The 57,671-nt window shown below is 53.9% G+C and carries 54 protein-coding genes and 1 riboswitch (1 of these 55 running past the window's edge); of the genes, 11 read left to right on the forward strand and 43 right to left on the reverse strand.

What is annotated here, in order from left to right; genetic code table 11:
* The first annotated feature begins 82 nt into the window (after positions 1-82).
* The gene (gene pepF, locus B1748_RS07325) at positions 83-1,885 is read left to right on the forward strand and encodes an oligoendopeptidase F (protein ID WP_087567314.1); all 1,803 of its coding nucleotides are present in this window, start codon (positions 83-85) and stop codon (positions 1,883-1,885) included.
* Positions 1,886-2,274: 389 nt separating this feature from the next.
* Here the strand turns inward: pepF and B1748_RS07330 are convergent, their stop codons facing one another.
* The 10 genes from B1748_RS07330 to B1748_RS07375 all read right to left on the reverse strand — a co-directional run bounded on the left by B1748_RS07330 (position 2,275) and on the right by B1748_RS07375 (position 15,397).
* The gene (locus B1748_RS07330; RefSeq protein WP_087567220.1) at positions 2,275-3,141 is read right to left on the reverse strand and encodes a DUF92 domain-containing protein; all 867 of its coding nucleotides are present in this window, start codon (positions 3,139-3,141) and stop codon (positions 2,275-2,277) included.
* A gap of 65 nt (positions 3,142-3,206) precedes the next feature.
* Positions 3,207-3,944: a glycerophosphodiester phosphodiesterase gene (locus tag B1748_RS07335; protein WP_087567221.1), complete on the reverse strand. Its 738-nt coding sequence runs from the start codon at positions 3,942-3,944 to the stop codon at positions 3,207-3,209.
* A 188-nt stretch (positions 3,945-4,132) separates the two neighbouring features.
* On the reverse strand, positions 4,133-5,470 hold the full coding sequence (locus B1748_RS07340) for a CapA family protein (protein WP_087567222.1): 1,338 nt from the start codon (positions 5,468-5,470) through the stop codon (positions 4,133-4,135).
* Between the two features lie 121 nt (positions 5,471-5,591).
* Entirely contained in the window at positions 5,592-7,010 is a 1,419-nt protein-coding gene (gene hemY / locus B1748_RS07345) for a protoporphyrinogen oxidase (protein ID WP_087567223.1), read from the reverse strand.
* Between the two features lie 19 nt (positions 7,011-7,029).
* Positions 7,030-7,968 (reverse strand): ferrochelatase, encoded by a 939-nt coding sequence (gene hemH, locus B1748_RS07350; protein ID WP_087567224.1) that lies wholly within the window; start codon positions 7,966-7,968, stop codon positions 7,030-7,032.
* Positions 7,958-9,031, reverse strand: a complete 1,074-nt coding sequence (hemE, locus tag B1748_RS07355; RefSeq protein ID WP_087567225.1) for a uroporphyrinogen decarboxylase — start codon at positions 9,029-9,031, stop codon at positions 7,958-7,960. The genes hemH and hemE overlap by 11 nt, the downstream gene beginning before the upstream one ends.
* A 242-nt stretch (positions 9,032-9,273) precedes the next feature.
* Positions 9,274-11,136, reverse strand: coding sequence for a hypothetical protein (locus tag B1748_RS07360; protein ID WP_087567226.1), 1,863 nt, complete (start codon positions 11,134-11,136; stop codon positions 9,274-9,276).
* A gap of 11 nt (positions 11,137-11,147) precedes the next feature.
* Positions 11,148-13,457, reverse strand: coding sequence for a glycosyltransferase family 2 protein (locus B1748_RS07365; RefSeq protein WP_087567227.1), 2,310 nt, complete (start codon positions 13,455-13,457; stop codon positions 11,148-11,150).
* Positions 13,457-14,551, reverse strand: coding sequence for a bifunctional glycosyltransferase family 2/GtrA family protein (locus B1748_RS07370; protein ID WP_179215443.1), 1,095 nt, complete (start codon positions 14,549-14,551; stop codon positions 13,457-13,459). Before B1748_RS07370 ends, B1748_RS07365 begins: the two co-directional genes overlap by 1 nt.
* A 204-nt stretch (positions 14,552-14,755) precedes the next feature.
* The gene (locus tag B1748_RS07375) at positions 14,756-15,397 is read right to left on the reverse strand and encodes an O-methyltransferase (RefSeq protein ID WP_087567229.1); all 642 of its coding nucleotides are present in this window, start codon (positions 15,395-15,397) and stop codon (positions 14,756-14,758) included.
* 153 nt (positions 15,398-15,550) lie between these two features.
* On the opposite strand from B1748_RS07375, the gene B1748_RS07380 reads away from it, so the two are divergent.
* Positions 15,551-16,690, forward strand: coding sequence for a THUMP domain-containing class I SAM-dependent RNA methyltransferase (locus B1748_RS07380; protein ID WP_087567230.1), 1,140 nt, complete (start codon positions 15,551-15,553; stop codon positions 16,688-16,690).
* 1 nt (position 16,691) lies between these two features.
* Entirely contained in the window at positions 16,692-18,716 is a 2,025-nt protein-coding gene (locus B1748_RS07385) for an LTA synthase family protein (protein WP_087567231.1), read from the forward strand.
* Positions 18,717-18,820: 104 nt separating this feature from the next.
* On the opposite strand, the gene B1748_RS07390 is transcribed toward B1748_RS07385, so the two are convergent.
* The 11 genes from B1748_RS07390 to B1748_RS07440 form a co-directional block, all read right to left on the reverse strand.
* Complete coding sequence (locus tag B1748_RS07390) at positions 18,821-20,206, reverse strand: PDZ domain-containing protein (RefSeq protein ID WP_179215444.1); 1,386 nt, start codon at positions 20,204-20,206, stop codon at positions 18,821-18,823.
* 99 nt (positions 20,207-20,305) lie between these two features.
* Complete coding sequence (locus B1748_RS07395) at positions 20,306-20,533, reverse strand: YuzB family protein (RefSeq protein ID WP_087567233.1); 228 nt, start codon at positions 20,531-20,533, stop codon at positions 20,306-20,308.
* Positions 20,534-20,571: 38 nt separating this feature from the next.
* Positions 20,572-20,874 carry a heme biosynthesis protein HemY gene (locus tag B1748_RS07400; protein WP_087567234.1) on the reverse strand — a complete coding sequence of 101 codons (303 nt, stop codon included), beginning with the start codon at positions 20,872-20,874 and terminating at the stop codon, positions 20,572-20,574.
* Positions 20,875-20,925: 51 nt separating this feature from the next.
* On the reverse strand, positions 20,926-21,159 hold the full coding sequence (locus tag B1748_RS07405; RefSeq protein ID WP_087567235.1) for a hypothetical protein: 234 nt from the start codon (positions 21,157-21,159) through the stop codon (positions 20,926-20,928).
* Positions 21,160-21,375: 216 nt separating this feature from the next.
* Entirely contained in the window at positions 21,376-22,272 is an 897-nt protein-coding gene (locus B1748_RS07410; RefSeq protein WP_256975564.1) for a M14 family metallopeptidase, read from the reverse strand.
* Between the two features lie 245 nt (positions 22,273-22,517).
* Positions 22,518-23,327: a glutamate racemase gene (gene racE / locus B1748_RS07415; protein WP_087567236.1), complete on the reverse strand. Its 810-nt coding sequence runs from the start codon at positions 23,325-23,327 to the stop codon at positions 22,518-22,520.
* Positions 23,328-23,571: 244 nt separating this feature from the next.
* Positions 23,572-24,132, reverse strand: coding sequence for a YtxH domain-containing protein (locus tag B1748_RS07420; protein WP_087567237.1), 561 nt, complete (start codon positions 24,130-24,132; stop codon positions 23,572-23,574).
* 65 nt (positions 24,133-24,197) lie between these two features.
* On the reverse strand, positions 24,198-24,683 hold the full coding sequence (locus tag B1748_RS07425) for a DUF948 domain-containing protein (RefSeq protein ID WP_087567238.1): 486 nt from the start codon (positions 24,681-24,683) through the stop codon (positions 24,198-24,200).
* Between the two features lie 305 nt (positions 24,684-24,988).
* Positions 24,989-25,681 (reverse strand): helix-turn-helix transcriptional regulator, encoded by a 693-nt coding sequence (locus tag B1748_RS07430; protein ID WP_256975565.1) that lies wholly within the window; start codon positions 25,679-25,681, stop codon positions 24,989-24,991.
* A gap of 38 nt (positions 25,682-25,719) precedes the next feature.
* Positions 25,720-26,142: a DUF86 domain-containing protein gene (locus B1748_RS07435; RefSeq protein ID WP_087567239.1), complete on the reverse strand. Its 423-nt coding sequence runs from the start codon at positions 26,140-26,142 to the stop codon at positions 25,720-25,722.
* Between the two features lie 136 nt (positions 26,143-26,278).
* On the reverse strand, positions 26,279-26,572 hold the full coding sequence (locus B1748_RS07440; protein WP_087567240.1) for a Dabb family protein: 294 nt from the start codon (positions 26,570-26,572) through the stop codon (positions 26,279-26,281).
* 132 nt (positions 26,573-26,704) lie between these two features.
* Here B1748_RS07440 and B1748_RS07445 point away from each other — a divergent pair, with 132 nt between their 5' ends.
* The gene (locus tag B1748_RS07445) at positions 26,705-26,962 is read left to right on the forward strand and encodes a hypothetical protein (RefSeq protein ID WP_087567241.1); all 258 of its coding nucleotides are present in this window, start codon (positions 26,705-26,707) and stop codon (positions 26,960-26,962) included.
* A gap of 204 nt (positions 26,963-27,166) precedes the next feature.
* On the opposite strand, the gene B1748_RS07450 is transcribed toward B1748_RS07445, so the two are convergent.
* The 7 genes from B1748_RS07450 to B1748_RS07480 form a co-directional block, all read right to left on the reverse strand.
* Positions 27,167-27,562, reverse strand: coding sequence for a phage holin family protein (locus tag B1748_RS07450; protein WP_087567242.1), 396 nt, complete (start codon positions 27,560-27,562; stop codon positions 27,167-27,169).
* Positions 27,563-27,717: 155 nt separating this feature from the next.
* Positions 27,718-28,275 carry an SLOG family protein gene (locus tag B1748_RS07455; RefSeq protein ID WP_087567243.1) on the reverse strand — a complete coding sequence of 186 codons (558 nt, stop codon included), beginning with the start codon at positions 28,273-28,275 and terminating at the stop codon, positions 27,718-27,720.
* 3 nt (positions 28,276-28,278) lie between these two features.
* Positions 28,279-28,776, reverse strand: coding sequence for a preQ(1) synthase (queF, locus tag B1748_RS07460; RefSeq protein ID WP_087567244.1), 498 nt, complete (start codon positions 28,774-28,776; stop codon positions 28,279-28,281).
* A gap of 248 nt (positions 28,777-29,024) precedes the next feature.
* A complete protein-coding gene (queE, locus tag B1748_RS07465; protein ID WP_087567245.1) occupies positions 29,025-29,840 on the reverse strand; it encodes a 7-carboxy-7-deazaguanine synthase QueE in 816 nt (271 codons plus the stop codon).
* Entirely contained in the window at positions 29,833-30,279 is a 447-nt protein-coding gene (locus tag B1748_RS07470; protein ID WP_087567246.1) for a 6-pyruvoyl trahydropterin synthase family protein, read from the reverse strand. The genes queE and B1748_RS07470 overlap by 8 nt, the downstream gene beginning before the upstream one ends.
* On the reverse strand, positions 30,279-30,947 hold the full coding sequence (gene queC, locus B1748_RS07475) for a 7-cyano-7-deazaguanine synthase QueC (protein ID WP_087567247.1): 669 nt from the start codon (positions 30,945-30,947) through the stop codon (positions 30,279-30,281). The genes B1748_RS07470 and queC overlap by 1 nt, the downstream gene beginning before the upstream one ends.
* Positions 30,948-31,099: 152 nt before the next feature.
* Positions 31,100-31,143: riboswitch (PreQ1 riboswitch) on the reverse strand.
* Between the two features lie 135 nt (positions 31,144-31,278).
* Positions 31,279-31,800: a hypothetical protein gene (locus B1748_RS07480; RefSeq protein ID WP_087567248.1), complete on the reverse strand. Its 522-nt coding sequence runs from the start codon at positions 31,798-31,800 to the stop codon at positions 31,279-31,281.
* A 204-nt stretch (positions 31,801-32,004) separates the two neighbouring features.
* Here B1748_RS07480 and B1748_RS07485 point away from each other — a divergent pair, with 204 nt between their 5' ends.
* Positions 32,005-32,919: a hypothetical protein gene (locus B1748_RS07485; protein ID WP_087567249.1), complete on the forward strand. Its 915-nt coding sequence runs from the start codon at positions 32,005-32,007 to the stop codon at positions 32,917-32,919.
* A 926-nt stretch (positions 32,920-33,845) separates the two neighbouring features.
* Here B1748_RS07485 and B1748_RS07490 read toward each other — a convergent pair.
* From B1748_RS07490 to B1748_RS07545, 12 genes are all read right to left on the reverse strand, one after another.
* Positions 33,846-34,610: a LutC/YkgG family protein gene (locus tag B1748_RS07490; RefSeq protein WP_087567317.1), complete on the reverse strand. Its 765-nt coding sequence runs from the start codon at positions 34,608-34,610 to the stop codon at positions 33,846-33,848.
* Positions 34,611-34,702: 92 nt separating this feature from the next.
* Positions 34,703-36,226, reverse strand: a complete 1,524-nt coding sequence (locus B1748_RS07495; protein ID WP_087567250.1) for a LutB/LldF family L-lactate oxidation iron-sulfur protein — start codon at positions 36,224-36,226, stop codon at positions 34,703-34,705.
* Positions 36,223-36,951, reverse strand: coding sequence for a (Fe-S)-binding protein (locus B1748_RS07500; protein ID WP_087567251.1), 729 nt, complete (start codon positions 36,949-36,951; stop codon positions 36,223-36,225). Before B1748_RS07500 ends, B1748_RS07495 begins: the two co-directional genes overlap by 4 nt.
* Positions 36,952-36,966: 15 nt before the next feature.
* Positions 36,967-37,725 carry a DeoR/GlpR family DNA-binding transcription regulator gene (locus tag B1748_RS07505; RefSeq protein WP_087567252.1) on the reverse strand — a complete coding sequence of 253 codons (759 nt, stop codon included), beginning with the start codon at positions 37,723-37,725 and terminating at the stop codon, positions 36,967-36,969.
* Positions 37,726-37,763: 38 nt separating this feature from the next.
* Positions 37,764-39,245: a rhamnulokinase gene (locus tag B1748_RS07510; RefSeq protein WP_087567253.1), complete on the reverse strand. Its 1,482-nt coding sequence runs from the start codon at positions 39,243-39,245 to the stop codon at positions 37,764-37,766.
* Positions 39,245-40,465 carry an L-rhamnose isomerase gene (rhaI, locus tag B1748_RS07515; protein ID WP_087567254.1) on the reverse strand — a complete coding sequence of 407 codons (1,221 nt, stop codon included), beginning with the start codon at positions 40,463-40,465 and terminating at the stop codon, positions 39,245-39,247. The genes B1748_RS07510 and rhaI overlap by 1 nt, the downstream gene beginning before the upstream one ends.
* A gap of 31 nt (positions 40,466-40,496) precedes the next feature.
* Entirely contained in the window at positions 40,497-40,874 is a 378-nt protein-coding gene (locus B1748_RS07520; RefSeq protein ID WP_256975566.1) for a sensory rhodopsin transducer, read from the reverse strand.
* 80 nt (positions 40,875-40,954) lie between these two features.
* A complete protein-coding gene (locus B1748_RS07525; protein WP_087567256.1) occupies positions 40,955-43,024 on the reverse strand; it encodes a bifunctional aldolase/short-chain dehydrogenase in 2,070 nt (689 codons plus the stop codon).
* Positions 43,025-43,194: 170 nt separating this feature from the next.
* The gene (locus B1748_RS07530) at positions 43,195-44,052 is read right to left on the reverse strand and encodes an MBL fold metallo-hydrolase (RefSeq protein ID WP_087567257.1); all 858 of its coding nucleotides are present in this window, start codon (positions 44,050-44,052) and stop codon (positions 43,195-43,197) included.
* Between the two features lie 14 nt (positions 44,053-44,066).
* The gene (locus B1748_RS07535) at positions 44,067-45,710 is read right to left on the reverse strand and encodes an extracellular solute-binding protein (RefSeq protein WP_179215445.1); all 1,644 of its coding nucleotides are present in this window, start codon (positions 45,708-45,710) and stop codon (positions 44,067-44,069) included.
* Positions 45,711-45,736: 26 nt separating this feature from the next.
* Positions 45,737-46,639, reverse strand: coding sequence for a carbohydrate ABC transporter permease (locus tag B1748_RS07540; protein ID WP_179215446.1), 903 nt, complete (start codon positions 46,637-46,639; stop codon positions 45,737-45,739).
* A gap of 11 nt (positions 46,640-46,650) precedes the next feature.
* Positions 46,651-47,598: an ABC transporter permease gene (locus tag B1748_RS07545; RefSeq protein WP_087567259.1), complete on the reverse strand. Its 948-nt coding sequence runs from the start codon at positions 47,596-47,598 to the stop codon at positions 46,651-46,653.
* 304 nt (positions 47,599-47,902) lie between these two features.
* Here B1748_RS07545 and B1748_RS07550 point away from each other — a divergent pair, with 304 nt between their 5' ends.
* The 6 genes from B1748_RS07550 to B1748_RS07575 all read left to right on the forward strand — a co-directional run bounded on the left by B1748_RS07550 (position 47,903) and on the right by B1748_RS07575 (position 55,446).
* Entirely contained in the window at positions 47,903-50,260 is a 2,358-nt protein-coding gene (locus B1748_RS07550; protein WP_179215447.1) for a helix-turn-helix transcriptional regulator, read from the forward strand.
* Between the two features lie 192 nt (positions 50,261-50,452).
* Complete coding sequence (locus B1748_RS07555; protein ID WP_087567261.1) at positions 50,453-51,619, forward strand: iron-containing alcohol dehydrogenase; 1,167 nt, start codon at positions 50,453-50,455, stop codon at positions 51,617-51,619.
* A 30-nt stretch (positions 51,620-51,649) separates the two neighbouring features.
* Positions 51,650-52,477, forward strand: coding sequence for an aldo/keto reductase (locus B1748_RS07560; RefSeq protein ID WP_087567262.1), 828 nt, complete (start codon positions 51,650-51,652; stop codon positions 52,475-52,477).
* 321 nt (positions 52,478-52,798) lie between these two features.
* Positions 52,799-53,533, forward strand: a complete 735-nt coding sequence (locus tag B1748_RS07565) for an ABC transporter ATP-binding protein (protein ID WP_087567263.1) — start codon at positions 52,799-52,801, stop codon at positions 53,531-53,533.
* A complete protein-coding gene (locus B1748_RS07570; RefSeq protein WP_087567264.1) occupies positions 53,530-54,681 on the forward strand; it encodes an ABC transporter permease in 1,152 nt (383 codons plus the stop codon). The genes B1748_RS07565 and B1748_RS07570 overlap by 4 nt, the downstream gene beginning before the upstream one ends.
* 93 nt (positions 54,682-54,774) lie before the next feature.
* A complete protein-coding gene (locus tag B1748_RS07575) occupies positions 54,775-55,446 on the forward strand; it encodes a TetR/AcrR family transcriptional regulator (RefSeq protein WP_087567265.1) in 672 nt (223 codons plus the stop codon).
* A 165-nt stretch (positions 55,447-55,611) separates the two neighbouring features.
* Here B1748_RS07575 and B1748_RS07580 read toward each other — a convergent pair whose 3' ends face one another.
* The 3 genes from B1748_RS07580 to B1748_RS07590 form a co-directional block, all read right to left on the reverse strand.
* Positions 55,612-56,055: an RbsD/FucU family protein gene (locus B1748_RS07580; RefSeq protein WP_087567266.1), complete on the reverse strand. Its 444-nt coding sequence runs from the start codon at positions 56,053-56,055 to the stop codon at positions 55,612-55,614.
* A gap of 70 nt (positions 56,056-56,125) precedes the next feature.
* The gene (locus B1748_RS07585) at positions 56,126-56,785 is read right to left on the reverse strand and encodes a class II aldolase/adducin family protein (RefSeq protein ID WP_087567267.1); all 660 of its coding nucleotides are present in this window, start codon (positions 56,783-56,785) and stop codon (positions 56,126-56,128) included.
* Between the two features lie 59 nt (positions 56,786-56,844).
* Positions 56,845-57,671 carry the end of an L-fucose isomerase gene (locus B1748_RS07590; protein WP_087567268.1) on the reverse strand. Its footprint extends 964 nt past the window's final position, so the window shows 827 of its 1,791 coding nt (coding positions 965-1,791); its start codon lies beyond the right edge, outside the window; it ends in the stop codon at positions 56,845-56,847.

A 57,671-nucleotide genomic window follows, 5' to 3' on the forward strand; every position in this document is an offset into this window, starting at 1 on the left:
AAGCCGAACGAAGCAGAACCAGAGCAAATCCGGCGCCACCGCCGTTAAGCAATCCATCCCATCAAAGTCGAGGAGGAATACGATGAGTCAACTGCCAAAGCGTTCTGAAACCGAGGAGAAATTCCGTTGGAAGCTGGAGGACATCTTCCCGTCCCAAAGCGCATGGGACAAAGAATACAAGGAAGCCAAGGCGCTCATGGCCAAGGCTGCAGATTTCCAAGGCAAGCTCGCTGATCCCGCGCAACTAAAGGCCTGCTTTGAGCTGGAAGACGAGCTCTCCTTGCATGTCGAGCGCCTGTACGTTTACGCCAATATGCGCCATCACGAAGATACGGCGGAACCTGGCTACCAAGCCTTGTCCGACAAGTCCAAAAAGCTCAGCGTCGAAACGGGCGAAGCTTTATCCTTCGTGACTCCCGAGGTGCTTAGTCTGTCCGATGCCGACCTGGACGCAATGATCAACAACGAATCGCTGGCGAAATACAGCCATACGTTGGAAGAAATGCGCCGCGAAAAGGCCCATGTTCTCTCCAAGAACGAAGAATCGCTGCTGGCGCAGGTCGGCAATGTGAGCTCCGCTCCAGGGACGATTTTCAGCATGCTCAACAACGCGGACCTGAAGTTCCCCAAAGTTAAAAACGAGCAAGGCGAAGAAGTCGAGCTGTCCCATGGCCGCTACATTCAGTTCCTGGAAAGCAAAAATCGCGACGTCAGACGCGAAGCCTTTCTCGCGATGTACGATACATACGGCAAACTTAAAAACACATTAGCTTCCACTTTGAACGCGAACGTATCAAAAAATATTTTTTACGCGAAGGCTCGCAAATACGATTCCGTGCTGGGTATGTCGCTCTACGGCGACAATATACCGAAAGAAGTGTATACGAATCTCGTCGACACGATTCACAAGCATCTGCCGCTAATGCACCGTTATATGGAGCTTCGCAAGAAGCTGCTGGGACTGGATGAGCTGCATATGTACGATCTGTTCGCGCCTCTAGTCGATGAGTTCGATATGGAAATCAGCTACGAAGACGCCAAAAAAACGATCAAAGAAAGCCTCAAGCCGCTGGGGGAGGATTACCTCAATGTTCTTCAAGACGGCTTCGATCATAGCTGGATCGATGTATATGAAAACGAGGGCAAACGTAGCGGCGCTTATAGCTGGGGCGCTTACGGCACCCATCCTTACGTGCTGCTCAACCATAAGGACAACTTAAACAGCATGTTTACTTTAACGCACGAGATGGGCCATGCTCTGCATTCGTATTACTCCGATACGACCCAGAATTATCGCGACGCGCAATATACGATATTCCTGGCTGAGGTGGCTTCGACGTTGAACGAGGCGCTGTTGATGGATTATTTGTTGAACAAGTCCACGGATCAAAAAGAAAAGATGTATCTGCTCACTTATTATGCGGATCAATTCCGGACGACGGTGTTCCGCCAGACGATGTTCGCGGAATTCGAGAAGATCGTACACGAGCGCGCCGAAGCAGGCGAATCGCTGACCCCGCAGGAGCTTAGCAAAATTTATTACGACCTTAACGTCCTCTATTACGGACCCGGCATGGTCGTCGATAAGGATATCGAGATGGAGTGGGCGCGCATTCCCCACTTCTACAACAGCTTCTATGTATACAAATATGCGACGGGCTTCTCCGCGGCAACGAGCTTCTCAAAACAAATTTTGTCAGAGGGCCAACCGGCTGTTGACCGTTACCTCGGTTTCCTTAAGAGCGGCGGCAGCGACTTCTCCATCAACATTCTGAAGAAAGCCGGCGTCGACATGAGCACGCCGGAGCCGATCGAACAAGCGATGAGCGTCTTCGAGGAATTGATCGGGCAGATGGAAGAACTGACGGCGAAAGCGGCGAAATAAAGTACCGAGATGGTTGCGCGACAAAATTGAGAGATGAACCACAACAATTTGCAAAGGTGAGACGACTGTTGCCGTCGCTTGGCTGCGCTGCAAGTTCATTTCGAGGCGTATAAGCGCTGAATACCGAAAGCCTACACTAGCTTACTTGCTTACAATGTTACGAAAGGACCTCCTCTCCCGGACATCATCTTCGGGAGGGGAGGTCCTGTGTCGTTGAGGATAGAGTACTCTTACTCGAACTTTCAGCAAGTGACGAACGCCAATTCCTTGCGAATTGGTCCAAGTCAATTCCCGCTAATCTGGTTAAGGGAGGATCAAGCTGATAACCTTTGCTTTACCGGTGTACAATCGGGAAGCCGCTGCTTCGCCAACCGGCGCAGCGGCAGCTCTTAAAGCAGCAGGCTGATGCCGTACGCAATCAGCCCCGCAAGCAGCGACGACAGGAGATTTACCCTGTCGTTCGTCAGCGCGGCGAAGCCGCGCTCCTGCCGCGCCGCGGTGCCGCAATGCGCGGCGCGCTCCGTCTCGCTGCCGCATACCCGGCAGCGATACATGGCCTGGCCGGTTGCGCCGAGCAAGGAGTCGGCGAACGCCCCGGCCAGGCCGGCTGCGGCCGCGACGGCGATCCACGCCGCCGCCGGCGCTGCCGCAGCCAGGCCCTCGCTCGCGGCGCCATCGCCCGCGAGCGCCGGGCCCAGCAGCCACGCTGCGACGGCGCCGATAAACGCGGCTCCGGCCAGCGCGGCTGCGCTGCCGAGCGGCGTGACGCCGCCGCTCGTGCCGGGCTCGACCCGCTTGCCGCTCGTAACCGATCGCGGCGCGGTCCGGCTCAGGGCCCCGATCTCGGTGGCCCAGGTATCCGCGTTCACGGAAGCCATGACGCCGATGAAAGCGAATAGCCAGCCCTCATGGGGCCATATCGCATGGGCGGCGCATAACGCAAGGCCTGCGCCTCCATTTGCCCACACTTGGCCGGCGTCGCGGCGGCCGCCCTTCGCGTATTTCGCCTCCGCATTCGCTTTGGCGCGGGCCTTGCGCTTCCACTTCGACCATAGGCTGGACGATACAAAAAACGCCGCCAAACAACCGAACCATACCGGCTCGCCGAGCACGATAAAACCCGTTCCCATTGTAACGGCCGACCATGCGCCCGACACCGACAAGGAACGGGCCTTGTACGCGGCAAACGCGCAAAAGCCGCTGCCGAGCAAGCCGGCAAGCAGCCTCATCCACCATTCGTCGATCCATCCAACCATTGCTCATACCTCCAGGACATGCATTGCCTCATCTTTCTGCTGCATCCGACAAGCCACTTTGTTGATCAGTTGACTCCCGAACCCATAACTTCCCGCCAGCGGTCGGGGAAATTGGTGCAAATGAGCAGCTTTGGATCCAGAGAAGTCAGCTTGCGAATGCTCCGTTTGTCGTTAGCCGTCCAAGCCATCGTCTGGATGCCGGCTTCCTTAAGCTGGGCCAGCCGATCCTTGTTTAACCTAGAATAGCCAATCGAAAGGAAATCGCAGCCGAGCTCACCCAGCTCATAAATAAGCGTATTCCGCCAGGCATCCAGAATAAGGCCCGTTCTGATCGTTCTCGATAATTTCCTTACGCGGTGCAGCGTCCCTGCGTGGAAGGAGGTCAATACAACCTCTTCGGAGGCGCCATGCTTGGCGATACAATCCAGAACGGCCTCCTCGATATGCGGGTAACGAATGCCGTCCGTTTTCAGTTCAATATTCAGCTTACAGCGTCCCTTTGTTTCGCGAAGGACTTCCTCCAACATCGGAATACTCTCGCCTTTAAATGCGGAGCCGAACCACCTGCCCGCATCCAGCGATGCGAGCTCGGCTGCCGTCCAGCTTCGAACGTCTCCGCGGCCGTTCGTCGTACGGCGAAGCGTATAATCATGAATAACAACAGGAACAGAGTCCTTGGATAATTGCACGTCAATCTCCATCCATTCGACATCCGGCGCTTCCAGCGCCATCCGTATAGCGGACATGGTGTTCTCCGGCGCGCGGCCCGACCAGCCCCGATGCGCGACGCACGGATTGCGCATGTAACATCTTCCTCTCCCAGCAGCTTAGCCGCTCTTTGTGTCTATTCGTGATGCGTCACGACGGACTTCCTGCTCGCTCTGTCTGCTCCTGAAGCATCCCAGCTAACTACTTGCTCACTCTGTCATCTCCTGATGCATCCCCACGGACATACAGCCCTCTACTTCCAGCAGCATGCCGACCTCTATCTCTATTGCGCTACAAGCCGTCCATCCTGCTCCAGCCTCGCGCCAAAGGAGATAGAGGTCAGTCGGTCAAGCAGCGTTGCAGCGGCATCGCCCTCCAACGGAGTCGGCTGGCCTTGGATAACGATCATGGGGTTGAATTTCAGCTCGCAATCGCCTTTCTTGTTGCAGGAGGCGTCCAGAATGCCCGTCTCTGCTCCCGTTCCCTTCGGATACGCAGAGAAAATAAAGTTTCCTAAACTGTATGCAATCCATTTGCCTTTATACATCTCAAATCCCTGCAGCACATGCGGATGGGCTCCGATGACAAGATCGGCTCCCGCATCGATATACGTTCTGGCGTTGCTCTTTTGGTAATCGACCGGCTTGTCAGCGAGGTCCTCGCCCCAGTGCGCCATAACAACGACAAGATCCGCGTTCTCCTCGGCGTGCTTAATAGCCGCGACGGCACGCGTCGTATCATAAGTCTCTGCTATGCCTGGCGTATGGCGGTCTGCCTTGAGCTCCGTGTAAGGGATAACGCGGCTTAGTCCGACGAATGCGACTCGAAGACCTTTGGCCTCCACATAATGCGGCTCGAAAGCTTCCTTGTCGTTACTGCCCGTACCCATATAACCCAAATCGGCTTCTTTCAAATAACGGATCGTATCCAGCATGCCTTCCGCGCCTTGATCCATCGCGTGGTTGTTCGCAAGGCTTAATACGTCGAAGCCTGCGTCCTTGATGGAGGGCAGCACCTCGGGATGCCCTTTGTACACGTAAGGCGTACCCTCGATCGGCGTTCCTCCCAGCGTGATCGGAAGCTCCAGGTTGCCTGCCGTAATATCCGGCTCGCTTAAGTAAAGCAGCGCGTTGCGGTACGGATAATCAAAACCATGCTGTTTCATGAGCGGGTATAAATATTCTCCCGGCAGCATGTCCCCGACAAAGGACATCGTTACGGCTTCGCCATCCGACACTGCGTTGCCGTCGCCTTCACCGGAAGCAGGCAGCGTGGTTGCGGCCGGCGCATCCGTCTCGGCCTGCTGCGGAGCCGTGGCATCAGGCTGATCAACGTTTTTCCCCTCTTCGCCTTTCGCCCCGGAATTGTCCGAATTCGGTGCTCCTTCATTGCCGGCGCCATCGACAACACCCTCGGCCCCGCCCTTGTTTGTATCGGCAATCCAGCCAGGCAACAATCCTTTATCTCCAAGAAACTCGTTTCCGCCGCCGAAGAGCATCCAGCCTCCCATGCCGCCAATTAATCCGCCGCCAACGATCAATGTCGCTATAAGAGATCTACGTTGCCGTTTCCTTCTTGTATCTTTCATTTTCCTGCGAGATTCGGATCTAGACAATGGCATAGGTTTTCTCCTTCGCAACGAATAAGAATAGATGCGCCATCATATCCGTTTTCCTTCATTATACAATCTATTCTCTCGTATGCGAAACAGAATTCTATCATTTTGGCAGGGACAAGCAGCTTCAACCAAGTATATGCTTGGCCGCTTCCTTGCCTTGGCGGATGCAATCCGGCAAACCGACGCCGTCGAATGCAGCGCCTGTCACCCAGATGCCGGGCGCCTTCTCGCTCAGGCGATGACGAAGATCGTTCATACGCTCAACATGGCCTACCGGGTATTGCGGCATGGATTGATTTAATCTCGTAATCTCAGTGAATAACGGCTCCGCCGATATCCCCATCGTTTCCCGGATGTCCCTTCTTACGGCGGCGATCAGCCCGTCATCCGGAAGCTTGACGCTCTCCTGATCCTCCGAGTGCCCCACATAACAGCGCAGCAGCACTTTGTCCTTCGGACTCGAGTGCAGCCACTTGCTTGACGTCCAGGTGCAGGCCGTAATGTGCAGCCCCTCCGAACGAGGCACTACGAACCCCGAGCCGTCGAAATCAAGTCCGAACGTCTCCTTGTCGAACGCCATGACGACATTTGCGACGGATACGTACCGTACGCCGCGCAGCTCGCCGACCTCCGCGAGGTTCTCCAGCAGATCTGCAGCCGCATAGGCCGGAGTCGTCACTACGATCCGGTCGGCAGACAGCGTCTCGCCGCTGGCCAACACGACATCATAGCAGTCATCCCGCTTCTCGATGCGCTCCGTCAAAACGCCGGAACGCAGCTCCACGCCGCCTCTTTTCAGTGCATTTACCAACGCTTCTACCAGCGTGCTCAGTCCGCGCTTAAACGTCAGAAACGTACCTCCCTTTGCGGTCGCCGTCGTTGCTGCCGCCGTCGCTTTGCGATTGCTCTGCATGCCGCGAATAAGGCTGCCGTGCTTCCGCTCCGATTCCGCGAACTGCGGAAACGTGGCCTTCAGGCTCAGCTTCTTGAGGTCGCCCGCATAGATGCCCGCCAGCAGCGGCTCCGCGATCCGGCGCATAACCTCCGTGCCGACGCGGCGCTCCATGAAACCGCCGAGCGATTCATCGCCGTTCGCCGGCCTCGCGGGCAGCACCAGATCCATCAGCGCGCGCAGCTTGCCTCCCCATGACAGCAATCCCGTCTTCGCGAACGGCATAATTTCCGTAGGTACGCCCAGAACTAATCCAGGAGGCATGGGGTACAGCTTCTTGCGGAACAAAATATACGTTTTTTTGGCCGCCGGGTTCGTCGCCGTCAGCTCGCCCTCCAGCCCAAGCTCCTTCGCCAGATCGATGATGGCTTGCTTGCGGGCCAGGAATGAATCCGGTCCCTTTTCGATGACGAAGCCGTCCCGTTGCAGCGTATTGATTTTCCCGCCGAAGGCCGGGGCTCCTTCCACTACCGTAATGGCGATCTCCCTGCCTTGCCGCTCCGCTTCCCGCTGCAAATAAAAAGCGGAGCTCAGTCCGCTGATCCCTCCGCCAATAATGACAATTCGATCAATCGTATCTGTACTCCGCATCTCTATTTCATCCTTTCAATTATACCTTTAATGCCGCGACAACCGACTCCGCGAGCGTCTCCATGTAGAGTGGATCCTTGTTTAGCATGGCGATACGCTCCAACGTCATGCCCAGCTTGGCCGCTTCCGCTTTGGCTTCGATGTCCAGATCGTACAGCACCTCCAGATGATCCGATACGAATCCGACCGGCGCCACCAGTATCGCCTTTACACCTTCTTCGCCAAGGGCCGCCATCGTCTCCAGAATATCCGGACCCAGCCATGGCTCTCTCGTCCGGCCCGCGCTTTGCCACGTGAATTGCCAATCCTTCACCCCTGCCGCTTCCGCTACCGCCGCCGATGTTTCCATCAGCTGCTTCTCGTATGGATCGCCAAGCTCGCGAATTTTCTCCGGCAAACTATGGGCGCTAAACAATACGCGCACCGGCGCCTCGCCGCCGCTGGATACGGATAGTTTCTTCAATCCGTTCTTTACGCGATCGGTAAACGCGGAGATCAGCTTGGGATGCAGGTGATAGCTTTCAACGGTTGCCAACTCTATGCCAAGCTCGTCCGCCTTGGCTTGCGCCCGTTTCATATAGCTGCCAATACTCATCGTCGAAAAGTGCGGGGCAAGCACGATGGCGACTGCCTGCTTGATGCCGTCCTTGGCCATCGCTTCCACGCCATCCTCGATGTACGGACGCGCGTGCTTAAGCCCTTGGTAGCAGACATATTGCCCTGGAGCCATCGTCTCGAGCTTGTCCTGCAAACCCGCTACCTGGCTGTTCGTATTTTCACGGAGCGGGAATACGCCGCCTACGATCGCTTCGTAACGATCTGTCAGCTCCGCGAGCTGCTCAGGCGTTGGCGCATGTCCGCGTCTAATATGGGTATAGTAAGCTTCCACATCGTCCATCGATTCCGGCGTTCCGTAAGACATCACGAGCACGCCGATCTTGTTGCCGTTATCCGACATTGCCTGACCCCTCCTTGTTTCTCTCAGCGATCGCCCTCTCGGAATACGTATGGATAAATGTAGTCAACTCAACCAGCTTTTCCAGAGAGGCCTCAGGGAACAGACCATGTCCCAGGTTAAAAATAAAGCCCGGCTCCGAGATGCCCTGATCGATAATTTCCGCCGCATATGATTCGATGACGGACATAGGGGCCGTCAAAATTGTCGGATCGAGGTTGCCTTGCACCGCTGTGCGGCCCGCCAGCCTGCGTCTTCCTTCTTCGATGGATACGCGCCAGTCCAGTCCAATGACGTCTGCCTGCACGCTGTGAAGCTCCGGCAGCAGCTCGCCCGAGCTGACGCCTGGGAAATAAATTTTCGGCTGCGGAAGATCCGACAGTTCCGCGAAGATCCGCTCGATTGTCGGCAGAACAAACTTGCGGAAATCCGCCGGAGACAGCGCTCCTACCCAGCTGTCGAACAGCTGGAACGCCTTGCCGCCGTTCGCGATATGCGCCCGCAAATAGGCGATGACCATGTCTCCAAGCTTCTGCATCAGCTCGTGCCATACGGCTGGTTCGCTGTACATCAGCTCTTTGGTTCGCAGATAATTCTTCGACGGTCTTCCTTCGATCAAGTAGCTCGCAATCGTAAACGGCGCTCCCGCAAACGTGATAAGCGGAACTTCAAGCTCCTTGTCCAGAATCCGAATCGTCTCCAGCACATGCCCGAGATCGCCTTCCACGTCGATAGGCGAAAGCCTTGCCACATCCGCAGCCGAGCGGATGGGATTATGGATGACCGGACCGACGTTGGCCACGATGTCGAAGTCAATGCCGATCGACGCCACGGGATTCATAATATCGGAATATAGAATGGCCGCATCCACGCCCAGCTTGCGGATCGGCATCATTGTCACTTCCGCCGCCAATTCCGGCTGTTTGCATATTTCGAGAAGCGAATATTTTTCTTTGATTTTGCGATAATCCGGATCGTACCGCCCCGCCTGCCTCATGTACCATACTGGCACTCGGTCAACTTGTTCCTTCCGGCTCGCCCGTATGAAACGGTCGTTATAAGACATTCCCGTTCCCCATTTCTATGTAATTTCATCTGCTTTCCATTATGCCCTTTTTCCCAAACCCTAACAACCGCCGTAACATCTCTTCCTATGACAATAGTATGACAATCGGGCCCGCCGCTGCATGAAGATTGCGTGAGAAAACAATGGAAGAGCGCAGAGCGCTAGAGAACGTCGACTCCCTTGCACAACTGCGCTCCGCTTTCTTCCGTTGCTCAACCTTACAATTTATTTCATGTACGTCCTCAAAGCAGCGTAAGTTCCACCTGTTCCCCGGAACGATCGATTCGGTAGATTCCTGTTTTCATATCGACTCCGTAATGTTTGTCAAACAACCTTTTCCCTTCGGAATCGCTCTCTACGACAACGAGATAATCGTAACCGCTAAGAAGATTGTCCATGTTATCTTCATAGAAACAACAGATCCCGTCTACATTCGGGGCATATAAAAAATACTTCCCTACATATTGCATGTAGTAATTCGTTATTTGCTGATCCGTGTCCGATGCGTACATCAGATATTTACTGCTATCCTCCTGGCCGCTTTCATACCACCTGTCGCCGGTCACCGTTTTTATTTTGTGCGGAAGCGTAGATTCGTAGCTTTTTGCAATGGAGAGGATGCCATTGTATTCGGACAACAGCAAGATGACGGCTATAGCCGTACAAGCCATAATTCCTTTTTGGTAATATCCTTTTGTTTTGACGCTTTTAAATGCACGATAGTCGGGCAACTCGCCAATTTTATAATGAAAGGAACGCTCCATATCCACTGTAGCGCACAACACCAGGCCGCCGACGAAGAGTACTACAATACTCGAGGCATAACGTTCAAATCCGGCCAGCCAAATCGCCTCATCGAGCGGCATGGAGTAGAGATACAACCCCAGAATCCCGGCATAATACAACAACAATACGATATTAAGGGCAATCAGCGCTTTCCACAAGTTCCATCGTTTCTTCAGCACGACAGCCGCAATCACGGAAGCAACGATAGCTATGAGTTCAAAGGCAACAATCCCCATCGCCGGTCTTGTCATCAGATCGGTGCTGGATCTTAGAAATAGTGAAATAATGTCCTGCATTTGCTCCGGGGTTTTTCCCGTCTCCGTATTCTGCAGACCAGAGGAAGCAACGTCGAATTTATTTTTTACCCCCTGGAAAACGGTCGCCATACGCCAATTCCATCCGAAATACGGAAGCAAGGACCCGCAGATCAGTCCGGCTAAGGCAATCGCGTTTTTCCAGACAGGTTTATTCCAATGAGTCAGCCATGTATAGATTAGGAAGATCAACCCGACTGCCGCAAAAATAATGCCGGTGCTTTTCGTGACCGTCAGTAGGCCTGCAAGCGGTAGCACGACCACACATGCCCGTTTCAGGTTATTTCGATACTGATAAACAATCGCGAAGATGGCTAGCGTATAAATCGGGAGCAAGAAGTCCACCAGCAGATTGGTGATGCGAATCGTAATATTGAAGAAGGACAGCACGGAAAGGCCTAACCCTAAAAAAGCATACAGGAGAAAACGTCGCTTCTCGGAAATAATGCCAAACATGGCATAGAAACAGGAAAAAATAAGCAGTCCTTGCGCTAATAACATTACCGATTGGGCATGTCCCGCAAAACGGCACACATAATAGAGAAAAGACGAGATGCCAAGCGGATAGTTTTTGAAATCAATGAGATCCGATGCCGGCGTCGGAAAGGCATCCGTACTTAACATCACCTTCAAGACTATCGCCCAGTGGGAGAAATTATCGTAATGCGTCAATTGGTTCTGGAAGAGCACCAGCAAAAAAACAAAGCTCCCCGCCAAAAAAGAAAACTGGAATATGGACAAGGAAAACCGAATTGAATCTGCTCGTCGCGACCAGACAAATACACTCAAAGCAAACGCAAGCACACCTAGAATCATAACGGCAAGGCTGACCGCAAAGAGCTGCCCTGCCAACCCGCCAACAAAAACAACGCAGGCAATCGATGAAAACACGAATACAGGGATAAACTCCCATCGCATTGAAAATGTTTTTCGAACAAACAGCATGTAACCCAGAAAGGAGGATACCAGAAGGGCTCCCATTAAAATCTGAAGCGTGATCAGCATTTCTATCTCTCCTAACCCTCAGTTGCACTCTCGGATTGCGATTGCATCAAATCATCAAGCATCTGATCGATAAGACCTCGCTCCGCAAGATCGTCAATATTGACGACCGAGAGAAGCATATCGTCACGTCGGGATCTCGTTTTCCGCGTATGCTGCAGGATGACTTCAATATTGCTTTTTGTATAAAAAGTAACCAGCCCCCCGGTCGTCGTATCGCCCTGGAAGTCGGTGGCGGAAAAAAACAGGAAATTAAAGCTGCGCAGCGTACAACGATCTCCATTGGTAAAAACGACTGGACACTGAATCGGAATTCTCGGCATATTCCTCTGATTCGAGAACGGCTGGATCACGCGTCTTTGCACATTGCGAACCATATCGTCATAAGCCGTATCCCAGAGATTTAACTGCTCCGGCAAGGAGTGTTTCCGGTCATAAATGATTTGCATGAATTGGCGCTTGTCCATCTCGGAGAGCGGCTGAACTTTTACCGAATAGCGCCAGCCCTCCCCGTCCTTCTTCACGTTGACGATGACTGCATCCAGATTCGCCTCATACCGCTCGGTCTTCACGTTCAGAGAAATCGTAGACTTCGGTGGCAAATAAATGGGTTGGGAAACGTACAGGGCAATACCATGTTCCGATACGTCTACGGTCCGGGCCTCATAACGCAAATTATTCTCTTTGTATTGGATGACTACATCTTCTTGCGCCCGAATACGCTCCGTCTCCCGATAAGCGCGGCGCCCGATCATGAAGAACAGAGCATAACATAAAGCGATCATATTATAAACCAGCCAGAAAACGATGATACTGCTGTAAAATAGCGCAAGGCCATACTTGCCATGCACATACCGAAGAAGCGCCGCAACCGACAACAAAAGAAGGAAGAGATGCGGAAGGGCATACAACAGAGAGGTCATCCATTGTCGATCGGCGGCCTTTTTTTTGTTTGTCACCTTGAACTTCCTTTCATGGATGTGCAAGGTTTCAAGTAATACGGGTACAATCAGATACGGCATAAAAATCGTATCGATGACTTGACTCCAACGCTGATTGCGAATATTGCTGGATAGATAACGCATCGACATGCTGTAGCAGAAATAGGACGGGAGCCAAAAAATCAAAATTTGCCAGAAGCTCACATTTACGATTTGGAAGTCGAACAGCGCGAATAAAATGGGAGCCATAATAAAAATCAACCGATTAAAAAAGGACCACCAGTACAAGAAGCTGCTCAAATAGGTAATTCTCGTCCAGAAGGCAAGCTTCCTGGAGAAGATGGCACGGGTATTCTGCAAACTTTGAAGAATGCCTCTCGCCCAGCGGATACGCTGCTTAATCATGCTCTGAATCGTTGTCGTGGTCAGCCCTGCGGCCTGAACCTCCTGAGTCGCATACGTAATATAGCCGGCTTGCTGCAAACGGATACTGGTCTCAAAATCCTCGGTGATCGTCTTTAGCGGGAAACCGCCGATCTCCTCCATGGCCTTCCGAGAAATGACCGTGTTGCTCCCTGTATAGGCAACTGCATTGGAGGCGTTTCGCAAAATATTAACCTCTCTCGAGAAAAAATCCTGCTCGTTCGGAATGCCCTGTTCCGCATAGAGGTTGAATTGAAATAAATCCGGATTGTAGAAACTTTGGGGAGTTTGAACAAGCCCTAATTTCAACCTGCGTCTCCCCAATTTGGACTTGTCGCTCCGTTTCTTCTCCGTGCGGAGGAGCCATTGCCTATTGTCTTCAGTCAACCCGGGGACCAGGAAATACGGAACGGTCTTCATTAGAAAAGTATGTTGCGGAATCATATCCGCATCAAAAGTAGCAATGAGCGGAGAGGAGGTTTTGCTCAGCGCATGATTCAAATTGCCGGATTTTGCTTCCGTGTTTTCAGGAAATCCAAGATATCCGACTCCAAATAGTCTGGCAAGCTCCTCGACCTCGGGTCGTCCTCCGTCGTCGCATAAATAAATATGAACCTTTTGCTTGTCCGGATAGTCCATAAAAGTACACGCGTTGACGGTTTTGTACAACAGATCGACCGGTTCATTATGTGTAGCAATGAACACATCTACATCCGGATAATGCTCGGGCGCAATGTTCGGTAAGTCTAGCTGTGTATGTTTTTTCTGCATCTTCTGAAGAAATAATTCGAAGGTAGTCAGCACCGTTACCGTCTCAGCTGCAATCAGCAGAATGCCGAAAACCATATTCCAGAAACCCTGATCCCATGGCAACGTAAAAATCATGCGCCATAACAAATAGATGGACATCAGAATCATCGTGGCGACGAACAGAATATTTTGCCGTTTTTCATTTTGCACTACAGACGCTGCCTCCTCGCTGCAAATACCCACCGCCGCTGCATCTGAAAGCTGAGCAGGAACAGCATGGCATCACAGATGAGTTTAGCTATTTTTTCACTCATAAAGAAAAAGGTATGAAAGAAATAAACACCGGTACTGGAAATCAATATGACGAACGCGCATAACGTCAAATAGCGCCATAAACTTCCGCGGCTATCCTCTTGGCGGAATACAAAATGTTTATTTAGCAAGTAGTTGACCAGGATGGAGAAAACTCTTGCGATCGTCGTCGCCAATAAAATCCGTATATAGTCCTGCTCCCCAAGCACGGGTTTTAATAAATCAAGCAACAGCCACGCTAATCCTAAATCGACTACGGAGCCGGCAAGCGAAGAGGAAATAAATCGCACAAAACTGGAGACCAAAACCCTCATCACCCGGGCACTGTCGCGGAGCGGTTTAAAATGAGTCCCCGCGTTCCTGTTCTCGTAGATGACTTGAATCGGGAGAGTATGAATCGGTACGCCGGATTGGACACAGGAAATGAGCATTTGCAGCTCGTATTCAAATCGAGAGCCGTTAACCCCTTGCATAAATGCAAGCAACTGCGGGCCAAAGGCACGAAGCCCTGTCTGGGTATCCGTGAGCCGTTTGCCGTAAAGCATGGCAAACATAACGGAGGTAACCCGATTGCCCAGCAATGACTTTGGCGGTATTCCTCCCTCGCTAAAGTTCCTTACCCCGAGAATGAGCGCTTCAGGATGGCGCAACGCTTCTTCGGCGAGCCGATATACATCCTCTGCAGCGTGCTGTCCGTCGGAATCCGCAGTGACAACGCAGGCGATCTCGTCGAAGTGCCGTTCAATATAATGAAAGCCGGTCTTAAGCGCGGAACCCTTACCCTGATTTTCCTTATGTCGAAGCAGAATGCATCCTTTCTCGCTAAGCTCACGGAAAATCCATTGAAATTCCTCGCCAGAACCGTCGTCCAAAATAACAATATTGTTAAGGCCGTATTCTCGTAATTGCTGTACATAGAGCAACAGCCTCTCATCTGGCTCAAGCGATGGAATAAGGATAATGGTTTCGCCTTTTTGTTCCCCCAAGGTCATCTTATTAAACCTCAATTCGACATATTTCGACATATTATATATGAAATACTGCGTGTAGTATATAGTAAACGAATTACTAGTACCTGAAACGTTGATGTGATGCGTAAGTACCTGGCGATTGGAGATATAAAAAGAATGACGCAATCTTCCCTCTGAACAAAGTTGAAGAAGCGTCTTTCTTTCAATGTACGATTAGTATGCGCATTAGCCGCGCACCCTTGCAATCGCCAGCCCGTCATAGCCGGGAAGTATCGTGCTCTCCAGCCTGACGTCCCTCGCGATTTTTTCGTTGAACGACCTCACCGCCTGAACCGCCGGCCCTTGCTTGGCTGCATCCGTCGTGCGTCCCCTCAGCAAAATGTTGTCGGCTACGATGAGCGCTCCGGGCAGCGCGAGCTCCAACGCATAGTCAAGATAGATGGGATATCCTTCTTTGTCCGCATCGATAAAGAAGAAGTCGAATTTACGGCCTTGCTCCTTAAGCCTCGCCAAACTTTCTTTTGCATCGCCAACGATATACTCCGCGATACCGTCATAACCGGCTTCTGCCAAATGGCGAGCTGCCACATCGGCATACGGCTGCAGCAGCTCAAGCGACACCAGCGAACCCCCGCCTTCCTTCCCTTCCATTCCGCGTGCCAGGCAGATGCCGCTGTAGCCGCCAAGCGCTCCGATCTCCAGCACCTTCTCGGCTTCGCTCATCCGCACGAGAAGCGTCAGCAGTCGGCCATAACCCTCCGCGATCGAGATCGAAGGCATCCCTTCGGCCGCAATGCCCTCCTTCACCCGCGTTAGCACGGCATCCGTCTCATAGAGACCGTCGACGTATTGTTCGATGTCCGACATTCTGCACTCTCCTCTATTTTCGATTTGTAAAATTGTCGCAATTTGTCCTATACTTAATTGTACGTTTTTATAGGATTCGTGACAAGAAACGGCGATGGCCGCCATGCTGTAAGGCCACCCGTTCGATATCAATTCGGAAATGAGTGTTCATTCATGAGCAAATTGCAATTAATCGCCACCGCACCCATGGGACTCGAAGCTGTCGTCGCCCGCGAGCTGAAGGAGCTGGGTTACGAGGATACGCACACCGAAAACGGTCGCGTAAACTTCACCGGCGGACCCGAGGATATCCCTCGCGCCAATCTGTGGCTGCGCTCCGCCGGCCGCGTGCTGATCAATATGGGCCGCTTCAAGGCGACGACCTTCGACGAGCTGTTCGAAGGTACGAAGGCGCTGGACTGGTCCTCCTGGATTACGGCCGATGGAGAATTCCCCGTCAACGGGAGGTCCCAGAAGTCTCAGTTAACAAGCGTCCCTGCCGTGCAAGGCGTCGTAAAAAAAGCCGTCGTCGAGTCGCTTAAGGGCAGGTACGGATCGGAGTGGTTCCCCGAGGACGGACCGAAATACGAGATCGAAATTACATTGTTGAACGACGAAGCGCTTCTCACGCTGGATACATCCGGCTCGGGCCTTCACAGACGGGGCTATCGCCTGGCGTCGACGGAAGCGCCGATTCGCGAGACGATGGCGGCCGCGCTAGTCCAGCTTAGCCGCTGGCGCCCCGAGAGACCGCTGTACGATCCCTTCTGCGGATCCGGCACCTTCCTCGTCGAAGCCGCCATGATCGGCTGGAATATCGCGCCGGGACTCCGCCGCAGCTTCGTCAGCGAAAAATGGCCGCAATTGACGGAAGAGATGTGGAGTAACGCTCGAGACGAAGCATACGATGCCGTACGCGATGACGTGCCGCTGCAGATCTTCGGCTCCGACATCGACCCTTATGCAATCGAGATCGCCGAAGCTGCAGTGAAACGCGCGGGCTTCGCCAAGGACATCAAGCTGAGCGTCACGCCCGTCTCCAAGGCGAAGCCGCCAGGCGACTATGGCGTTATACTGACGAATCCGCCCTACGGCGAACGATTGGGCGACGATGCGCAAGCGGAAGCCGCCCTTCGCCAGTTCGGTCTGACATCCCTGCATTATCCGACATGGTCCATATTCGCCATCAGCCCGTCTACGCAGGTGGAGCATTATATGGGCAGGAAGGCGGACAAGAAACGCAAGCTGTTCAACGGCCGCATTCAATGCGACTTCTACTCCTTCTTCGGACCTTTGCCGCCGAGGGAGAGATGATATGATTGTCAGAAGCGGCGGCTTCGGCCGCCTCCTCGCATGGGTTCTCGGCTGGCTGGATCGCCTGGCAGTGGCCGATTTTATTTTGTTCGCCGGCGCGATGGTATGGAAGCTGTACTTCTTCTCAACGCTGCTGTCCGTGCAATATATGGATATGACCCGCACGGATGCCATCATCGAGACAGGCGCCGTTCTGCTGATCGCCTTCTGGACGCTGCTGCTCCCTACCCGGTGGCGTATCGTCGCTCTCGCAGCGTTGAACCTGCTCCTGTCCTTCCTCCTCTTCTCGGACGTCATCTATTACCGTTACTTCCAGGATCTCATTACGGTACCGGTGCTGCTGCAGCTTGGGCAGGTGGAGTCGCTTGGCGACAGCATCTCTTCGCTGCTTAGCGCCTACGACTTCTGGTTGTTCGCGGATATGTTCCTTGTATTACCGTTCGCCGTCTTTGTCGCTTGGAGAGGGCGAGGGATACTGCGGGCGAAACAAACAACGGGACGACTCATCTGGAAGAAAGCCGCAATCCGGATCGGAGCATCGATCGTTTCCTTCGCCATTGGCTTCATGCTGTTTACCGTCAATCTCAATCATGCAACGGATACATGGGCCAAAGGACTTTTCGAGAAAAATTGGTGGAACTTGACGATCTACAACGTCACCGGAGGACTGGGCTTCCATGCTTACGATGTCTATCGTTACGCTGCTATTAATTGGTTCGGCGCGGAGACTGTTACCGCCGAACAGAAGTCCGAGACCGAGCAGTGGATCGAGGAACGCGGTCGTCTTCGGGGAGAGCTGGAGCGTGATTCTTTATTCGGCGCTTACGCCGGGAGCAATGTGCTGATGGTTCAAGTCGAAGCTTTGCAGAACTTTATGCTTGGCGCCTCCATCGGCGGTCAGCCCATTACGCCGGTCCTGAACGAACTGATGAACGACAGCGTCTTTTTCAAAAACTTCTATCACCAGACGGCGCAAGGCAGGACATCGGATGCGGACTTCGCTACTAGCTGCTCCATGCTCCCTGTAAAGAGCGGTTCCGTCTTCATTCAATATGCATCGCATGAGTTCGATTGTTTGCCCGGCACGTTGAAGGCAAACGGCTATTCCGCGAATGTCTTTCACGCGTACCAAGGCGGATTCTGGAACCGCAACGTGATGTACAACAACATGGAGTACGATGCGTTCTACAGTCTCAAACATTACGAGCTCGACGAGAGGTTGGGCTGGTCGCTTGGCGACAAGTCGTTCTACAGGCAGTCGATGGATAAAATTTTGGAGACGAACAAGGCTTCCGGCGAATACTCGCCCTTTTATGCTTTTATGATCTCGCTTACGAGCCACCATCCGTACAAAATGCCTGAGCAGGAGCAAAAGCTGGACGTCGAGGAACTTGAAGGTACGATCATGGGCGATTATTTGCAGGCCGTGCATTATGCGGACGCCGCGCTTGGAGAGCTGATCGCCAGACTGAAGGACGAAGGGCTGTGGGAATCGACGATATTCCTTTTATACGGCGATCACGACAACTCCATCCCCGATTGGAGCTTATATGATCGGTTCCTCGACGATCCGTCGGATTCGTTGACTCAAGAGGTGGCGTTGAAAAGCGTACCGTTCATGGTCCATCTTCCCGATGGCGCGCATGCGGGAATCAGGGATACCATCGGCGGTCAGCTCGATACGACGCCGACCTTGCTGCATCTTCTCGGCATCTCGACGAGCCGGCAATATTTGCTCGGCATGCCGCTGCTGACGGAAACGGAAATAGCTTCGCGAATGGTCGTACAACGCGATGGATCCTGGCGGGACGATTCGTTATATTATTTCCCCCCAGAAGACGGACTTCAGAAGAACGGCCGCTGCTTCGACATTGCAAGCGGCAGTTCGTTGGAAGTATCGCGTTGCCTCGACAAGACGGCGGAGGCCGATCAAACGCTCATCATGTCCGATCGGATCGTCACGGGCGACCTCATCCCTTCTTTCCGCAAGAACGGCGTCGTTGAGGCCATCGAGATGTCCCGTTAATAAACTTGGTACAACAAACAACAAGCTGCACGCTTCCGCCGAATCTTCGGCCGAAAGTGCAGCTTGTTTGCGTTTGTTGTCCTGTCCGGTCGAGCTGGACCGTTTTATTGGTTTTCAAGCCACTGGAGCACATCGTCGATATGCTCGACCGCTACAATATTCAGGCCTGGTGCGGCAGCTTTCGCCGCTTCCTCTCCCGCACGAGGCACAAAAAATACATTCGCATCCGTTCGACTCACGGCATAAGCCTTCTGCGGAATGCCTCCAACCATGCCGACCGAGCCGTCGGCTTCGATCGTTCCCGTTCCCGCTATGCGGAGCCCTTTCGTTACGCCGCCGGGCGTCAGCTGATCGATCAGAGCCAAAGTCAGCATAGCTCCATGCGATGGACCTCCGACATGAGCCATGTAGTCGTTGTACGAGACGATCCTGGGCGTGTCAAGCTTCACCTCCGTCTGTACGGATACACCTAACACCGCCCGGTCCGGAGTATCCTCCGATGCGGCAGCCCGCACGTTAATTTCTTCCTTCGCCGCTCCTCTGCGCACCGATACCCGAACTTCGTCACCCGCCTTGACCGCCGTCTCCATCGTCGTAATCAGATCCTCTACTCGGGAAACCGGTCTGCCGTCCAGCGCGTCAATAATATCGCCCGCTTGCAAGGTGCCGTCAGCCGGGCTTCCCTTTACGATGGCCACGATGCGTACGCCGTCCGGCACGGCTCCCTCGCCGAGCCCCGCCTTTTCCATGGCTATCGCCGCCGCTACCCGGTTGGCGTCACTTTTCATGGCGACAACCTGCGCGTACGTCTCCGATAGAGGAGGTTCATTTTCCGGAATGGGCTGGAAAACGTACTGCGGGAAAAAAGCCGCGTATAGCCTGTCGGCCAAAACGGCCGGCCGGTCGAACACCAGCACGCCGTCAATGACGCCTCCGGCAGCTCCCCCTTCTACCTCGGCGTATCGATTCAGGTTCAGCGTCATGCCAGGGTACGTCACATTGTACGAGGTTGGCCATGCCGTTAACGCCAGCACAGCCAGAGTACTTGCAAGCAGCGAGCTGTTACGCCACGGGAAGCGTCGTTTACGAAGGACTTCGCTGACGAGAAGATCCGCGAACACCAGCACGGCGCAGGCCACGATACCAAAGAGCTGCAACTCCAGCTTATCGACGGCGAAGACGATAATGCCTGCCGAAGCCAAACTTATTGCAGCCAGAGCTATTCTGATCAGGCGGAGCACAACCGGCGTCGTGCCATTCCACAATCCCCTGTCAATCGATCCGGCAACCCAACAAAGAGGAACGACAGCCAGACCATAATACAAATAATCGATCCATTCGATCCACTCCATGCCCCCGCCAGACTCGAGCGGAGCGGGCAACCAGATCAACTCGGCTCCGATTAGATACGCCAGTCCCGCAAGGATGCCGGCAAGGTAATACCGACTGCGTTCTCTTGCGCCGTCCCGTTGTGAACGAAAATTCCGCATGCCTTTCCCTCTTCCCTTCCGCATTAGAAAAAAGACAGAAACCAGCGCCGACCTTCGCCGTCGCGTCCCCTGTCTCTTCCCGCAGCATCTCCGCCGAATTCACTTCTTCAAGTACGTCATTGCTTTGTCGATAGCTTCGTCTTCCGTCGCGCCTTTTACATATCTGCCGTTAATAAATACGAAGGCGTAACGGGCGCATGGCCCGCAATAGGATTTGCAGCCGATGCGGACTTCCGTCTCCGGCGCCTGCATCCCGATTTTGGCCACCGCCGTCTTCATCCGCATATGCTTGCACTTGTCGCATATTCTAATATCGTTTGTTGCCATGACTCATCGTTCCAATCCGCATCCGCTTGCTGCGACGCTTAATGATCTCCGTGATTGCCCTTGGACGGATTCGTAACGGCAAACCCTTCCTCCGGGACGTAGAAATAATCGATTCGGACGCCGTCCAGAAACGCATTGTCCTTCTCCAGAATAACGTCGATCTCCTTGTCCGTAGACACGACGACATCATTGTCCGTCGGCTCGTCGATGCCCATGCCGTAATGAGCATGGTCGCCGTGTGCATGCGTAACGTAGACGCGCAGCAGCTTGCCTTCGTTCTCGGGCTTGTCCAGCTCCAGCTTTATCATCTTGGCCGCATTGCGGGAAATTTTGCAGTGCATCCTTCAACAGCTCCTTCTATGCCTTTAAAATATAAATTCGTATAAGCCAGATCAAGATATATTATACTTCCTGCCCATCCGCGCTGCAAACCATTCTGCAATAATCATCGTAAACGCGATATCATCGATCGGAATTAGCGGAAGCACATCCGGCACGACCCAATAGACGATGACCGGGATCAAGAACAGAAGTTTGTCCCTTACGGCCACTTCCTTTGACATCAGCAGCTTGTATATGAACGCGAAAGTGTTTTTCCAATGCTTGAGCGTCAGCAGCTTGCGCATGCCCCGCACCTCCCTCCGCCTTACGGCTTCGTTCTTGTTCCAAGTATAACACAGAGATGCCTTACAGGAGCAAGGAGGAGAGACAAGGGACGAGGAGCAAGGCGCTAGGCCACGGTTATACAAGCGATTTCTGGCTTGCGGCAAGCAGCTGCCCCGACGGTCAGAAGCTCGATAGCCGCTTACAAAGCTATCCGAAAACAGCGTCGCCACCCTTTCCTACATGCGCAAGGACTCCAACAGCAGAGGTCTCAGCTCCTCGTAGATGCGATCCAAACTGCTGTATGGCAGCGGATTAACGCCGAAACCCGCCTCCACTGTAAAGCCGGGACGTCTAAATCGATAGATGAACCAGTCCTTGTAACCCGCGTCGCTGCCGCTCAGCTTCACCGACTTATAACCGCTTGCCCGCTCCAGCCTCTGCGCAAGCGCCTCCGATTCGGGCGGCTCGTAGTCCCGATAGTTCCAGTAGATTTCCCTCCCTTGCGTATGCAGCGCGATGACCGCGTGAAACGGCACGCTCTCCGTCAGCCTGGCCATAGCCTGCGCTTCCGGTTCGCTAAGCGGACAAGGTCCGGGATAATCCCGCGGGGAGGGTCCTGTTGCCCCTCTGCGCTTGCATTCTTCTTCCCAATATGCGGGAAACTGGTCGTTAAGATCAACGCCCCTCATATTCGCCTTCCAGCCGCTGAAGTCGTCCAATCCGCCGTTCCAGGCCAACAGCTGGCTGTAAAGAGGATGATTGGGCTGGACGCCTCTCTGCGCAAGCTCCACGCCGTCCGGATTTACCATAGGCACAGCCCAGATCGTCCATTCGCTGCAATACCTCAGGACATCGACTCCTCCTACTAGTCCATCGGTCGCATATGCGTTTGAGAGCTCCGTAAGAAACCGCATGAGCAGCGCTGACGTAATCCACTCGTTGCCATGAAACGACGCATTTATATGCAGGTTCCGGGCTCCGCAGCCTACGCGCATGGCCAGAATCGGCTTGCCCATAACGCTTCTGCCGATGCTCTCGGCCGCGATAAAGGGGGAACCGATCGCAAGCTGCCGGCATTCCTCCATCATATCCTCGTATGTATATCCGATATCATCATATCCGTTTTTATTCAAGCTCCGCACTCCTTTACCCTTTGCCTGCGTTCCCGTTTCTTACCATCATATGCGCGGAAGCCTCCAACCATTATCGCAATATCGTAAACTCTTCTTCTTTAGGTCGTGTCTGAAAACCCGCTCCCCTCGGAGTATTCAGACACGCCCTAGACTAACGCACAGTAAAAAAAAGCGACTCTCCGCACAGTTGACCCGATTTGCGGTCAAATGGACGAAAAAGTCGCTTCTTGCTTTTAAAAACGATATTAGCTAATATTAGGCACTTGCCATACAACCGGCGTCAGATCGATCTGCTCGCCAAGCCATTGCTGCGCGATTTGCTTGAACATATACGGGTCGCCGCTGCAGAAAAACTGGTGAACCGGGACGGGATCATTGGTCGCCAGCTCGCGTTTTTCCTGCAAAATGGTGCTGATCTCGCGCGCCGTCTCCTCGGCGGAGCTGATCAGCGTAACTTCGCTGCCCATTACCTCGGATATCGTTTCCGACAGGAAGGGATAATGCGTGCAGCCGAGAATGAGGCAATCCATGGGATAAGTCCGTAAATGCTCGATTGACGAGCGTACAACCTCATAGGTTTCTTGAGAGCGGAAGTTGCCCTGCTCCACGAGCGGAACGAATTTCGGGCAGGCCTCGCTCACGACCTGTACATTCGGCGTCAACTCGCGCAACGCATTCTCGTAAGCGCCGCTGTTAATCGTACCGGCCGTGCCAATGACGCCGATCCAACCGGTGGTCGTGCGCCCAATAGCCGCCCTTGCGCCTGGATTAATGACTCCTACGACCGGGATTGACACTCGCGAGCGAATGTCGTATAAGGCGACGGCCGTGGCCGTATTACAGGCGATAACGATCATTTTGGGCTGGAATTGTATAAGATAATCGACGATTTCCCTTGTAAATGCTTGCACTTCCTCCGCCGAACGCGGCCCGTAAGGCGTTCTTGCCGTATCGCCAAAATAAATGATTTTCTCGCGCGGCAGTTGGCGCATGACTTCCTTCACTACGGTAAGACCGCCAACGCCTGAATCTAGTATTGCTATCGGATGCTGCACAAACACACCGCTTTCTTGGACTGGGATGTAGGACGAAGAAGATAGGGGTCAAAATTACCATAGCATATGATAACCCCATCGAAAATGTACCTACATCTTAACGCATAATAGGTTAACGTTCAAGAATCGTTAGTCGCATGCATCCCATCCCGCGAACATGGCAAAGAGCCGAATCGCCCATTCCATCCAGGGAGTGGAACGGTGTTCGGCTCTTTGCGGCTTAGTGCCGCTCATACAGCTCAGCTTATTTCTTATACGGTTCCGCGTCAGCAGCTTCCACGATCGTCTCGCCGACGGCTTCGAATCGATCCTGCACCGCCTCGCCCGCTTCAGCGAATACTTCTTTCATCCATTCCGTGCCGTGCTCAGCAGCTTCTTCTACAGCTTCTGCAGTCGATTCCAGAGTTTCAGCCGCAACTTCTCTTGATGCTTCTACCGCTTCGGCTGCTTGTTCCCCTGTATCGGCGCCATTATGAATGACACCTGTAGCCAGCTCTTCCGCCGCTTCGGTCGAGATGCCCGAGATCGCAGCTGCTTCTGTTCCCCTGCTTCTGCCAAAGCTTCTTACATTGCTTGCCATATTGCTTGCCGCTTGTTTCGTCCGATCCGCAAGCTCGATTGCCCCATGACCGATGCCTTTGGCGATCTCTCCTGTTTTATCGCCCACCTTCTGAGCCTGAACGGAGATGTCGTGACGAAGCTCTTTGCCTGCTTTTGGCGCAAATAACAGCGCCGCGATAGATCCAAGCACACCTCCAGCTAACGCGCCAAACAGAAATCCTTTGTTTCCTTTACGTGTTGACATGTGATCGTCGCTCCTTTCGTTCTTAGAGTACCCTGCCCCTTGGTCCGGCCATTCAAACATGCTTCTTATTTCGGCGAAGAAGAGCTTACGGGAGCCGAGGACACGGTTCCTCCGTTGCCGGATGGCGGCTTGCGCCCCGTTTGCCAGAGCTGCCAAGCGGTTAATCCAAGCTCCGCCCACTGGACCGCGGCATCAAGCTCACGCTGCTTGGCGATTCGTTCGGCATGGCAGATTGCGGACTGCGACAACGTTCCCGTTACCCGCTCTACAGCCGACGTCGCATGCTCAATCGTACCGCCCACTTGGCCCACCGCCTGGAATAGCCGCTCGGCCGATTCGGCGCTTTGCTGGAGCGATCGCATCGTCTGTTCGGTTGGCAGCAGCACCTGGCTCATCTCGCCAGACAGTCTGTGCATATCTTCTTGCACCGCCTCTGCCGATGCCTGAACCCGCGCCATTCTGCCGAGCAGCGCGCGTACGGCAAGCAGCGTGCCCGCTACCCAGATCACGAACGCGGCAACAGCCACAGTAGCAATCCATTCCATCGTCATCCCTCCCGCTCCTCTCTCTCAGATCCTTCTCCACCACATGCCTTCAACGCCGACAAGGGCGAATGCCCATTTGCGTAATGACAGTATAAGCAGACTGGGCTTGTCTTGACACAATGTCACATGGATCGCCGGGGTTAAAAATCAATGGGCTCGTTCGACGCAGAAATAACTCATAATCCCGCTTGCCGATAAATCCCTCATTTGGCGCTGATCCCGACTAAGGGGTCGAACGGACAACAAAAAACACGACCCGCAGCAGGTCGTGTCCATTATGAGATCAAAATTTGCGTACGTATTCGTCGATTTTACTCGCCCGAGAGGAGAGCTGCGGGGCCAAATTTGCCGATCGCATAGCTGCATCTGTTACCGCCCTTCGCGAGACATTCCGTTCGCTGCACATTCGCCTCCAGGAGAGAACGGAACAGCGACAGCTCGCACTGGCAAGCTTGATCATAACGTCCGGCAACATCGGAGATGGGACAATTATATTCATGAAGCATATAACCATCGCCATCCCCGCGCTCCATCTCGGCCATGTAGCCGCCGCCGTTCTGAATCGCCGTCAGCTCGCGCACACGCTCCTCCAACGTCTTACCTTCCATACGTGGAGCATAACGCTCCAGAAGCTTCCGCTTGCGGCCTTCGAACATACGATCAATGAGCGGCAGAGTGTCGGGATCAGACTCCAGCTCGGCAAGCAGGTCGATCGCAAGCGTATGGTAGTTACGTGGAAAATGGCGATCCGCCGCATCCGTCAGTAAGTATACATGAAGCGGACGGCCTTTAGGCTGGCGCTGCGGCACGATGCTGACACTGCCTTGGCGCTCCAGCTCGTGCATATGGCGGCGAATCGCCATCTCCGTAAGACCCAGCTCGGCTGCAAGCATCGCGGCGTTCATGCCGCCTTGCTTACGAAGCAAGCTAAGCAGCCGCCCACGCGTAGCGCCAGCTGTGCCAACGGCCTCAACGCCGTCTCGCTCCGCCATCAGATCTGCCATGCTCTCTCCCCCTCTCCGCTCGACCGATCGATGATTGCCTATTGCAGTTCTTTCTTCAGATACATATCCACAGCCGATGCAAAGGTCGGCAGCAGTTCGGCCAATCTGGCCGTATACGGGTGCAGCTCGCTTCGCGGCCAGCTGTAATATTCCTGTACCAGCGGGCGGCGAAGCTTTACAAGCTCCGTCAGCGTCTTGGTCATATCGGCCGGATAGGCGCCTTCCGCCCCCGTAATTTCGATGATATCCTCGTAGCTGCTGGCATCCCGCATCAGAAAACCGTCGATCAGATAACTTCCGACATCGGTTACGATTTCGATCGCCAAGTGAAGCGCACGCTCCTGCGCAAGCCCTTGCATCAGACTGCCGTTCCATCCATTAGCCAGCTCACGCAGCGCATCCGTCAATGCCGGAATGGCATCCAGCCGGACTGCGATTTGTTCCTGGTTTACATAATACATGTTATTCCCTGCTTTCGATTTACTTCTTGCTCCGCCGAGCCTTGCGTTTTAGCCATGCAACCATAATGATGCTGCTAAAAATGATTACAAGCAAATAGGTGAATATTTCGTAAACGTCTCTCATCTCTGACATTGCTTAAGCCCTCGAGCTTTCGTAATCGACGCTGACGGATGCTTCGCGCACCCGTGACATATGCTCGATGACCTTCTTGTGTACGGGATGCACCTGATAAACCTCCAGGTCGGCCATAGAATCAAATTTCGTCACGAGGGCGATATCGTAAGAGCGTTCCGAATGAAGAACATCCACGCCAACCTCTATGTATTTAAGCTCCTCGATTTTGCCTTCCATATCGCGCAGAATCGCCACTGTACTGTCAAGGTCCGCGTTGCGATCCTTCAATTTGAAGCAAACGATGTGTGTAATCATGATACTTAGTCCTCCCTATTGTACGTATTGCCGCCTTGCCGAAGCATACGGCATGAGTTTCGTCCTTTTGTCACATAATAACCTATGAGATGACATTACGGCAATCTTTAGTTAAAGGAGCGAACGCGCATCATGCGATACAAGATCACAATCATTGCCACTCTCATCGGACTTGCCGTCTGCGCATTCAACTATACCGGCTACGATCCTCATAATATGGTGTTTTTCATGTTCAGCGTTCCCGCTTGGTTCGCGGACATGTTCATGGACATTCACAACGTCAGCGTGCTGCTGATGTACGCGCTGACCGTGCTGACGTGGGCGCTGCTCGGCTTCATTACGGATCTTATCATCGCGCGCGACAGACGAAAAAATTCAAGCACCGCCTGACTGACTAACTGACTGTCGTCCGAGATGTCTCGCTCAACAAGCACGCAATCGTCTGCCGAACCCTTTAATCCGACGCGTTATCATTCTCATCGAATAATCGCGAGCCAAAAGACGCTCTTGCGCGCATCCTCGCGCAGAGCGTCTACTTGTCGTTTCTCGAACATCCCCTTAGATCCCGACTAATTGACCAGGACGGAATATGCGTTACTTATCCTTCTCCTTAAGGACCGCAATCATCTTGCGAATCCGTTCCGGCAGCGGCAGTCCCAGTCTACCGTAGTTTTCGGTTACGGAGATCAGCTCGTTCGCGATATAAAAAAATATAGCGGCCCCCATCGTTACATCCTCCGTGTTCAGAAGCACATCAATCCGATGGGCGAGCAGGACAACGAGGAGCGATAACCCTTTGCGCGCAAGTCCCCATGCTCCAAATGAACTGCTCAGCCCTTTGCCTTCTTTCAGGGAGGCCGCAATACCCGTCAAATAATCCGCTGCCATCGCAACCAAAAGAAACGTCAATGATTCCGACCAGCCGCCAAATGCGAACAATAGAATCGCCCCCATCACCCCGCATGCCGAATTAATCCAAACGAGCGGCATCCTCGCCACCTCTTTTCATCGGAGAGTTATAGGATAGGATATGCCTTGCCGCAGAGTCTTGCTTGTTGACTTGTCCCTGCTGCCGCGTTCTCGAAACAATTAGGCCGCCCAAAATAAAAATAGGACTGGCACCTTTCGGCTCCAGTCCCTAACTCTTATTCCATTTCGAGGTAACCCTCTTCGTCGGCCACGCTTTGAATATCCTCGGACGTCACGGCCAGGTAACGATAGCCCTCCTCCTGCATTTTCCGCAGTGCACGCTCCTTCATAAAGCGCGGACTTCCTTCGCCGGCATCTTCGTCATACACGAGAATGATGCCGTCCGACTTGCGCAGCAGAAGCTCGTCCCGAGCTTTGAACTGCCACGGCCCCTCGTAAGGCGCCTTCGATACGGCCGCGTAATAATCAACTTGCTTAAGAAGATCGCGGTAATAGGTCTGCTTCTCTTCTTTCCAATTCTCCTCTTGATTTTGGAATGCCGTCAGAATGGACAGCTTGAGCTGAGGATATTGCGGCTTCAGGTCGATCGCCGCTTCGCAGGCCCATAAATCCACCCCGTACCCGCCGGGCGTGATCACCCATTCCAAGCCTTCCTCCAGCAGTGGAATCAGCTTGTTCGTGATCGCTTGACGAATATAGGGGATACCCTTGTGCTTCTGGTTGAAGATGCCCAGCTCATGCGCGCGATAGCCGGTGACGAGTATAGTCTTCATACGCTAGCGGTTATCGACTTTCTCGGGATACAGGTCATGATTCATAAGACGGTAGGAAGCCATTTCCTCAAACTTCGTGCCGGGACGTCCCCAATTGCAGTACGGATCGATGGAGATGCCGCCTCGCGGCGTAAACTTGCCCCAAACCTCGATATAACGGGGATCCATGAGCTTGATCAGATCATTCATAATAATGTTCATACAATCCTCGTGGAAGTCGCCGTGATTCCGAAAGCTGAACAGATACAGCTTTAGCGACTTGCTCTCAACCATCTTGACATCCGGAATGTAAGAGATGTAGATCGTCGCAAAGTCGGGTTGTCCCGTGATCGGGCATAGACTCGTAAACTCCGGACAATTAAATTTGACGAAATAATCGCGGCCGGGATGTTTGTTGTCAAACGATTCCAGCACCTCCGGCGCGTAGTGGAACGGGTACTTCGTCCCTTGATTCCCGAGCAGCGTAATGCGGTCCAATTCTTCCTTTTGCCTACCTTCCATTCTTGCACTTCCTTTCGATCTATTTTTCTCTTTAAGTATTTAAGGGGTTTGTTGGTTCTTGCACTTAAATAAAATGGAGGTTCAAAAAGCCGCTTTTCAGCACCGAGAAGATTGGACGAAGCTAGAAACTGAGTATCGGAGCGTAGCGGAGCTACGTGAGAAACGGAAGTTTCGGCTGAGTTCAATATTCGACGCCGAATAATCACCTCCGAATAGGCTTCGTGATGGGAAGCGGCTTTTTGAACTACCTATACGCCTTTTTTGTTGCCATATATCCAGGTGTGGAGTTGGGGAAGTACGTGCACGCCACGGAGCGACTCGTCCGGCATTGTCCGGCTAATCAGCCATTCATAACGCTCTACTAGATAAGGAAGCATCGCTTGCGGGTCCGTCTCCGTCAGATTACCGTTCCCCGCTTGAAGATAGAACGGTACATCGCGGTAACGGGCATGTACCATGCGTGCGTAATCCAAGTCGGCATCGTCAAAGATGACGACCTTGAGACAGAAACCGTTCCCGGCCTCGCTCAGCCTTTCTACGATATCATCCAGCGTGTCCCAGTTCGTCGTCATGCCGGAGCTTGGCGGCTTGGGCGACAACGTCAGATCGTCGATGGCCGTGAACCATGGCTGCCAGCGGCTGCCCTGCGTCTCCAGAGCGACTTTGCAGCCTCGATCATGCAAGCCGTGTATCAACGCTGAGAGCTGCGGCAAAAGGGCAGGATTGCCGCCTGAGATCGTTACATGGTCAAACGTGCCGCCGCCGATCTTCTCCAGCTCCTCGATAATCGCCGCTGCGGACAGCAGACGAATATCGTCCTTGCCGGAGCCGTCCCACGTGAAGGCCGAGTCGCACCAGCTGCAGCTGTAGTCGCAGCCGGCGGTGCGGACGAACATCGTTTTGCGGCCGACAACCATGCCTTCTCCCTGCACCGTCGGTCCGAACACTTCCAGCACGGGTATAGGTCTAGCAGCGCCGACCAAGCCGGATGCTGTACCGGATGCCTTTCCGGCGTTAGCCGACGCCGCCGAATCAGATCTTCTCGACCGTTGAAAATCAGTCATTGCCCTTCCCCTTCCGCTTGGGCCGATAGATGCAATAACTCGTCGGAGTTTCGCGCAGGAAAACCTGCAGACATTGCGGACGGTTCGACAGGCTGTCCAGATGCGTTTGCACAAGGTCGTGGATGACCCGCGCGACGACCTCCGTCGTCGGAAACCGATGGGATATGCCATTGTCGAAGCTGTCGGTATCTTCGTTAAGCAGGGTGTGATCGAATCGGTTGTGAATCAGTTGTTTAATAATGGCGAAATTGACCAGGAAGCCGGAATCGTCGAGTTCTTCCCCCGCGACCGTCACATTGGCGAAATACGTATGCCCATGCGTCAAGCGGCATTTGCCAGCATCGTCAGAAGGGATGTAATGCGCCGCGGCGAAATGAAAGTCCTTGTTCAGCTCGTAGCAATAATCATGTTGGACAGATGGATAAATTTGCTGCAGCATCAGCGTCCCGCCTCTCTCGAACCGCGGATTGCCAAATAATCGGCAAGCCCTTTGCGACGCAGCTTGCAGGCCGGACATTCGCCGCAGCCATCTGCCAACATGCCATTATAACAAGTGAGCGTGCGCTCCCGAACGAAGTCGAAGGCGCCGAGCTCGTCGGCCAGTTCCCAAGTCTCCGCTTTGTTGAGCCACATGAGCGGCGTATCGATCACGAAGCCGTAATCCATCGACAGATTCAGCGTAACGTTAAGCGACTTAATAAAGACGTCGCGGCAATCCGGATAACCGCTGAAGTCGGTCTCGCAAACGCCGGTTACAATATGCTTCGCTCCAATCCCTTTCGCGAGCACGGCTGCGAATGTCAAGAACAGCAGATTTCGGCCGTCGACGAAAGTTGTCGGGAGCTCGCCTTCCTTTTGCTCGATTGCAATGTCGTCGCGAGTCAGCGCGTTCGGCGCGAGCTGATTCAGCAGCGACATATCGAGAATATGATGTTTGATGCCGAGCGTTCCAGCAATCTCGGCGGCGCAATCCAGCTCCAGCTTATGTCTCTGGCCGTAGTCGAACGTGATTGCTTCCACTTCCGAGAACCGGCTCATCGCCCAGAACAGGCATGTCGTGCTGTCTTGCCCGCCGCTGAAAACGACGACGGCTTTTTCTAGTTTCATGTAGTTTCCACCTCTCCTGAAGTAGAAGACGGATATTCGCGACGGGACCGTACGATCCCTTGTCAATAAGAAACGGCGCGTGAGGCGCTCCCTCCAAGGGAGCGACGCGACGCGCCGAACACAAAAACGACGTTGCCCCAGGCGGGCAATCGTTTCGTTTAGTTTTTTATAGAGGGAGTTCGCGAACCTCTCCCGGCATGCTGGCGATGGGAAATGTACCCGGAATCTTCGCGGCAGCAACCGGAGTTGCATCTTCAATTGTTCACTCGTACTATAACACAGCCTATGCGGAATTGAAATAGAGAGTATTGACAATGCTGCAACGTTTCGCTCACTTAAGCAACCTGTCCAGCTCCCTCAACGTTAATACGATATGGTCCAGCAATTCCGGCAAATCCTCCATCTGCTCTTCTCCGATTCCCCTGCCGAAATCAAGTTCGGCCAAATGACGAACATTACTTTCCTGACTGCCATACACGGTGCTGATCGTCTGGACAAGCCTCAGCGGAGTTCCCCAGATGTCCTTAAAACATCGCTCCACCGCCTCGCATGTTCCGGCTGATCCGTCTGTCTCCAGATGGAACCGCAGCGTAAGTCGGCATGTGGACGCTGCGCCCGGTATCTCCAAAATTTCGTCGGACAACTCCTTAAGCGAGGAGCTTAGCAGCAGCTCTGCCGTCGTCGTTCCTCCGTCAGCCAAGCGGCATGACAATGACAGCTCGCGCGACAGCACGGCCATATCCAACAAATCGCGCCTGCCTGTAACGTCAATTTTGCGATCCAGATTATCTAGGTCGTACAGCTCATTCTCCAGCGCTACCTTTACATTTTCAAAGACGGTTGGATGAAACATACCGCTCCCCCTCAATTAGCCGAATCAGCCTGTAAACCAGCCTCATTCCAGTATAACAAACGATTGGATCGGCGGTAGGCAAAAATACCCGTCGTCTTCCCCTCACCCAAGTTTGCCGTACGCCCCGGAAATCCGTATACTTATAAGAAGAGATACGCAAGCTCTGCTTGCCAATCATGAGAGCAGCATAATCGAGGTGACCGAGTGGAAAAGTTGGATGACTTAAAAGAAGCTTACACATTATTGGGTCTGGAGGAGTTCGCCCCCAAGGAAGAGGTCGAGAAACGTTATACGACGTTAATGCGCCGAGAGCGGTCCAGATCGCGGGCAGAGGTTGAAAGCGCCTCCCAGGGTGACGACTTCGCGAAAGTAACGGCGGCGTACAAGCTGATCCTTGCCTATGAGGACCGCAAGATCACTGACGCCTTCAACGAACAGGAATACGGCAAGTTCAAGGGGATGGCAGGCAGAGCCCAAAAGATCGATCACTTCTGGCGTTATTACAAAATTCATACGTTCGTCGCAATCGCACTAATCGCCGCAATTATTTATGGAATCAACAGCTACATCGACAAACGCGAATATCAGAAATATTTGGCCAGCCTGCCGCCGATTGATCTTAGCGTTTCGTTTTACGGCACCTTTATGGAACCGGACAACAAGGACAGCAAGGAAAAGACAAATGCGGCCATGCTGAGCGCCTTTCCGGAATGGAAGCGCGTTGAGTCCAACATTGTATTCGTACCTCAGGACGACATGAATCAATACGCCTACCTGCAGAAAGCCGTTGTCACATTAATGTCGGAGAAACCGGACATCTACATTATGGACCGTGCCATGTTCGAGTGGATCGGCAGACAAGGCGCGCTGCTGGAGCTTGACGGCAAGCCCGAGATCAGCGGAGCCGGAGAGGATCGGACGAGAAAGCTGACAACGGAGGATGTACCCGAGGAACGTATCTACGGCATCGATCTTAAGGATACCAAGTTGGACAAGGACTTGCCTCTCATAAAACCTGCAGAGGATCTGATTATCGCCGTTCGCGTCAATGCCGAACGTCCTGACAAGGCTCTGGAGTTTATCGAGACTTATCTGGCGAACGGTGCGGCGCAGGAATAAGATGCAAATGATTGAATACCGCAAAGCCCCCGTCATGTGCTGGCGGGGGCTTTGCGATGTGAACCAATAGAGCGATGCTAACAACTTAACTCTGCGAAAGTAGCTCCTTCGAAGGAATTAGAGCGATGAAAACGACTTAAATCTGCGAAAGCAGCACCTTCGAAGAAAATAGAGCGATGCCAACGACTTAACTCCGCGGAAGCAGCGCCTTCGAGAACAATAGATCGATGTCGACGACTTAACTCCGCCAAAGCAGAAAATTCGAGGGAAATAGAGCGATGCCAGCGACTTAACTCCGCGGAAGCAGCGCCTTCGAGAACAATAGATCGGTGCGAACGACTTAAATCTGCGAAAGTAGCTCCTTCGAAGGAATTAGAGCGATGCCAACGACTTAAATCTGCGAAAGCAGCACCTTCGAGGGAAATAGATCGGTGCCAACGACTTAAATCTGCGAAAGCTGCACCTTCGAGGGAAATTGAGCGATACCACCGACTTAAATCTGCAAAAGCAGCTCCTTCGAGGGAAATTGAGCGGTGCCAGCGATGTTGCTCACTCAGCGCGAAAGCAACTGCTTGCTTAATTACTCAGTTAATTACTCAGTTAATCCCTCCCATTCCGCCCCACCCAGTGATACAGCGGGAAGCCGATGGCGCCGGCGATGCCGACATACTTGGTGGCGTGGTAGAAGGCGACGGAGCCAAGATGTTCGTTAAAACGCCCCTTGAATTTCGTAAAGATGAACTGTCCGCCACGAAAAGTCCTCCTGCTTAAGCTGATTTTATATTGATCTGTTCGTTTGAGGAATAAGCCAAAAAACTAGGGGGCCGAAAAAAGCTGCAGTAAACAAATTCAAGCGACAAGAGCCGTCCACTCCGCTTTTTAAGCGGAATGGACGGCTCTTGCATTTATCGTATTGTAATTGCATGCTACCCAACAATCAACGCGTAGACGACGCCAGGGCCGTGCACCCCGATCGTCAGGTCGTTTTCGATGTCTGAGGAGCGGCTTGGTCCCGTGATGAAGTGGACGCCGGCAGGCAGCGCCTCGCGGCCCGCCTCGTCTAACCCGATCAACACCTCGCCCAGCCGCGTCTTTAGACGTTCCGCAGGGATGACGATAAAGAGCACCGTCGGCAACAGGCTAACAGAACGCCCCTTCTCCTTCGACGACGTTACGACAACGGAGCCCGTGTAGGCAACGGCATGGTCCGCCTGCACGACGCCGAAGTCCGCCTCGGCCGCGCGTGCCTTCCAAGGCTGATGTTCGTCGCTGTTCCAAACGGACACCTGCACGTCTGGCAGAGCCTCCTCCAGCCCGAGTCCCGCCAATGTCGGGTCATCCTGGCGGACGAGAAACTTCGCGCCCATCTCCTCGGCTTTGGCCGTAATGAAGGCGGAGACTTCATCCATGCTCCCCAGCTTCGCGACATGCCCCCCTACGGACAACCAGTTGTCCGAAAACGCATCGATTTTCTGTTCGGTCGTCCAATCCAGCTCTCTCCAGAAGTCGGGAGCGCCTCGATAAGGATGTTTCGGAGCCGTCGTCATCCGTGGATGGCGCAGGCGTTCCGAGATATTATTCATAAATCGCTCCTGCTTCTGCCGCGACTGCTCCGCCAGACGAGCCAGCCATTGCTCGCGAGACTCGTCTCCTTGGCTTCCGCCAGATGACTTGTCAGCGCCGCTCCTCATTCCCGTCACATGCTTACTCATGTCTATGCCTCCCTTGCCGCCCCGCGGAGTCGGCCACGTCAAAGAAAGACCCGGCCATTTTCTCGGCCGCATCACCCATGACCGTGTCCTCCTCCATCCTTCGACTCGCGTTGTTCCCGCGCCTTCTGCTCCATACGCTCGCGCATGGCCGTCGGCATCTCGCGCAGCTCCGCTTTCAGCTCTTGGTCAAGCGTAGCCCACTGGTCTCGGAACGACTTTTTCGGCAGGCTTGGCGTAACGCGGTACGTATTCCAGCCTTTCAGAGGGCCAAGCTTCGTACGAATGAAACCGTCGCGTACAACCAGCTTCTGGCCAAGCTTGCCCATCCGTAAAAGACCGCCCATTACCTTCGAGCTGCTCATCGCCGTGGCGAAGCCTTGCATGCCCATGCCCTCCAGCTTGTTGCCGTTGCCGCTCTCCACCTTGCGGCGGCGCAGGTAGACGAGCATATCGTGCAGCGGAATCTTGACCGGACAAGCCTCGTAACAAGCGCCGCAAAGGCTGGACGCATTGGCGATATCGTCCCATTCGGCGATATTTTTGTTAAGCGACGGCGTCAGCACCGCGCCGATCGGGCCGCTGTACGTGCTGCCGTAAGCATGGCCGCCGATATGGCGGTACACCGGACAAGCGTTGAGACAAGCTCCGCAGCGGATGCAATTAAGCAGCTCCTGGAACTCGGGGTCCCCAAGCTGCAGCGATCGGCCGTTGTCGACGATAATAATATGCATTTCCTCGGGTCCGTCGCCGTCGGCCGTCCGCTTCGGTCCCGTAATGCCGGACATGTACATCGTCAGCTTCTGTCCCGTCGCGGAACGCGGGAGAAGCGTCGCCATCACCTCGAGATCTTCCCAAGAGGGGATGATCCGCTCCATGCCCATCAGCGTAATCTGCGTTTTCGGCACGGTTGTCACCATACGGGCGTTGCCTTCGTTCTCGAACAGCACCATGGAGCCCGTCTCCGCGATCGCGAAGTTGCAGCCGGTCATGCCGATATCCGCTTCCAGAAACTTCTCGCGCAGCTTTTTGCGCACGAAGCTGGCCAGCGCCGTCGTGTCAGGCGGCAGTTCATACCCAGCTTCCTTGGACAGTAGCTCCGCGATCTGATAACGGTTTTTATGAATAGCCGGGATGACGATATGCGAAGGCATCTCACCGGCAAGCTGGATGATATATTCGCCCAGATCCGTTTCGATCGCTTCCACGCCGATGGATTCCAGCGCGTGGTTGAGATGAAGCTCCTCCGAAACCATGGACTTGGACTTCACGACCGATCTTGCGCCGACATGCTCCGCGATATCCAGCGTAAGCTCTACTGCTTCCTGAGCCGTATCGGCAAAATGCACATGCACGCCATTCGCCCTAGCATTCTCGACGAATGTATTTAAATAATAGTCGAGATGAGCGATCGTATGCAGCCGAATCTGCCGGCCGCGCTCCCGCCACTCCTCCCAATTGCCATGCTCCTCGGACGCCTTTTTCTTGCCGTTCCGCAGTCGCTCCGTCGTGAATCGTACCGCCTTGCGCAGAAATTCGTCGTTCAGCGCCAGTTCGGCTCTCGCCTTGACCGTCGCTCCTGATTTCCCTCCGCTCATGCTCCCTTCACTCCTTCGTACAGCAGCTCGGCCAGATGCATGACGCGCACCGGTTCGCCGCGATAATGCAGATTGCCCGCGATGTTCATCAGGCAAGCCATGTCGAGGCCTACCAGCACCTCGGCTTCCGTCTCCAGCACATGATCGGCTTTCTCCGTCACCATCGCGCCCGAAATATCGGCCATCTTAACGGCAAAGGTGCCGCCAAAGCCGCAGCAGTCTTCCGCGAACGGAAGCGGCACAAGCTCCATGCCTCTGACGTTCTTCATCAACTGCATCGGCTCGTCCTTCACGCCCAGAATCCGGCTTCCATGACAAGATGGATGGTAGGTGACTTTGCGCGAAAAGGTTGCCCCGACGTCCGTCACGCCAAGCACCTGCACGAGAAATTGAGTGAACTCGTACGACTTTGCCCGCAGCGCCTCGGCCCGCTTAAGCATAACGGGATCGCTTTCGAACAGCTTCGTATAGTGATGCAGCATGCCCGTGCAGGAGCCGGAAGGCGAAATGACAAAGTCGCTGTCCTCGAACGCGTCGAGAATCGTACGAGCCGACTCGCGCGCTTCCTTCCAGTAGCCGCTATTGTAGGCAGGCTGCCCGCAGCAGGTCTGGACGCGGGGGAATTCCAGCGTAACGCCGTAATTCGCCAGCAGCCTGACCATCGCTTCCCCGACTCGCGGGAAGATTGCATCGCTTAAACAAGTAATAAATAGAGATACCTTCATGACTGCACCCACCTGTTAAACCGTCGTAACGGTAATTTGGCGTTCCCGAAGCTCTGCACCCAGCTCCGGGGTCAGCCCGTTATCCGTAATGATTCGATGAATTGCGCCAAGCTCGGCCACATGGGTGAACGCCTGGACGCCGAATTTGCTGGAGTCCGCGAGCAAGACGACTTCGTCGGCCATGCCAACCATCCGATGTTTGATGCGTGCTTGCAGCTCGTTGGACTCGCTGATGCCCCGGTCCAGATGAACGCCCTTGCAGGAGAGAAACGCCCGGTCGACATGATAGGCGTCCAGCGAACGTTCCGCCAGCGGTCCGATATAGGACAAACTGCGGGAAGCAAGAATGCCTCCCGTCGAAATGACCTCGATCCGCTCCTTGCCGGCCAGCTCCATCGCTACCTTGATGGAATTGGTCAGCACCGTCAGCGGAATATCCGGCATGCTCTGAGCCATATACCAAGCCGTGGAGCTGGCATCCAGCAAAATCCGCTCCTTGGGGCGGATCAAGCTCACGGCTTCCTCGGCGATTCGCCGTTTTTCGTCTGCCCGGACAATCTCCCTTTCAAAGTAAGGAATCTCCGGCTGCTGCTCCTTTACGCTCACTGCACCGCCATGGGAGCGGCGCAATCGGCCGGCCTGCTCCAAGCGGTCCAGATCGCGGCGGATCGTCTCCTCCGTCACCTGGCACAGCTCGCTGAGTTCCGTCACGCGAATACTGCCTCTCTCATTAACCAGCTGTACAATTAAGTCGTATCGTTCCGCAACCAGCATAGAATCCCTCTTTCCCGACCATCATCGATCACGTTATTTTAGCCCGTCAAGCCGGTAGCGGCCAAGAACCTGACATAAGCCTCTTCCCATTGCGGCCCGTCCTTGGGCTCATAGACATCTACAGGGAAAGAATCGCCGACTACGCGCCTCGCTTCCCAAATGTCGCTCAATTCGCCGTTCGTTATCCATTGTACCAGCATATTGCCGATTGCGCTTCCTTCGATTGGTCCCGCCCATACCGGCTTGCCGATCGCGTTCGCCGTCCATTCGCAGAGCAGCGTGTTCTGAATGCCGCCGCCGACCATATGCAGTCCACTATATGTCACGCCGGACAGCTGCCCTGTCTGCTCCAGCGCATAACGGTATTTAAATGCCAGACTCTCCAGGATGGCCCGTACGAAAGCTCCCTCGTTTTCCGGCGCCTTCTGTCCCGTCCGCTCGCAATATTCGCGAATGCGGCCAGGCATATCGCCGGGGGGCAGAAACAGCTCGTCGTCGGAATCAATGAAGCATGCGAACGGCTCAGCAGCCGAAGCCATCGCCACCAGCTCGGGGAACGTATACTTAACGCCTGCGCGCTCCCATTCGCGTCTGCATTCCTGCAAGATCCAGAGGCCCATGATGTTTTTGAGCAGCCGGTACGTGCCGTATACGCCGCCCTCGTTCGTGAAGTTCAACTCCAGCGCCTTCGCTCCCATAACAGGCTCGCTTACTTCGGTACCGATCAGCGACCATGTGCCGCAGCTCAGGTAGGCGAACGAGCGATCCTTCGCCGGCACCGCCGCAACGGCGGAGCCCGTGTCATGTTCGGCTACTGCGATTACCGGCACCGGCTCAATGCCCAGCTCCGCGCATACCGATTCGCTAAGCCGACCGACCGGCGTGCCGGGCTGAACGACTGGACCAAACAGCGAACGGTCCGCGCCTACCGCCTTCAGCAGCTCGTCATCCCAATCACCCGTTATCGGGTTGTACATTTGCGTCGTCGTCGCGAGCGAGAATTCATTGTGCATTTCGTCCGTAAGGAAGTAACGAAGCAGAGCCGGAATCATCAAGAAGTGCTTCGCTTCGCGCAGCAACGGAGAACCGGCCTTCTTCATGGCCTCAAGCTGATAAAGCGTATTGAACGTCAGAAACTGAATCCCCGAACGGTCGAAGATCGTCTCCGCCGACAGTTCGCCGATGAGACGCTCCATCACTCCATCGGTCTGTGAATCCCGATAATGGACGGGATTGCCCAGCAGCTCGTTGCCGGGACCGCCCAGCAGGCCGAAGTCAACGCCCCAAGTATCGATGGCGATGCTGCTCAGCTGGATGCCGCGATGTTTCGCTTTCAACAAGCTTTGTTTCAGCTCATGAAGCAAGCGAAGAATATCCCAATGCAGCCGTCCGCCTGCCTGCACAGGGTCGTTCGGGAAGCGATGCAGCTCTTCGAGAACGATTTTGCCGTCCTCGAGCCGACCCAGCATGGCTCTGCCGCTGCTGGCGCCGAGATCGAAAGCCAGTACATGCTTCTGCATCACCAGCTCGCACCGCCCTTGCCTCTGACGGCAATGTCTTTCCCGTAGCTGGAGGTCAGGTAATCGCCCATCGGATCAACGGACAAACCTTGCTCTTCGCGGTACGACCGCAGCAGCGGAGCAACGTCGAATTCGAATGCGCTGCGCACCGCATGTTCGGCAGCCAGCACGTCGCCGCGGTTTGCTGCCGCTTCGACTTCCTCGTGATTAACAAGCAGCGCTTTTGCGAATTGCGTTTGCACATTAAGCACGGAACGCAGCATCGCTGGAATTTTCGCTTCGATATTATGCGACTGGTCGATCATGTACGCAATATTGTTCACGCAGGATTGGATCGCCTCGTCGCGGTCGCTCGCCGCGCTCAAGATTTGATAGAAGATCAGGAACAGCTCGTATGGATTGACGGTACCTACGATAAGATCGTCATCCGCGTATTTGCGGCTGTTGAAGTGGAAACCTCCGAGACGTTTTTCGTCGATCAGATAAGCGACGATATGCTCGATGTTGGCTCCCTGCAGATGGTGGCCCGTATCTACGAGCACTTCGGCCTGCGGTCCCAGCTTTTGCGCCAAGTTGTACGCCATGCCCCAATCCGCGAGATCCGTATGATAAAACGCCGGCTCGAAGCATTTGTATTCGATCAGCATGCGCATGTTTGGCGCAAGCGCTTTATACATTTCGCCCAGCGATTCCTGCATCCATGCTTTGCGTTTGCGAATGTTGCCTTGTCCCGGGTAGTTCGTGCCGTCCGCGAACCACAGGCTGATATCGCGCGAACCCGTTTCCTTTGCGATGTCTACGCATTCCAGCAGATGATCCGTCGCCTTGCGGCGAATGGCGGCATCCGCATTTGTCACGCTGCCCAGCATGTAATCGTCTTCTTGGAACAGGTTCGGATTGATCGCGCCAATCGCGAGACCCAAACTCTCCGCGTGGCTTCTCAGCTTGCCGTAATCTTCCACTTTGTCCCAAGGAATATGGATCGCAACAGACGGCGCAAGGCCAGTCAGCTTGTGCACCTGAGCCGCATCCTCGAACTTCTCGAACGGATTGCGCGGCACGCCTTCCTTCTGGAACACCTTAAAGCGCGTACCGGAATCGCCATAGCCCCAGGACGGAGTTTCGATGCTAAGTCCTTTCAGCTTCGCTTTCACTTCTTTTAAATTAATGCCTCTTGCCCCTTGCTGCTCCTCGAACAGCGAATACGCGCGATCTGTCATGTTACGGCACCCTCTCTATAATTGAATGGTATTATTTCGATTTCAACGGAAACGCCATTGTCGACATCAGCGCATTCTCCGCTTGCGTGGAATCCAGTCTGCTGTACTGCACAATAACGGGAATATCGCTTTTCACCTCGATCGCATAAGGCACGCCCACCGGAATGCCTGCGCCGTTTTTCTGAAGGGAAGATGTCCGGATATGCTTCGTGCGTCTCGCCGGCACAACATGCAGCATGTCCTCCATTGGCTCCCTATCCTCGAAAAAGATCGTAAATCTCAGCAGCGCCTCTTCGGAAGACGTATTAAGGACGCAAACGGATTCATGACTGGTCAAGCTGCCCGAGCTGTCCGGCGGAATAAATCCGTCCGGAATGATCCAATGCTTCTCTCCTCTGGCCTGGAACAAATCGATCATCCCTTCTTAGGCGATAGGTCCGCCTGGCGTCCTTTAAACGTGGATGCAGGCGGACCACTTGGGCCCGGATATTATCTAGTAAACGCCGCCGGCACGCCGCCGTCAATCGTCAGCATGCAACCCGTCGTTTTGTCTGCTTTCGACGAAGCGAAGAAGGCGATGCCCTCCGCGATATCGCGCGGATAAATATTAACGAGCAGCGTCGTACGTTTGCGGTAGTACTCCTCCAGTTGATCCGGCTCGATGCCGTAAGCGGCTGCCCGCTCGTTGCGCCAGCTGCCGTTCCAGATCGCGGAGCCTTGCAGAATCGCGTCCGGCAGAACCGTGTTGACGCGAATGCCGAACTCGCCGCCTTCTGCCGCGATGCAACGGGCAAGATGCGCTTCCAGCGCTTTCGCCGCGCTGTATGCCGATGCGTTTTTGCCTGCGTATACCGAGTTTTTGGATCCGATAAACACCATGTTGCCGCCAATGCCTTGCGTCTTCATCAATTTGAACGCCTCGCGCGCAACCAGGAAGTAACCAGTGCCGAGCACGTTCATGTTCAGGTTCCATTCCTTCAGGGAAGTCTGGTCGAACGGGCTGGAAGTCGCCAGACCCGCATTGTTGACGATAATGTCAACGCCGCCGTATGCGATCGCCGTCTCGGCATAAGCCGCCGCCACCTGTTCCTCGCTCGTCACGTCCATTTTCACCGCAATCGCGCGGTTTTCGCCGTACTTCTCGTTAATTTCGCCGGCAACCTTCTGGGCACCTTCCAGGTTCAGGTCAGCCAGTACGACATGGGCGCCTTCGGATACGAGTCTGCGCGCCGTCTCGCTGCCGATGCCGCCGGCTCCGCCCGTAATGAAAGCAACCTTGCGGGAGAATTCCGCTTCTGCAGGAGCAAGCGAAAGCTTGTACAGCTCAAGCGGCCAGTACTCTACATTGTAGGATTCGTTCTCGCTTAGGGAAACGAAGTTGCCCAGCGCCGTTGCGCCTCGCATAACAGCGATGGCACGGTGATACAACGCGCCGCTGACTTGGGACATCGCCCAGCTCTTGCCTGTGTTGATCATGCCGATACCAGGAATAAGAATGACGCGTGGAGCCGCTTCGAACATGACGTCGCCTTCATGTTTGTTGCGCTCGAAATATTGCGAGTACTGCTCCTTGTAAGCCGCGATTCCTTCGGCAAGCTTCGTTTTCAAGCCTTCGGCATCGTCTGCGTTCGGCGCCCAGTCGATAAAGAGCGGAACGACCTTCGTATGAACAAGATGGTCCGGGCAAGCCGCGCCGACTTGCGACAATGCTGCGGAATCCGAGCCGTTTACAAAGGAAAGCACGTCGTCCGCGTCGTCGAAGGACAAAATCATCTTTTTGACGTCGCTGACGGCGCCGCGAACGGTTGGCATCACTGCTGCGACGATCGACTTGCGAACATCGGCCGGCAGCGATTCGTAACGCGCTCCGCCGAACAGCTTCGCTTCGTTAACGCGCGCCTCGATAAACGCTTCCGCTTCATTGATAATGCGAATGGTTTGCGCGTAAGCAGCCTCGGATGTTTCCCCCCAAGTAACCAGACCGTGTTTCTCCATTATGACAAGCTCGGCGTTAGGATTGTTAAGGACGCCTTCCGCGATCATCTTAGACAGCGTGAAGCCAGGACGTACATAAGGAACCCATACGAAACGGTTGCCGAAAATCTCTTCCGCCAGCTGGCGGCCGTTATCCGCGCATGCCAGGCTGATAATCGCGTCGGGATGCGTATGGTCAACGTGTTTAAAAGGAAGGAACGCATGCAGCAATGTTTCGATGGAAGCACGCGGATGTTTGGCATCGATCATGCAGTTCGCCAGGTAAGCCACCATATCCTCATCGGACATCTCGCCGCGCTCGAACAGCGGACGAATGTCGTCCATGCGCAGACCGGTGAAATTGCCCGCTTTCATCGTAGCCAGGTCGGAGCCGCTTCCTTTTACGTACATGACTTCGACGTCGCGTCCGCGGAAGTCCTTCTCCATCGTTTTGGTCGATGTATTGCCGCCGCCGAAGTTGCACACTCTGCGGTCCGTGCCGATCAGGTTGGAGCGGTATACCAGCTCGCTCAATCCCCCGTTAAGCTCTGCTGCTTTCGAAGATTCCCATAATGATTGCACCATGTTTGCTTTTACCTCCAAGTAATTTTTGTTTTTATTTGTTTTTGATTGGTTCCAGTATATCATCTTTGTTTTTGTTTGAATACAATTATTTTCGGAAGAAAACAAAGATGATCCAAAACAAAAAAACGCTCCCATTCCTCTATCGAGAAGATGGAAGCGTCTGTCGTCGGTTAAATCCGCAGCCCGTCGTAAGCGACTGTAATCCGGCAAGGGAAATGCTGCGCGGCGAACCATTCCACAAGCTCCGCGTGGGTTGAGGTGAAATGGTTAATATGCGTCAAATAAATATGCGTGCCTTCGTGCAACGTTCCTTGCTCCAGCAATTGGCGAAATAGTCCCATGCAACTGGGAGCATCCAGATGCCCGCCGGGATGCGGCCCGCGTCCGGGGGTCAGACCGAAGGTGCATTCGCTGATGAGTACGTCCAGAGCCGCATTTTCCAGCGCCCGGAAGGTCTCAGGCAAGTACCAGCCCGTATCTACTCCGTAATAGAGCTTTCTTCCATCTTGCAATCGCAGCAAATAATTGGCGCAATCTTCGCCCATATTGCCTCTGTGATTGCCGCGGAGCGGTGTAACTTCCATGCCGTCCACTATCGCCGTCCGGTTAAATTCCAGCTTGCGAAAAGCAATGACGCCCTGCTCTTCCAAGCGAGTAGTCATGCCCTTCATAATAGGTTGGCTTTGGCGATAAAAGTCGGCGATGTCGTATGCGCGATCGGTCAAATAAATATGAAGCGGCTCCTTATGTCTTTCAATCGCCATGTTGCGGACATTCATCATCATATAGTTGAAGTGATCCTCGTGCGTATGACTGACCAGCACATGCGCAAGCTCCGTGAAATCGCCGTAATCAATGGCTTGCTGGAAGGAGTCGGCGCCCAGATCAAGAGAAATCCGTTCGTTCACTCGGAAGGTGGAGCGGCGGCGCACCTCGGCGCCGCCTGTTTGCCGGGCGTTCCGGCACACGGAGCAGGAGCAGAACGGGTTAGGGATGCCCTCCGCCGCGCTTGTACCGTAAAATCTCATGGTGTTCCGCCCCCTTACTGATTCCAGCGGTCGTATGCCGCCTGGTAGATAGCCAAATATTCATCCAGCTTCATGTTGTTCAAAGTGCTTACGAATTTATCCCATTCGCCGATCGGTCTCGATCCGGTTACAAATTTGACAACTTGCTCGTCCGTATACGCTTCGAGATCTGTCGCGATCGTACCGAGTTTGATGTTCTCCTCTTCGGTGAAGCTGGGATTCATCAATTTCTCGTCCGGTACGAGGTATGGACGGATAATATCCTTGTTCGCGATCATCTCCGGCAATACGGCCGCGCTCTGATCGACCTTCTGCGTCACGCGCTGCGTAATTTGGCCGCCTTGGAAAATCGTATATTCCGACAATGCCTCATCGACCGTCAATCCGTTCGGATTGTTGGCGAATTCGTCCTTAAGCTTGTAGAATCCGTCAGCGTCGATCGTATACGTGACATCCTTGATCCCGAGTCTGGCGAGCGCCGTGCCCTCTTCGCTCAAGAAGTGGTCGGCCCACCGAAGCGTAGCCTCCGGATTCGGATTTTTGTTCGTAATGACGAAGGAGCCCACTTCGCGTACCTTAGGATTGACTCCAACCCAATAGATATCTCCGTCGGTTGCGCGCAATACCGGATTCTGCACATAATTGGCGCGATTATTGCCAAGCCACAGATTATTGTTGCCGCGAGCGACGAAGCCGACCCGATCCTCATCCACCTTGGAAACCACCTTGTTCATATCCTGAGAGAATATTTCCTTGTCGATCAGGCCTTCCGTCCACAGCTTATTGAAGAAAACAATGATTTCTTTAAATGTATCGTCCGTCGCGATGTAGCGGATCTTGCCTTCCCCGTCCACGTCCATATAAGGAGCGATGATGCCTGAATTGCCTCCGTAACCCCAGCTTCCGTAGAACGTGCGGATCAACTCGTTGCCGCTGCTCTTGGTTTCCTTGTATCCTGTGAAAGGCACCTCGTCTGCCTGTTGATTGCCGTTCGGGTCCTTTTCCTTGAATGCTTTCAGCACCTCATAAAATTCGTCCATTGTCGAAGGCATCTCGAGGCCGAGCTTTTCCAGCCACTTCTGGTTGATCCAGGAGGAGGATATTCGTCCGTCGGCTTCGCTAATATTCGGAAGGGAATAGATGTGGCCGTCCGCGGCCGTAATCGCCTTCCGAATGCCCTCGTCTTCTTCCATCAATGCGGAGAGATTCGGCGCGTACCCTGCTTCGATCAATTCGTCGAGCGCGATGATCTGCCCAGTGGCCGCGTAAGACGTCAGCAATTGGGAGGACAAATTCGCGCGCATCACGAAATCCGGCAGATCATTCGATGCGAACAGCAGGTTTCTGCGCTCCTCGAAGGAGTTTTGCGGCACGCTGTCCCATTCGATCATGACGTTGGACAGCTCCTCGTAATGTTTCATGCCTTTATGTTCGTTCCAGTCCTTTACGAGCTCGTATTTGGATACAAGTCCCTTTAACTGCACCGGTTCATTGGCGATCGGGAAGCCGGTCTTGTTGATATTATCCTTCGACTCGGCTGCCGCGCCTTGTCCTGCAGGCTCCGATTGACCATCGTTGTTGTTGGATGCGCAGCCCGTCATGGCGAGCAGTGAAACGACTTGCACGGCCGCTGCGGCCGCAACCCATTTTTTTCTCATGATTACATTCATCTCCCGTATAAGTTTTAGCCTTTCAAAGCGCCGATCATCATGCCTTTAACAAAATACTTTTGCAGAAATGGATATAGCGCGAGCACAGGTATGCTGGACACGATAATAACGGCATATTTGACGCTTTCCGCGACCAGGAATTTGCTGGTGTCCATCTCGATGGAGTCCATCATAATATTATCGGACTGATTCATAACCAGAATCTCCCGTAAAAATAATTGCAAAGGATACAACTCGCGATCTTTCAAATAGATCATCGCTTCAAAGTACGAATTCCAATGGAAAACGGCGTAAAATAATACCAGAACCGCGATGATCGGCGCGCTCAGCGGCAGCACGATCGCGAAAAACGAGCGAATGTTCCCGCTGCCGTCAATATAAGCCGATTCATAGATCTGTTCGTCGATCGTCGTCTCCAGGAAGGTCCGGGCTACGATCATATTGTATACATTAATAGCCGTGGGCAATATAATCGCCCAAATCGAATTGTACAGCCCCAAATTTTTGACAAGCAGATACATGGGCACAAGACCGCCGCTGAAAAACATCGTAATCGTAAAAAAGATCATGCACAATCTTCGGAACGGGAAGTTCTTGCGCGCTAGCGGATAGGCGCCCATCATCGTCAGCGATATATTGACGACCGTCCCGATGATCGTATACATAAGCGTATTGCGATAACCGACCCAGATCTCCGGATTGGCGAATACCCGCTGGTACGCTTCTACATTAAACCCTTGCGGAATCAGCCCTATCTTGCCGGAGATGACCAGCGCAGGATCGCTGAAGGACGCGCTGACCACATAAAGCAACGGATAGAGAATGATCAGGACGAACGCCGCGATGAGAATATAAGTGATGAACAAAAAGATTTTATCGCCCTTAGACTCGCGAATTTTATAGGACACGGCCTGCATAATGATCCCTCCTAGAACAGGCTGCTGCTACTGTATCGTTTGGCTAGCCGGTTGGCTACCAGCAGCAAAGCAATGTTGATGGCGTTGTTGAACAGTCCGACAGCCGTCGAAAAGCCGTAATCCATGTTTATAAGCCCCATTTTGTAAGCATAGGTCGATATAACCTCGGATGCTTCCACATTAAGACTGTTCTGCATCAATAGAATGCGTTCGTAGCTGAGCGACATCATTTTCCCCATTTGCAAGATGAATTGGATGATGATCGTCGGCAGCAAACAAGGCAAGTTGACATGCAGGATCCGCTTTAGCCGGCTCGCACCGTCAATTTGCGCAGACTCATGCAGCTGTGGGTCCACGCCGGATAGCGCCGCGATGAAAATAATGGAATTCCATCCACAGTTGCGCCATATATCCGTTCCGACATAGACGCTCGAAAAGTACTTCGAATCCGTCAGGAAAGGAATCGGTCCCAGCCCAAAGTAATCCAAAATGTGATTGATGTATCCGCTCTCTCCGCCCAGGAACAAATTGATGATCCCGACGTATACGACCGTCGAAATAAAATAAGGCGCATAAGTTATCGTCTGGAACGTTTTCTTAATGCGCTCCCGTCTCATTTCGTTAAACATTAAAGCCAGGATGATGGGGATCGGAAAACTGATCAGCGTCTTCATTAAATTAATGACGAGCGTATTATTGAGAATACGGGCGAACTGGAACGAATCAAAAAGCCTCTGAAAATTGTCGACGCCAATCCATGGACTGCCGGTTATGCCGTCTATCGGATTAAAACGCTTAAACGCTAATTGCACGCCATACATAGGGCCATAGCAGAAGACCAGGAAATAGACAATCACTGGAATAATGAAAATTAGATAATCCCAGTTGCTGCGCATTCCGAATCTCCGCTTGCGCATCCCGTCAATGGATACGGGCGCGGCCGCGGATCGAGCACGCATCGAGCAAACCTCCTTACGAAATTCTCGAGTGGAAACCAATCTGGCCAGATTCGGTCCTCAGCTATCCTTATTCGGAACAGCGTCGTCTCACAAGCTCGATCATAAGAGAAGACAACCGCTCCCGCAACGATAGATAATTGCTCCCTCACAGCAAAAATTGATATTTGGCGCGCCTTACGCACCCTGCAATTTTCGCAGCGACCCGTCATTTTTTGCAATTGTCCTCATAATGATTGATTACTCGCAGCAAAGTTCGTATAGTTGTTAATACAAAATTTCAATTATGCATCGGGATGTGAGCAAGATGTTGAGCGCTTTTCGCTCCAAGCTGTTCAGACAATATTTTCGCAGATATTTATTGATTTTGGGCGTGTCGGGAGCCATGCTCCTCACCACCAATATTATTTCGTTGACGAATGCCTACGGGCGGTTAACCGACAATGCCCACCGTTTCATGGCACATGCCACGGAGCTGCTGGACAACCGTATTCTGGAGTTGCAGCAATTGACCTTGTTTGTTTCCCGCGACTCCGAGCTTCTGCCATATCGCCTGCAGGAACAATTCGAACAACCCTATTTGATTTCCGGCGAGCTGTCCAAATTAAAGGCGCCTTCCATCGATCTTGATTCGATCGGCCTATTCTATCGGAATACGTTGCATCCCTCGCTCGCGAATACGATCTTTACCGACACGGGCATGTATTCGCCGGAAAGTTATATCAAGCTGATTGCCGGCAACAAAATTTCGACGGCCGGCTTCCGCGGCATGCTGGAACAATTGAAAGCGCCGGTTCTGCTTTCGTCATTATCGAACGAAAGCAAACAAGGCGATCGCGATCAGGTGCTGCTGTTCCTCGTTCCGCTTGACGGCACGCCTTACTCCAGCGGCGTCATGGTTTATAAGCTCAACTATCCGGCCTTGCTGCAAAATTTCAAGCAGATCATCGATAGCAGAAGCAATCTGATCGTATTTGACCGTCAAGGAACCCCCATTGTTTATCTTGCGGACGATCCAAAGCTGGAATATGCGAGTCTGGCAAGGGCTCAGGAGCAAGGAGGTCGGCTTCCCGGCTACCTCTTGCTGCAAGAAACTTCCGCCAAACAAGAATTCCAGGTCGTCAGCGGCATTCGGCACAGCCTTTACTATCACGAATATTATGTTTCTCTTGCCATTTCGATCGCTATTATTCTATTATCCATCGTGCTTGGGATGGCTCTAAGCTTCCGTTCGGCCCGCAAAAGCTACGAGCCGATTCAGGAGCTGTCTAGCAGCTTTGCCGATTTGGAGCCCGCTAAGCTGAAAGAAGAAGGCGGCAAAGACGAATTAGCCCGATTATCCGAATACATTCGTCAGATTCGGGACGAAAGCGTAAACATGTCCAATATGATGAACAATCAAGAGGTTCTAAGCCGAAATCAGCTTTTGCAGGCTTTGCTTATGGGCAAGCTGAATGTGGATAACACCAGCGAGGCGAATCAGAACGCGCTGAGGAAATATTTTGGCGAAAGCGCGGGCTGCAACGTGCTGGTGTTCCTGTTCGACGAATTTAATGCCAAAGTCGGCAAAGAGCCCCTGAGCGAGCAGTGGCTGTTAAAATACGTCATCGGCAATGCATTCGAGAACCTGACTGGCGACCATGGCGTCCATTACGCCCTCGATTTGGCCGTGGACAAAGGCATAGTCGGCATCGTCGCCTGGCATCGGGAGAACGCGGGAGAATGGGAAGAGCGCAGCCGGGCATTCGCAGCCCAAATCGGCGCGTTCATGCAAAGACATTTCTCTTTGTCGCTCTCCTGCTTCGTCGGCGAGCTTCAGCCCGCGAGCGAACTTCATCAATCTTTCAGCTCCGCCCTGGCGTTGGCCGAATTCCGAATTTTCTCGGGGAAACAAGCGATTATTACCCCAACGGAAATCGATCGTCAGAGAGCAGACCAAACAGAAAACGATAAACGCCATATTTTGAGCTTTGTTGCCGAGCTCAATGCAGCCGTCTCGTCCCGGCAGCCGGACAAGCTGGTAGAGATCATGCGGGAACTGGAAGCTCGCTTCCTGTGGCTCGAGGACCCTACCGCGTTCCGAAGCACCTATTTGCAGATGGTATTCAGCTTGAATCAATTCGTCAATAACATCCCGCTAGCCCATCGCGAAGCGATCAAATACAAGCTGGACGGTCTGGCCGAGGCGGAAGTCGAAAGGATAGAAGAAGCCTGCGCCAATCTCATGGACGCGGCTCACTGCATTCAGGACAGCTTGGGCGAGGAGTCGGGCGAAGATCGGTTGTATGGTTCCATGCTTGAGTTCGTGGCGGCTCATTACATCGACTGTAACTTGAGTTTATCCATGGTCGCGGAGAAGCTGTCGTTGACTCCTTCCTATGTAACGCGTTATTTCAAGACGAAGAACGGGCTGCCTCTCATGCAATACGTGTCCAAAGTGCGCATCGACAAAGCGAAGGAGCTCCTGGAGACCGGCAGCCTCACGATCAAAGAAGTCGTAGAACGGGTCGGGTTCGTAGACGAAAACAACTTTTCCCGCGCGTTCCGCAAACGCGAAGGCGTCTCGCCCACTAAATTCCGGTCGATGCGGCAGCTATCCGGAATCGCGACGGCGGATGCGGCAACGTCGGTTCCCGACTCAACCAATCCCTACCCGAAACATTGACACCCGGGATCGTTACGGATAAAATAAATCGCGTCAACTATGAGAAAACCTCTATCGCGGCCTCTCAGTGGTGAGCGACCTCCAGCTTTGCAAAGCAAAGCCGCTTCGTAAGCATGAGGTGGGTTTTATCAGATTGTGGTAACAAAAAACATTACCGTATTTTGAAATTAGACGGATAAAGGAGGTTGCCGCATGAACAGCTTTCAGTTTCACAATCCTACCCGCATCGTGTTCGGCGATGGCGAAACGCGTCGAGTCGCCGAAATGACCGCTACATATGGCCGAAACGTCCTTCTTGTGTACGGAGGCAACAGCATTAAAGCTAACGGCCTGTATGACCAAACGATCGATCTGCTCAAGCAAGCGGAAATCGCAGTGCATGAGCTGGCCGGCATTGAACCGAACCCTCGCCTGTCCACCGTGCGGAAGGGCATCGACATTTGCCGCCGGGAAGGCGTGGACTTTATATTGGCGGTCGGCGGAGGCAGCGTCATCGACGCGGCCAAGGCGATCGCGGCCGGCGTTCCGTACGACGGCGACGTCTGGGATTTCTTCGTAGGCAAAGCACGAATCCAGGAAGCACTCCCTCTGGGAACGATTCTGACGCTGGCCGCTACGGGCTCCGAGATGAACGGCAACACCGTTATCTCCCATTGGGATGCCAAGTTAAAGCGCGGCAGCGGCAGTCCCCATATTTATCCCAAGTTTTCGATACTCGATCCCACCGTTACCTACTCCGTGCCTCGCAATCAAACGGTGTACGGGTCCATCGACATTATGTCGCATGTGTTTGAGCAATATTTCAGCCTGACCAAGAATACGCCCCTGCAAGAGAGACTGTGCGAATCTATTCTTCAGACCGTCATCGAGAACGTAGAACCGGCGCTGTCCAATCCTAACGACTCGGTGGCACGGGCAAATCTGATGTGGAGCGGCACCATGGCGCTGAACGGCGGACTCATCAGCGTCGGCGTGCATACCGATTGGGCGACGCACGGCATCGAGCACGAAGTCAGCGCGATCTACGACATTCCGCATGGCGCGGGTCTCGCGGTTATTTTCCCTAACTGGATGAAATACGTGTACAAAGAACGCATTGACAGATTTGTCCAATACGCGCAGCGGGTATGGGGCATCCAGCGTGATGACCGCACTGACGATGAGCTTGCGCTTGCGGGTATCGAGGCAACGCGCGCCTTCTTCACTCGCATAGGAGCGGAATCCCGCTTGGCCGACTTCGGCATCGGAGCGGACCAGTTGGACCGAATGGCAGAGGAAGCCGTTCGTTACGGCGAGATCGGCAACTTCAAGCGCCTGGGCCAACAAGATGTGCGCAATATTTTAGAAATGTCGCTCTAATCTACTATCGATCGAGGAGGAACTCTAACAATGACAACCGCATTTACGAACAGCGCAACGCTGCATAACGGACTAAAAATGCCTTGGCTCGGCTTGGGCGTATGGAAAGTAAAGGACGATGGCGAGACGGAGCGTACCGTACAAGCTGCGATCGAAGCGGGATACCGACATATCGATACGGCCGCGGTCTACGGTAACGAAACAGGCGTCGGCATCGGCGTTCGCAACAGCGGCATCGCGCGCGAAGAGCTCTTTATTACGACGAAAGTATGGAACTCGGACCAAGGCTACGACTCTTCGCTTGCGGCGTTCGAGCAGAGCCTGGAGCGGCTGGGCATGGATTACGTCGACCTGCTTTTGATCCACTGGCCGGTGAAAGGCAAATACAAGGATACATGGCGGGCGCTGGAATCCATCTACCGCTCCGGCAAAGCCCGTGCGATCGGCGTCAGCAACTTCCATATCCATCACCTGCAGGATCTGATGGAGTCCAGCGAGCTCGTGCCGATGGTCAATCAGGTAGAATACCATCCGCTGCTGACGCAAGAGCCGCTTTTGGCATTCTGCAAGAGCAATCGAATTCAAGTCACGGCTTGGAGCCCGCTGATGCAAGGCAATCTTGATCATGCCGTGCTAGCCGACATCGGGGCCAAATACGGCAAATCTCCCGCACAGGTCGTGCTCCGTTGGGATCTGCAGACGGGCGTTATAACGATTCCGAAATCTACAAATCCGGAGCGTCTGAAGCAGAACGGCGATATTTTCGACTTCGAGCTGTCCGCAGAGGATATGGCCGCCATCAGCGCGCTGAATCGCAATCAGCGCTTCGGCTCGGATCCGGACAACTTCAACTTCTAAGAGAGAAAGTATGGCGAATCATTTACACTTCTATATGTGGTCAAAGCACGGGGACTCAACGGTCTCCGTGCTTCTTTTTTCCTCAATACGACCGACACGTACACCTTGCCCGCTCTAGGCTCTACGCCCCAGACGTCTTGTATCCTGTCTTACTATTGACTCTATCCATGGTCTACCCCATGAGGCTGTCGATTTATTATGGACACCAGCGCATCGTTAAATCGATGCATATCCGATTTTTCTTGACAGCTCCAACCTTCCGGGAGTAATCTAATGCCATGAAATGAGTGATTACTCACTCTTATCCGAGGGGGTTTTGGAATGTTTGCTCCTATCGATCCCGCCATCCGCGTTCGCGGGCTCAGCCGCGCTTTCGGCCATCAAACCGTCCTAAGCGACATTGCGCTCGACATCCAATCATCCGAAATATTCGGTTTGCTGGGACCTTCCGGCTCCGGCAAAACGACGCTTGTCAAAATGATCGCCGGCATTGACGAAGGAACCTCTGGCGATGTCGTCATGCTCGGCACGAAGCTGCCGAATCTCTCGATGATGGAAAGAATCGGGTACATGGCCCAGTCCGACGCACTGTACGCAGAGTTGACGGCCAAGGAGAATCTTGATTTCTTCGCCGCGCTGTTTGGACTAAAAGGTGCGATAAAGAAAACCAGAACCGCGTACGTCATGGAGCTGGTCGGGCTGGGCGAGCACATGAACGGGATCGTAGCCTCGTACTCCGGGGGGATGAAACGAAGATTGTCGCTCGCTATCGCCCTGCTTCACGATCCCAGAATCCTTATTCTCGATGAGCCAACCGTTGGCATAGATCCCTTGCTTCGGAAGTCGATCTGGTCCGAGCTGGAAAAGCTTAGCCGGCAAGGAACGACCATCCTCATCACAACCCATGTCATGGACGAGGCGGAAAAATGCCATCGACTCGGCCTGATCCGCGAGGGCCGCCTCATCGCGGTCGGCTCACCGGAAGCGTTGAAGCAGGAAACGGGCAGCTTCACGATCGAGGAAGCATTTCTTCATTACGGAGGTGCGGCAAGATGAGAATTCGCGCGTTAACGCTCCGGATTATCCGCCAGTTTTTCCGCGACAAGAGGACGCTGGCCTTGCTGATCGCAGCGCCCCTACTCGTCCTGTCGCTTATGTATCTTGTATTTAACGGCGACTCCTATACGCCTAAGATAGGGGTTATCGGCATACCGGACTCGCTCGCAAAGCAAGCCGAGGGGCTTGATGCGGATGTCCGCGCGTTCGGCAGTCCGGAGCTGGCGGAGAAGGCGCTCGAGGCGCAGGACATCGACGCCTATGTCTTGTGGGACGGCAGCGCGCCGGCAATCAGGCTGGAGGGCAGCGATCCGGCCCGCAATCGGGCGGTGCTTTCCTTCGCTTCGGCGTGGCTGGGGCTGTCCGGCATGCCTGCGGGCATGGGCGTGCCGGGGGGCATAGGCGCGACAGCAGATACGAACGCGCATTTGAATGATGTCGCGGGCACGTCGTCGAACGCGCTCTCGGAGGCTGATAAGGGCACGAGCGCTCAAGCCGGCCCTGCGGCGGCGCCTGCAATCGAATATTTGCACGGCGGACCCGCGATGACGACATTCGACAGTCTGGGCCCCGTTTTCATCGGCGTATTTGCTTTCTTTTTCGTGTTCCTGATCGCTGGTGTTTCGTTCTTAAAGGAAAGAACAAGCGGAACTCTTGAGCGGTTGCTTGCGACGCCTCTGAGAAGATGGGAGATCGTTGCGGGATATATTTGTGGTTTCGGCTTGTTCACGGGCATACAAGCGGTGCTGATCGCCTTGTATTCCGTCCATGTCCTGGGTTTGATGATGGACGGCTCCATCTGGTACGTGCTGCTGGTGACGCTGCTCTTGTCCGCAACGGCGCTAAGCCTCGGCACCTTTCTGTCGGCGTTCGCCAATACGGAATTCCAGATGATACAATTCATCCCGCTGGTCATCGTGCCCCAAATCTTTTTCTCCGGACTGTTCGATCTCGAAAGCATGTCCCCTTGGCTCAGATGGCTGTCCCATCTCATGCCGCTGACCTACGGCGCCGACGCGCTTAGAGGCGTCATGCTCCGGGGCGAAGGCTGGAGCGGCATCGCGGGAGACGTGTTCGTGCTCGCCGGCTTATCCTTGCTCTTTATGGGAGCCAACGTGCTGGCGTTGCGCAAACATCGCAAAATATAGTAACCTGTAGCCAACCTACAGCTAGGGCGTGTCTGAATACTCCGAGGGGAGCAGATTTTCAGACACGACCTGGACAAAAAGGAGCATACTCGCATGACCGAACGGAATGATCTATGGCTGCAAGACCTGCTTCGACTGGCGGAGGAAGACGGAGGCGGCGTTAAAACAGAGAAGCAAGCCCGCATTCTCGAAGCCGCGATCGAAATCTTTGCCGAGAAAGGTTACGCTGCCGCATCGACGAGCGAGATCGCATCCAAAGCCGGCGTAGCGGAAGGCACGATTTTCCGCCATTACAAAACCAAAAAGGATCTGCTGCTCTCCATTGCCGGACCCATTGCAGTGAAACTTGCCGCTCCGTTCCTCATGCGCGACTTCGCCAAAATGCTGGAGCAGCCCCACGAACGGGTCGAAGACTTGTTCCGGACCATCGCCAAGGATCGATTCCAGTTCGCGCGACAGCACATGAAGCTGCTCCGCATTCTGATCCATGAGGTCCCCTTCCAGCCCGAGCTGCTGACGCAGGTCAGGGAACTGTTCGAGAACCACGTATTTCGGCGCATGGAGAAAGCGATACTCCACTTCCAGGCCCAAGGCCAACTGATCGATGCCCCTCCTTGGCGCGTGCTTCGCTCTGCGATCAGCCTGGTCGTCGGCATGATCTTGACCCATCTCCTCCTATTACCGGACGAGAGCATCGACGAGGACGAAGAAATCGACCGCACGATCGACATCTTGATGTACGGCATCGCAGGCCGGTCGGAATAACCTGATCCTTCGGATTGCTGCCGGGCATGCGCGAACTGAGCTTCGATTAGCGATAACAGACAGACAAAGACGCCCCGTTCCTAGCTGTATCAGCAAGGAACGGGGCGTCTATTGGGTCAACAGGAGCTCGCAATTTTTCGAATCCAGAGTCGTTCCCGTCGTGAGTTATTCGGCGTTATCCGGCTTGACAACGCCCTTCTTCAAGATCAGGTTCGCGTACAAGGCGCTCTCACCTGTCGCTACGATTGCGTAAGCACGCTTCGCCCGCTCGTAGAAGGAGAATCTTTCGATCTCTTCAAATGGCTCATCCAGTCCTTCGCGGGCGCGGATAATTTCGCGGTACTCCTCCCAGATAGGCGTCTCCGTCGCGTCACCCGGCATGACGGCCATCAGTCCGGCAGGTTTTTCCACGTATTGATCCAGCGGGAACAATTGCAGCATGGCGTCCAGCAGCGCCGGAATGTCGTGCCCGTCACAACGGATTAGCCGCTGCGCGTGGCTGGCGCCAGGGAAGTTTCCGTCCGCGAGAACGATTTCATCGCTATGTCCCATCTCCATAAGGACCTTCAACAGCTCGGGCGGCAAAATGGCCGGTATCCCTTTCAGCATAATAAGCCTCCTCACCGCTTCCCGCTCGCCATGTTAAGCCGCAAGGGCCCAAGAGCGATTGGCATCGGCATTATTTCATCTTCTGAAGCAGTTGAATCCGGTAGGCTTCGCTTTCAAGCGAAGCTATCTCCTCAAACTCTTCCTTCGTGAGTACCTTCGGCTCGCGAATCGCTTTGGCGATGAGGTAGATTTTGCAGCTTTCCTCGACGACTTCCGTGCGGTAATAAGCTTCGCGCAGGTTGCGTCCGGTCGTCACTAGACCATGATTGCCCAGCAGCACCGTACTGGCTTGATTAACAACCTCGACGTATGCGTCCGCGAGTTTATCCGTCGTAGGCAGAACGTAAGGTACATACACCGTCTTGCCGACAAGCGCCGCTTGGTCCGGGAACATGATGGGAAGCTCCTGCTCTACCAGAGTAAATGCGATGCAATATGGCGGGTGTGTATGCACGATTGCGCCGATATTCGGATTGGCGCGGTAAGCGTAGAGATGCATCAGCACCTCAGACGATGGACGCAGACCGATGTCGGTTATGTCGCCCGTTTCGATGTCGACTTCTACCCATTGCTCCGGCTCGATTTCGTCGAGAGCGAAACCGCTTGGGGACAAATACATTTTGCCTTCGTGCTTTGCGCTAATATTACCTCCCGGGCCGACGACCAGCTTGTTCGCTACCGTCTTGCGGGCGTATTTGCACAGTTCCTCGCGAATGGCTGCACTGCTCATGTTGGGTTAACCTCCAGCATAATTAATTTGATGTTGAAAGATGGGGCAGCATGTTTAAGTTATTTGTAAAGCGGGCCAAAGTTGCTGCACGCGCGGAAGTCCGCGCCCTCGGCATCGGCCGTGCCGAAAAGTCCCCATGCGCGAGGACGGAAGACACGATCCTCCGGCACGTTGTGCATATGGACCGGAATGCGAAGCATGGCCGCCAGCGTAATCAAGTCGCCGCCGATATGGCCGTAGCTGATGGAGCCATGGTTGGCGCCCCAGTTGTCCATGACATCGTAGACGGAGCGGAACGCGCCTTCTCCGGTAAGCTTAGGAGCGAACCAAGTCGTCGGCCATGTAGAATCCGTCCGTTTGTCCAGCGTATCGTGCACGTCTTGCGGCAGATCGACGGAGTAGCCTTCCGCGATTTGCAGTACCGGACCGATGCCCTTTACGAGATTGAGCCTTGACATCGTCATCGGCATGCCGCCGCGAGTCAGATAATCGGAGGAATAGCCGCCGCCGCGGAAATATTCCACGGAAGCCGGACGCCAGGACGTCGCGTCCAGACACTTCTGCGCCTCTTCTTCCGTAATCTCCCAGAACGGCTTCATGACCGGCTGGCCGTCCCTGCTTTGTTCGCCAGTGCCGTCAAGCGTTGCCGGACCGGAGTTGATCAGATGGAGAATGCCGCCTTCCGCAGCTCCTTCGAGCTTATGTCCCGTCACGCGTTCAACGGAGTCGGGACTCCAGTAAGTGCGAACGTCCGCAAAGATCTGCGCCGTATTCGTAAGCAAGTTGCCGAACAACATGACCGCGCCGTTAAGGCTGTCGTTCTCAGTCGCGACGATGTATGGAGCGCGGATGCCGTTCCAGTCGAACGAGGAGTTAAGCATCGCTT

This window comes from Paenibacillus sp. MY03 (assembly GCF_002165585.1).
Taxonomy (GTDB): domain Bacteria; phylum Bacillota; class Bacilli; order Paenibacillales; family Paenibacillaceae; genus Pristimantibacillus; species Pristimantibacillus agaridevorans.

Bases quoted from the DNA above. Each gene is read 5' to 3' on its own strand.
- B1748_RS07405 (WP_087567235.1), bottom strand. From the start codon at position 21,159: ATGCGCAAGCTGCTGACGCTCAAGCATTGGAAAAACACTTTCGCGTTC.
- B1748_RS07380 (WP_087567230.1), top strand. From the start codon at position 15,551: ATGAGCAAATTGCAATTAATCGCCACCGCACCCATGGGACTCGAAGCT.
- B1748_RS07505 (WP_087567252.1), bottom strand. From the start codon at position 37,725: ATGCTGGTTGCGGAACGATACGACTTAATTGTACAGCTGGTTAATGAG.
- queC (WP_087567247.1), bottom strand. From the start codon at position 30,947: ATGAAACTAGAAAAAGCCGTCGTCGTTTTCAGCGGCGGGCAAGACAGC.
- B1748_RS07400 (WP_087567234.1), bottom strand. From the start codon at position 20,874: ATGCACTGCAAAATTTCCCGCAATGCGGCCAAGATGATAAAGCTGGAG.
- B1748_RS07495 (WP_087567250.1), bottom strand. From the start codon at position 36,226: ATGAGCGGAGGGAAATCAGGAGCGACGGTCAAGGCGAGAGCCGAACTG.
- B1748_RS07545 (WP_087567259.1), bottom strand. From the start codon at position 47,598: ATGCGTGCTCGATCCGCGGCCGCGCCCGTATCCATTGACGGGATGCGC.
- queE (WP_087567245.1), bottom strand. From the start codon at position 29,840: ATGACTGATTTTCAACGGTCGAGAAGATCTGATTCGGCGGCGTCGGCT.
- hemE (WP_087567225.1), bottom strand. From the start codon at position 9,031: ATGTCTTATAACGACCGTTTCATACGGGCGAGCCGGAAGGAACAAGTT.
- B1748_RS07525 (WP_087567256.1), bottom strand. From the start codon at position 43,024: ATGGTGCAATCATTATGGGAATCTTCGAAAGCAGCAGAGCTTAACGGG.
- B1748_RS07490 (WP_087567317.1), bottom strand. From the start codon at position 34,610: ATGAGGAGCGGCGCTGACAAGTCATCTGGCGGAAGCCAAGGAGACGAG.
- B1748_RS07335 (WP_087567221.1), bottom strand. From the start codon at position 3,944: ATGCGCAATCCGTGCGTCGCGCATCGGGGCTGGTCGGGCCGCGCGCCG.
- B1748_RS07455 (WP_087567243.1), bottom strand. From the start codon at position 28,275: ATGAAGACTATACTCGTCACCGGCTATCGCGCGCATGAGCTGGGCATC.
- B1748_RS07540 (WP_179215446.1), bottom strand. From the start codon at position 46,639: ATGCAGGCCGTGTCCTATAAAATTCGCGAGTCTAAGGGCGATAAAATC.
- B1748_RS07450 (WP_087567242.1), bottom strand. From the start codon at position 27,562: ATGCCGCTCGTTTGGATTAATTCGGCATGCGGGGTGATGGGGGCGATT.
- B1748_RS07560 (WP_087567262.1), top strand. From the start codon at position 51,650: ATGACAACCGCATTTACGAACAGCGCAACGCTGCATAACGGACTAAAA.
- B1748_RS07390 (WP_179215444.1), bottom strand. From the start codon at position 20,206: ATGCGGAATTTTCGTTCACAACGGGACGGCGCAAGAGAACGCAGTCGG.
- queF (WP_087567244.1), bottom strand. From the start codon at position 28,776: ATGGAAGGTAGGCAAAAGGAAGAATTGGACCGCATTACGCTGCTCGGG.
- B1748_RS07375 (WP_087567229.1), bottom strand. From the start codon at position 15,397: ATGTCGGACATCGAACAATACGTCGACGGTCTCTATGAGACGGATGCC.
- B1748_RS07570 (WP_087567264.1), top strand. From the start codon at position 53,530: ATGAGAATTCGCGCGTTAACGCTCCGGATTATCCGCCAGTTTTTCCGC.
- B1748_RS07360 (WP_087567226.1), bottom strand. From the start codon at position 11,136: ATGCTGATCACGCTTCAGATTTTAATGGGAGCCCTTCTGGTATCCTCC.
- B1748_RS07500 (WP_087567251.1), bottom strand. From the start codon at position 36,951: ATGAAGGTATCTCTATTTATTACTTGTTTAAGCGATGCAATCTTCCCG.
- B1748_RS07395 (WP_087567233.1), bottom strand. From the start codon at position 20,533: ATGGCAACAAACGATATTAGAATATGCGACAAGTGCAAGCATATGCGG.
- rhaI (WP_087567254.1), bottom strand. From the start codon at position 40,465: ATGACAGATCGCGCGTATTCGCTGTTCGAGGAGCAGCAAGGGGCAAGA.
- B1748_RS07445 (WP_087567241.1), top strand. From the start codon at position 26,705: ATGCGATACAAGATCACAATCATTGCCACTCTCATCGGACTTGCCGTC.
- B1748_RS07580 (WP_087567266.1), bottom strand. From the start codon at position 56,055: ATGCTGAAAGGGATACCGGCCATTTTGCCGCCCGAGCTGTTGAAGGTC.
- B1748_RS07550 (WP_179215447.1), top strand. From the start codon at position 47,903: ATGTTGAGCGCTTTTCGCTCCAAGCTGTTCAGACAATATTTTCGCAGA.
- B1748_RS07330 (WP_087567220.1), bottom strand. From the start codon at position 3,141: ATGGTTGGATGGATCGACGAATGGTGGATGAGGCTGCTTGCCGGCTTG.
- hemY (WP_087567223.1), bottom strand. From the start codon at position 7,010: ATGCGGAGTACAGATACGATTGATCGAATTGTCATTATTGGCGGAGGG.
- B1748_RS07565 (WP_087567263.1), top strand. From the start codon at position 52,799: ATGTTTGCTCCTATCGATCCCGCCATCCGCGTTCGCGGGCTCAGCCGC.
- B1748_RS07425 (WP_087567238.1), bottom strand. From the start codon at position 24,683: ATGACGATGGAATGGATTGCTACTGTGGCTGTTGCCGCGTTCGTGATC.
- B1748_RS07585 (WP_087567267.1), bottom strand. From the start codon at position 56,785: ATGAGCAGTGCAGCCATTCGCGAGGAACTGTGCAAATACGCCCGCAAG.
- B1748_RS07575 (WP_087567265.1), top strand. From the start codon at position 54,775: ATGACCGAACGGAATGATCTATGGCTGCAAGACCTGCTTCGACTGGCG.
- B1748_RS07510 (WP_087567253.1), bottom strand. From the start codon at position 39,245: ATGCAGAAGCATGTACTGGCTTTCGATCTCGGCGCCAGCAGCGGCAGA.
- pepF (WP_087567314.1), top strand. From the start codon at position 83: ATGAGTCAACTGCCAAAGCGTTCTGAAACCGAGGAGAAATTCCGTTGG.
- B1748_RS07470 (WP_087567246.1), bottom strand. From the start codon at position 30,279: ATGCTGCAGCAAATTTATCCATCTGTCCAACATGATTATTGCTACGAG.
- B1748_RS07340 (WP_087567222.1), bottom strand. From the start codon at position 5,470: ATGCCATTGTCTAGATCCGAATCTCGCAGGAAAATGAAAGATACAAGA.
- B1748_RS07530 (WP_087567257.1), bottom strand. From the start codon at position 44,052: ATGAGATTTTACGGTACAAGCGCGGCGGAGGGCATCCCTAACCCGTTC.
- hemH (WP_087567224.1), bottom strand. From the start codon at position 7,968: ATGTCGGATAACGGCAACAAGATCGGCGTGCTCGTGATGTCTTACGGA.
- B1748_RS07535 (WP_179215445.1), bottom strand. From the start codon at position 45,710: ATGAGAAAAAAATGGGTTGCGGCCGCAGCGGCCGTGCAAGTCGTTTCA.
- B1748_RS07420 (WP_087567237.1), bottom strand. From the start codon at position 24,132: ATGTCAACACGTAAAGGAAACAAAGGATTTCTGTTTGGCGCGTTAGCT.
- B1748_RS07370 (WP_179215443.1), bottom strand. From the start codon at position 14,551: ATGACCTTGGGGGAACAAAAAGGCGAAACCATTATCCTTATTCCATCG.
- B1748_RS07555 (WP_087567261.1), top strand. From the start codon at position 50,453: ATGAACAGCTTTCAGTTTCACAATCCTACCCGCATCGTGTTCGGCGAT.
- B1748_RS07430 (WP_256975565.1), bottom strand. From the start codon at position 25,681: ATGGCAGATCTGATGGCGGAGCGAGACGGCGTTGAGGCCGTTGGCACA.
- B1748_RS07480 (WP_087567248.1), bottom strand. From the start codon at position 31,800: ATGTTTCATCCAACCGTCTTTGAAAATGTAAAGGTAGCGCTGGAGAAT.
- B1748_RS07435 (WP_087567239.1), bottom strand. From the start codon at position 26,142: ATGTATTATGTAAACCAGGAACAAATCGCAGTCCGGCTGGATGCCATT.
- B1748_RS07440 (WP_087567240.1), bottom strand. From the start codon at position 26,572: ATGATTACACACATCGTTTGCTTCAAATTGAAGGATCGCAACGCGGAC.
- B1748_RS07385 (WP_087567231.1), top strand. From the start codon at position 16,692: ATGATTGTCAGAAGCGGCGGCTTCGGCCGCCTCCTCGCATGGGTTCTC.